The sequence below is a fragment of the Paenibacillus sp. FSL W8-0186 genome (assembly GCF_037969765.1).
Lineage (GTDB): Bacteria > Bacillota > Bacilli > Paenibacillales > Paenibacillaceae > Fontibacillus > Fontibacillus woosongensis.
This window is the reverse complement of sequence record NZ_CP150207.1, coordinates 3,133,358-3,191,028: the sequence shown is the minus strand read 5'-3', so window position 1 is coordinate 3,191,028 and position 57,671 is coordinate 3,133,358. Positions and strand designations below refer to the sequence as shown.

At 48.9% G+C, this 57,671-nt stretch carries 49 protein-coding genes and 1 pseudogene (2 of these 50 running past the window's edge); 36 read left to right on the top strand and 14 right to left on the bottom strand.

The genetic code is table 11. The features are described from left to right. On the top strand, nt 1-424 hold the final stretch of the coding sequence (locus MKX50_RS14360; protein ID WP_244996504.1) for a M14 family metallocarboxypeptidase. It extends 998 nt beyond the left edge of the window; only the last 424 of its 1,422 coding nucleotides appear in the window; its start codon lies off the left edge, out of view; its stop codon occupies nt 422-424. Nucleotides 425-475: 51 nt separating this feature from the next. On the opposite strand, the gene MKX50_RS14355 is transcribed toward MKX50_RS14360, so the two are convergent. From MKX50_RS14355 to MKX50_RS14340, 4 genes are read right to left on the bottom strand one after another with little or no spacing between them, the layout of a single operon-like run. Next, nucleotides 476-1,573 carry an endospore germination permease gene (locus tag MKX50_RS14355; RefSeq protein WP_339157259.1) on the bottom strand — a complete coding sequence of 366 codons (1,098 nt, stop codon included), beginning with the start codon at nt 1,571-1,573 and terminating at the stop codon, nt 476-478. A gap of 32 nt (nt 1,574-1,605) precedes the next feature. After that, a complete protein-coding gene (locus MKX50_RS14350) occupies nt 1,606-1,818 on the bottom strand; it encodes a hypothetical protein (RefSeq protein ID WP_213591969.1) in 213 nt (70 codons plus the stop codon). Next, entirely contained in the window at nt 1,815-3,014 is a 1,200-nt protein-coding gene (locus MKX50_RS14345) for a Ger(x)C family spore germination protein (protein ID WP_213591971.1), read from the bottom strand. Before MKX50_RS14345 ends, MKX50_RS14350 begins: the two co-directional genes overlap by 4 nt. Nucleotides 3,015-3,017: 3 nt before the next feature. After that, entirely contained in the window at nt 3,018-4,628 is a 1,611-nt protein-coding gene (locus MKX50_RS14340) for a spore germination protein (RefSeq protein ID WP_339157258.1), read from the bottom strand. Between the two features lie 170 nt (nt 4,629-4,798). Here MKX50_RS14340 and MKX50_RS14335 point away from each other — a divergent pair, with 170 nt between their 5' ends. From MKX50_RS14335 to nrdF, 6 genes are all read left to right on the top strand, one after another. Further along, nucleotides 4,799-5,626 carry a histidine kinase gene (locus tag MKX50_RS14335; RefSeq protein ID WP_230873934.1) on the top strand — a complete coding sequence of 276 codons (828 nt, stop codon included), beginning with the start codon at nt 4,799-4,801 and terminating at the stop codon, nt 5,624-5,626. A gap of 177 nt (nt 5,627-5,803) precedes the next feature. Beyond that, the gene (locus tag MKX50_RS14330; RefSeq protein WP_155612812.1) at nt 5,804-6,859 is read left to right on the top strand and encodes an iron ABC transporter permease; all 1,056 of its coding nucleotides are present in this window, start codon (nt 5,804-5,806) and stop codon (nt 6,857-6,859) included. Next, entirely contained in the window at nt 6,860-7,900 is a 1,041-nt protein-coding gene (locus MKX50_RS14325) for an iron ABC transporter permease (RefSeq protein WP_339157257.1), read from the top strand. It abuts the gene before it with no gap. A 252-nt stretch (nt 7,901-8,152) separates the two neighbouring features. Continuing rightward, nucleotides 8,153-8,563: a class Ib ribonucleoside-diphosphate reductase assembly flavoprotein NrdI gene (gene nrdI, locus MKX50_RS14320; protein ID WP_155612810.1), complete on the top strand. Its 411-nt coding sequence runs from the start codon at nt 8,153-8,155 to the stop codon at nt 8,561-8,563. Next, nucleotides 8,511-10,628: a class 1b ribonucleoside-diphosphate reductase subunit alpha gene (gene nrdE, locus MKX50_RS14315; protein WP_155612857.1), complete on the top strand. Its 2,118-nt coding sequence runs from the start codon at nt 8,511-8,513 to the stop codon at nt 10,626-10,628. The genes nrdI and nrdE overlap by 53 nt, the downstream gene beginning before the upstream one ends. A gap of 49 nt (nt 10,629-10,677) precedes the next feature. Continuing rightward, nucleotides 10,678-11,673, top strand: coding sequence for a class 1b ribonucleoside-diphosphate reductase subunit beta (gene nrdF / locus MKX50_RS14310; RefSeq protein WP_339157256.1), 996 nt, complete (start codon nt 10,678-10,680; stop codon nt 11,671-11,673). Nucleotides 11,674-11,803: 130 nt separating this feature from the next. On the opposite strand, the gene MKX50_RS14305 is transcribed toward nrdF, so the two are convergent. The 4 genes from MKX50_RS14305 to MKX50_RS14290 form a co-directional block, all read right to left on the bottom strand. Continuing rightward, a complete protein-coding gene (locus MKX50_RS14305) occupies nt 11,804-12,232 on the bottom strand; it encodes a VOC family protein (RefSeq protein WP_213591981.1) in 429 nt (142 codons plus the stop codon). A gap of 233 nt (nt 12,233-12,465) precedes the next feature. After that, nucleotides 12,466-14,376, bottom strand: coding sequence for an AAA family ATPase (locus tag MKX50_RS14300; RefSeq protein ID WP_339157255.1), 1,911 nt, complete (start codon nt 14,374-14,376; stop codon nt 12,466-12,468). Beyond that, nucleotides 14,369-16,144 (bottom strand): ATP-binding protein, encoded by a 1,776-nt coding sequence (locus MKX50_RS14295; RefSeq protein WP_339157254.1) that lies wholly within the window; start codon nt 16,142-16,144, stop codon nt 14,369-14,371. Before MKX50_RS14295 ends, MKX50_RS14300 begins: the two co-directional genes overlap by 8 nt. Nucleotides 16,145-16,528: 384 nt before the next feature. Continuing rightward, entirely contained in the window at nt 16,529-16,747 is a 219-nt protein-coding gene (locus MKX50_RS14290; protein ID WP_339157253.1) for a helix-turn-helix transcriptional regulator, read from the bottom strand. A 207-nt stretch (nt 16,748-16,954) separates the two neighbouring features. On the opposite strand from MKX50_RS14290, the gene MKX50_RS14285 reads away from it, so the two are divergent. From MKX50_RS14285 to MKX50_RS14270, 4 genes and pseudogenes are all read left to right on the top strand, one after another. Beyond that, nucleotides 16,955-17,227, top strand: a complete 273-nt coding sequence (locus MKX50_RS14285; protein WP_213591989.1) for a DUF6809 family protein — start codon at nt 16,955-16,957, stop codon at nt 17,225-17,227. 373 nt (nt 17,228-17,600) lie between these two features. After that, nucleotides 17,601-18,528, top strand: a pseudogene (locus MKX50_RS14280) (IS1595 family transposase); the annotation flags it as partial. A 110-nt stretch (nt 18,529-18,638) separates the two neighbouring features. Continuing rightward, nucleotides 18,639-19,196, top strand: coding sequence for a dihydrofolate reductase family protein (locus tag MKX50_RS14275; protein ID WP_339157252.1), 558 nt, complete (start codon nt 18,639-18,641; stop codon nt 19,194-19,196). 640 nt (nt 19,197-19,836) lie between these two features. Next, nucleotides 19,837-21,306, top strand: a complete 1,470-nt coding sequence (locus tag MKX50_RS14270) for a stalk domain-containing protein (protein ID WP_339157251.1) — start codon at nt 19,837-19,839, stop codon at nt 21,304-21,306. A gap of 77 nt (nt 21,307-21,383) precedes the next feature. On the opposite strand, the gene MKX50_RS14265 is transcribed toward MKX50_RS14270, so the two are convergent. Then, complete coding sequence (locus tag MKX50_RS14265) at nt 21,384-22,847, bottom strand: DHA2 family efflux MFS transporter permease subunit (RefSeq protein ID WP_244996513.1); 1,464 nt, start codon at nt 22,845-22,847, stop codon at nt 21,384-21,386. Nucleotides 22,848-23,289: 442 nt separating this feature from the next. Between MKX50_RS14265 and MKX50_RS14260 the strand changes: the two genes are divergently transcribed. The 5 genes from MKX50_RS14260 (at nt 23,290) to MKX50_RS14240 (ending at nt 28,459) form a co-directional block, all read left to right on the top strand. Beyond that, nucleotides 23,290-24,357 (top strand): ABC transporter substrate-binding protein, encoded by a 1,068-nt coding sequence (locus MKX50_RS14260; RefSeq protein WP_213591993.1) that lies wholly within the window; start codon nt 23,290-23,292, stop codon nt 24,355-24,357. After that, a complete protein-coding gene (locus tag MKX50_RS14255; RefSeq protein WP_213591995.1) occupies nt 24,338-25,207 on the top strand; it encodes an ABC transporter ATP-binding protein in 870 nt (289 codons plus the stop codon). Before MKX50_RS14260 ends, MKX50_RS14255 begins: the two co-directional genes overlap by 20 nt. Nucleotides 25,208-25,307: 100 nt before the next feature. Then, a complete protein-coding gene (locus tag MKX50_RS14250; RefSeq protein WP_244996557.1) occupies nt 25,308-26,063 on the top strand; it encodes an ABC transporter permease in 756 nt (251 codons plus the stop codon). Nucleotides 26,064-26,101: 38 nt separating this feature from the next. Continuing rightward, the gene (locus tag MKX50_RS14245; RefSeq protein WP_213591997.1) at nt 26,102-27,460 is read left to right on the top strand and encodes an LLM class flavin-dependent oxidoreductase; all 1,359 of its coding nucleotides are present in this window, start codon (nt 26,102-26,104) and stop codon (nt 27,458-27,460) included. A gap of 93 nt (nt 27,461-27,553) precedes the next feature. Continuing rightward, entirely contained in the window at nt 27,554-28,459 is a 906-nt protein-coding gene (locus MKX50_RS14240) for a TauD/TfdA family dioxygenase (RefSeq protein ID WP_213591998.1), read from the top strand. A gap of 70 nt (nt 28,460-28,529) precedes the next feature. Here MKX50_RS14240 and MKX50_RS14235 read toward each other — a convergent pair whose 3' ends face one another. Beyond that, complete coding sequence (locus tag MKX50_RS14235) at nt 28,530-31,676, bottom strand: ATP-binding protein (protein WP_339157250.1); 3,147 nt, start codon at nt 31,674-31,676, stop codon at nt 28,530-28,532. A 349-nt stretch (nt 31,677-32,025) separates the two neighbouring features. Between MKX50_RS14235 and MKX50_RS14230 the strand changes: the two genes are divergently transcribed. From MKX50_RS14230 to MKX50_RS14185, 10 genes are all read left to right on the top strand, one after another. After that, nucleotides 32,026-32,661, top strand: coding sequence for a hypothetical protein (locus MKX50_RS14230; RefSeq protein WP_213592001.1), 636 nt, complete (start codon nt 32,026-32,028; stop codon nt 32,659-32,661). Continuing rightward, nucleotides 32,642-33,157 (top strand): accessory gene regulator B family protein, encoded by a 516-nt coding sequence (locus MKX50_RS14225; RefSeq protein ID WP_213592003.1) that lies wholly within the window; start codon nt 32,642-32,644, stop codon nt 33,155-33,157. Before MKX50_RS14230 ends, MKX50_RS14225 begins: the two co-directional genes overlap by 20 nt. Before the next feature lie 2 nt (nt 33,158-33,159). Further along, entirely contained in the window at nt 33,160-33,282 is a 123-nt protein-coding gene (locus MKX50_RS14220) for a cyclic lactone autoinducer peptide (RefSeq protein ID WP_074048639.1), read from the top strand. Nucleotides 33,283-33,552: 270 nt separating this feature from the next. Next, nucleotides 33,553-34,566 (top strand): phosphotransferase, encoded by a 1,014-nt coding sequence (locus MKX50_RS14215; RefSeq protein ID WP_213592005.1) that lies wholly within the window; start codon nt 33,553-33,555, stop codon nt 34,564-34,566. Nucleotides 34,567-34,710: 144 nt separating this feature from the next. Then, nucleotides 34,711-35,433, top strand: coding sequence for an RNA polymerase sigma-I factor (gene sigI / locus MKX50_RS14210; protein ID WP_155612798.1), 723 nt, complete (start codon nt 34,711-34,713; stop codon nt 35,431-35,433). A gap of 2 nt (nt 35,434-35,435) precedes the next feature. Beyond that, nucleotides 35,436-37,058 carry a YusW family protein gene (locus MKX50_RS14205; RefSeq protein WP_213592007.1) on the top strand — a complete coding sequence of 541 codons (1,623 nt, stop codon included), beginning with the start codon at nt 35,436-35,438 and terminating at the stop codon, nt 37,056-37,058. 93 nt (nt 37,059-37,151) lie between these two features. Further along, nucleotides 37,152-38,537: an S-layer homology domain-containing protein gene (locus MKX50_RS14200; RefSeq protein ID WP_339157249.1), complete on the top strand. Its 1,386-nt coding sequence runs from the start codon at nt 37,152-37,154 to the stop codon at nt 38,535-38,537. 133 nt (nt 38,538-38,670) lie between these two features. Continuing rightward, nucleotides 38,671-39,234 (top strand): cupin domain-containing protein, encoded by a 564-nt coding sequence (locus MKX50_RS14195; RefSeq protein WP_155612795.1) that lies wholly within the window; start codon nt 38,671-38,673, stop codon nt 39,232-39,234. Nucleotides 39,235-39,385: 151 nt separating this feature from the next. Beyond that, entirely contained in the window at nt 39,386-40,474 is a 1,089-nt protein-coding gene (locus MKX50_RS14190) for a GIY-YIG nuclease family protein (protein ID WP_213592011.1), read from the top strand. Nucleotides 40,475-40,564: 90 nt separating this feature from the next. Then, nucleotides 40,565-41,029, top strand: coding sequence for an SRPBCC family protein (locus tag MKX50_RS14185; RefSeq protein WP_213592013.1), 465 nt, complete (start codon nt 40,565-40,567; stop codon nt 41,027-41,029). Between the two features lie 148 nt (nt 41,030-41,177). On the opposite strand, the gene map is transcribed toward MKX50_RS14185, so the two are convergent. Continuing rightward, nucleotides 41,178-41,924 (bottom strand): type I methionyl aminopeptidase, encoded by a 747-nt coding sequence (gene map / locus MKX50_RS14180; protein ID WP_213592015.1) that lies wholly within the window; start codon nt 41,922-41,924, stop codon nt 41,178-41,180. A 27-nt stretch (nt 41,925-41,951) separates the two neighbouring features. Next, a complete protein-coding gene (locus MKX50_RS14175; protein ID WP_213592017.1) occupies nt 41,952-42,881 on the bottom strand; it encodes a TetR family transcriptional regulator in 930 nt (309 codons plus the stop codon). A 640-nt stretch (nt 42,882-43,521) separates the two neighbouring features. On the opposite strand from MKX50_RS14175, the gene MKX50_RS14170 reads away from it, so the two are divergent. The 8 genes from MKX50_RS14170 to MKX50_RS14135 all read left to right on the top strand — a co-directional run bounded on the left by MKX50_RS14170 (nt 43,522) and on the right by MKX50_RS14135 (nt 52,669). After that, nucleotides 43,522-44,544, top strand: a complete 1,023-nt coding sequence (locus tag MKX50_RS14170) for a hypothetical protein (protein WP_339157248.1) — start codon at nt 43,522-43,524, stop codon at nt 44,542-44,544. A gap of 408 nt (nt 44,545-44,952) precedes the next feature. Next, a complete protein-coding gene (locus MKX50_RS14165) occupies nt 44,953-45,786 on the top strand; it encodes a lytic polysaccharide monooxygenase (protein WP_339157247.1) in 834 nt (277 codons plus the stop codon). A gap of 195 nt (nt 45,787-45,981) precedes the next feature. Continuing rightward, a complete protein-coding gene (locus MKX50_RS14160) occupies nt 45,982-46,245 on the top strand; it encodes a transcriptional regulator SplA domain-containing protein (protein WP_213592023.1) in 264 nt (87 codons plus the stop codon). Further along, on the top strand, nt 46,242-47,270 hold the full coding sequence (gene splB, locus MKX50_RS14155; RefSeq protein ID WP_213592025.1) for a spore photoproduct lyase: 1,029 nt from the start codon (nt 46,242-46,244) through the stop codon (nt 47,268-47,270). Before MKX50_RS14160 ends, splB begins: the two co-directional genes overlap by 4 nt. A 165-nt stretch (nt 47,271-47,435) precedes the next feature. Beyond that, nucleotides 47,436-48,167: a hypothetical protein gene (locus MKX50_RS14150; RefSeq protein WP_339157246.1), complete on the top strand. Its 732-nt coding sequence runs from the start codon at nt 47,436-47,438 to the stop codon at nt 48,165-48,167. Between the two features lie 27 nt (nt 48,168-48,194). Then, nucleotides 48,195-50,417 (top strand): pyridoxal-dependent decarboxylase, encoded by a 2,223-nt coding sequence (locus MKX50_RS14145; protein WP_213592029.1) that lies wholly within the window; start codon nt 48,195-48,197, stop codon nt 50,415-50,417. Between the two features lie 31 nt (nt 50,418-50,448). Further along, nucleotides 50,449-52,422, top strand: coding sequence for a prolyl oligopeptidase family serine peptidase (locus MKX50_RS14140; RefSeq protein WP_339157245.1), 1,974 nt, complete (start codon nt 50,449-50,451; stop codon nt 52,420-52,422). Between the two features lie 70 nt (nt 52,423-52,492). Continuing rightward, nucleotides 52,493-52,669: a hypothetical protein gene (locus tag MKX50_RS14135; protein ID WP_213592033.1), complete on the top strand. Its 177-nt coding sequence runs from the start codon at nt 52,493-52,495 to the stop codon at nt 52,667-52,669. Between the two features lie 718 nt (nt 52,670-53,387). Here the strand turns inward: MKX50_RS14135 and MKX50_RS14130 are convergent. Beyond that, a complete protein-coding gene (locus tag MKX50_RS14130) occupies nt 53,388-54,272 on the bottom strand; it encodes an AraC family transcriptional regulator (RefSeq protein WP_339157244.1) in 885 nt (294 codons plus the stop codon). A 78-nt stretch (nt 54,273-54,350) separates the two neighbouring features. After that, entirely contained in the window at nt 54,351-55,253 is a 903-nt protein-coding gene (locus tag MKX50_RS14125) for a LysR family transcriptional regulator (RefSeq protein WP_339157243.1), read from the bottom strand. Nucleotides 55,254-55,371: 118 nt separating this feature from the next. Here MKX50_RS14125 and MKX50_RS14120 point away from each other — a divergent pair, with 118 nt between their 5' ends. Together MKX50_RS14120 and MKX50_RS14115 are read left to right on the top strand one after the other, a co-directional pair. After that, nucleotides 55,372-56,796 (top strand): MDR family MFS transporter, encoded by a 1,425-nt coding sequence (locus MKX50_RS14120; protein ID WP_213592039.1) that lies wholly within the window; start codon nt 55,372-55,374, stop codon nt 56,794-56,796. Between the two features lie 155 nt (nt 56,797-56,951). Further along, nucleotides 56,952-57,671, top strand: the 5' portion of a protein-coding gene (locus MKX50_RS14115; RefSeq protein WP_339157242.1) for a nucleotide disphospho-sugar-binding domain-containing protein. It continues 441 nt past the right edge of the window; 720 of the gene's 1,161 nt are visible here — the first part of the coding sequence; it begins with the start codon at nt 56,952-56,954; its stop codon lies off the right edge, out of view.

Genomic DNA, 57,671 nt, shown 5'->3' with positions numbered 1-57,671 from the left:
CGAAGGCTATAGACTGTGGCTGAGCCGCAATCGCAACCGGGCCGAGCAGCCGCTGGAAGAGGGGACTTTGACCCTAACCGAGGCGCGGGACGTATACAGCGAGCCGAATTTTCTGTCTAAGGCAACAACCCGTTTAAGTCCGCAAACCTTGCAAGCAGCGGCGAAGGCAGGCAACTGGTACAAAATCCAAACCGGTGAAGGTATGGGATGGATTTATGAACCTCATCCGCGGCTCGGTACGGCTGCCGAAGTGGACGCCAGCATAGAACTTAAACAGGATACCGTCTTTTATGAACAGCCATTCGACCGGACGGCAGAGAAGGGCAGACTTGCTCCGATGATGGTTCAGGCCAGCAAAAAGTGGGATGACTGGTATTTGGTCATGACACCGATTGGCGAGTACTGGATAGAGTGGGCGAACTAGCCGGTAGGTTTATGCAAATTTTATTGGATGAGAAGTGCTTAAGCAAAATGCTTAAGCATTTTTCGTTTTATTTTTGCGGGATTTTATTCCGTTGGCGGTCCAGTAGATCACTGGAATCACAAATTCAATAAAGATGAGCAGCGGCGGCAGCCCCTCAAGCAGCAAGTAATTTACTTCGATTTGGGAGCGAACGATCAGCATGGATAGAATGCAGGAAAAGGCTGTAAACGAAAGGGCGAGCGGTTTGTGATCCGGCAGTTTCACTAGCAGGGATATGGCATAGACGGCGATGAATATCATAAAAGAGACCTTAATAAACAGACTGGTCAGCCACAGGATGATTAAAATAGGGTCCAATGTTTCCACAAATGACCCGGTACGCAGGGAACGAACGAGATCCAGGTCGGGATAAGTCAGATTAGCCGCTAGCTGCGGACCTAGAATCATCAGGATCGGGATAATGTGAGACAGAATAATAACGGTCGAAGACAGGATGGTAAGAGCCACTGTCCGATAGACCTTTTTAGGTGTCTTAATGTAAGGCATAATCAGAAACAGGAAAGCAAACTCCCCAAAAATCGTGACGCAATCGTAAACGGTCGTGCCGACCTCTTTTAGATCCAATTGGTTAATCAGAGCGGGAAGCACTTCAATGCGCATGGCTTGCGTCACCATGAATGGAATGCCGACAAAACCTAGAATACTAATAACAAAAATGCCCAGAGCTGCCCGGAAAATAGTCGTGACTCCAGAACGTACGCAATAGGCCACGCAGAACCCGAACATCAGAGCGATCAGCCATGATGGAGTTCCCGGCAAGTAAACCTGAATGAGAAAATCCTCAAGTTCGCGAAGGTTGAGCGAGGCGAGGAGCAGATTCATAACGGCAATCACCAGAATAAAAAAAGCATGCGGCACTTTGCCCACAATGCTGCTGCCATATTGGATGATCGTCTCGTTAGGCCGAATTACGGTGACTCTGTAGGCAGGATACAGAAAAAGGATGCTGACCAAGCCTCCAATAATGATACTTATCGGTGTGGAGTAGTGGCTATTCTGGATGTACAGGCCTGATAAGAAGGCGATGGTCACCGTAAAAATATACAGATTATACATAGAAAATATTTGTAATCTGGTAATTTTATCCATTTGCTATTTCCTCCCGAGATCCATGCGGCATGTTAGAGCCATTGGCCCAAAAAACGGTATAGCCCGTGCAGGGCTTCTTCAAAATTCCAGTAATCCTTAACAAGGAAATAAACCTCCAGCAAAATGAGCAATATGGCCATTATCGTGATAAGCCGCCATAGCTTGGCCGTGCCATCATGACGCTTGCGCCAATCGAACCATTCATACAGCGCAATTAGAACAAAAACTAGGGCAGTCACAATCATGTGCCTTCTCCCCATTCCGTTCTGATTGACCGAAAGGCTTCACCGGTTCCGCGAATTCTAATTTTTACTGCAGCTTCTATGTCCAGCCCTTTGGCGTAAAATTCATTCCAGTTCGATTGATATTTATCCCAAATGTCAGGATGCTTCCATTTAATATAATTTCCCAATTGGAAAACATCAGCTTTGGCGGTGCGCGTCTTGTTAATCAGCTGCATGATCCGGCTTTTAATTTCCCGGTCCAGCTCTTTTTGCAGCAACATCAACTGTTCATCGTTCTGAAGATCAAGCTTGGAGTCGGAGGCCTGGACCGATGCTGTTCCTCTGGTTTCCAAGCGGATCCCGGGTGTATCATCCTTGACTTTTGCTTTAAACTTCGTGGTGATGTCTTCCACGTTGAAAGTGATCTCCTTCCCATCGGTAGGAGACTCTACGCGGATCGTCATTTCGCGGATGTTGGAATAGAGCAATAAGGAGGTTTGCATCTCTACCTTATTTAACTGCTGGCCGATCATTTTTCCTTTTATAAACATAGCCGCTCCGTCAACGCCGAGCCAGATTTGGCTTTTCTCCTTCTTGGCTATTGTTTCTGGGGCTTTACTGAAAGACAGCACAGGTATAAGAATATCCCCCGAGCCGTATCTGGCAAGAAGAACGTCCCTAAGTGTAGCATCGATGGTCATCCGATGGGTAATATAGGAAGTTAGAATGACTGAGACGAAGCGCTCGAATGTCGTTGGGGTTTCCACCAGTTCCAGCACTTTTCCCGGAGTTACGAATAGATTGGCGCTAATATGGAAGTTGATGCGCCGGCTGATAAATTCTAATATCGGATCGAGGCCATGCTTCGCCAGTGTGCTACCAATGATGAGTAACCGCGTTTGCCCAAAAGTAATTCTCCTTGATAAATCGTTTTGAATGTCCTGCAAGGCTTGCGGCAGTGTTGGCCCTGTTTTCGTAACAAAAGCGAACGGTTCCTTGCTGGACCCGCCAGACCCGCCGACTTCTCCGGGAATCATGCGGTTCGGGAGGGGGAAGCCGAGAGTCAGTTCGAATTCTCCATCATCCGTTAGATCAACCATTATCAGACTAACGAACGCCCGGTCATTGAGCTCTACCGAGGACCAGCAGCCGCTTGTAGTCATGACGATAGTCATGGATAGTATGACAAGAAACGCTCTGCTCTTCAGCTTGTTCAAGACTCACTCCTCCTTTTGTTTCTCCCAGCCGCGGGGATTTTTCTTCTGGCGTTGTTCATTATGGGTTAACGCTACAGGGCGTTGCTGCATCGCCCACCATGGGGCGCGGTATAATGTATCGTTCAAATCCGCTTTGGCTAACGGCGTGAGCGGGTACAAATAAGGTAGTCCGAATGATTTGAGGTTAAGCAGATGGATATAAATAATGATCAGCCCGCAGGTAATGCCGAACAAGCCTAGCATCGAGGCTAAGGCCATGATCGGGAAGCGGAGCAGCCTGATCGTCAATCCAAGGTCGAAGTGCGGAATAATAAAGGAAGCGATTCCGGTCAGCGAGACAATGATAACCATGGCTGCCGAGACGATCCCTGCTTGCACCGCGGCCGTACCGATGATCAGCGCGCCAATAATCGACACAGCCTGTCCGATCGATTTCGGAATGCGAATGGAGGCTTCCCGCAGCGCTTCGAAGGACAGCTCCATAATGAACGCTTCGACAAAGGCGGGAAAGGGCACGATTTCTCTTGCCGCAGCGACAGTCATCAACAGCTTGAAAGGAATCATTTCCGGGTGAAACGTAGTAATGGCAATGTACAAAGACGGCAGCAGCAGGGAAACAAAAAGAAACAAGAAACGGATCCAGCGAATCCAGGTGGCGGCGATATATCGCTGAAAATAATCCTCCGAAGTCTGCATCAGCATAGTTAGTGTGACCGGAGCAAGAATCGCGGAGGGAGTCCCGTCGACGATAATCGCTATACGTCCCTCCAGCAGCGATGCGCTGACGATATCAGGCCGCTCCGTATATTCAACCTGCGGAAATGGGGAGTAGGGCGAGTCCTCGATGGTCTCCTCGAAGGTCGAGGATCCTAAAACTGCATCAATATCGAGATAGGACAGTCTTCGCTTGAGTTCCTTAATCAGCTCTGGCTTGCAGATCCCTTCAACATAGGCGATAACGAATCTTGTTTTCGTCTCGGTGCCGAGGCTATGCTCTTCCATCTTAAAATTTTTGCTCTTCAATCTTCTGCGCAGCAGCGATAGATTCGTATCCAGACTCTCATTAAAGGATTCCCTCGGTCCGCGGATGACCGACTCGTTCGGCGCTTCTTCGATCGCCCGTGTAGTTAAGGCAGATACGGAAGGGAAAGTCATGATTCGGGGCTCTCCCTCAATCATGAGGACCACTCCGAAGCTAAGGACGGTCGTAATAGCCTCGTTGGTCTCAGTGACAATTTTGATTTCGGAGACGGATATCGCTTGGTCGTCAAACAGGTACCGAATCAGGTCGCTGTCCTCTGATCCGCTATAATCCAGCAGGCTGCGGAGAATAACCTCTTGAATCGTCGTCTGGTCTGCCGTGCTCCTCAAGTAGACCAAGGTACAACGATCGCCTGTTTTAATTTTGAATTGGCGAAAGACGATATCCGAACAATTCTCAAGCTGCTGCTTCATCCATGGCACGCGGTCATCCCGCTGCTCTACGCTGCTGGAAGGAGAAGCTTCGCTGTCTGAAGTCAAATTTGCAGGTAATGCCTTGTGTACATGCTTTGGGAGTTGAGCGGAGCTGTTGTTTTTGCGTTGTCTCCGCAGCAGTCTTAACCATAATGACATAGGCTTGGCTCCTCCTTATTGGAATCTGCAGGTAATATAAAGATTTGCTTAACGCTGATTTTTTATTCCGAATTGCCCTTGCAAACTGTTATTATAATTAAGGAAGTGAACGATGATGGATAGCAAGAGCCTGAAAGGACGGGGATCATCAGGCTAGATTGGAGGCATATATGAGAATGTCCTATCAGCAAATCAAATGGTTAATCCTGGCCACACCTACGATAACGATCGGGATTTGGGAGTTTGTACGGCATGAATATTTACTGTCTGTTATATCGATGGAACTGGGGAACTGGTTGTCCCCGGTGATCGTATTTCTGGTATCAGTATTATTGCTGACCCAGCTGTTCAAGATGATGGAGCAAATCCAGAAGGAGCTGAACGAGGCAAAGGAGCTTAAGGCGGCCTTGGAAGAACGGGAGAAGATCGCCCGCGAGATCCATGACGGAATAGCACAGTCTTTGTTCCTCTTAAATGCTCAAGTAAGCAAAGTGGAGAAGGCTCAGGTGAGTGATCAGGTTACTTTTGAGAAGCTGAAAAATAATATTCATCGTACGAATACCTATGTTCGCGAAGCGATTGCGAATTTACGCCATCCTGCCGCGCCGGACTCCATCTCCTGGATGCAGGGAATCGACAGCTTGATCCAGGAGCTTCAGAGAGATTCGGATTTGCGCTTTAAAATAAGCTGGAGCATTCCGGAGGAACGGCTATCGTTGCGGGATAAGATTGAGCTGCTTGCATTGATCCGCGAATCGCTCCTTAACATCCATAAGCATGCGAAGGCGAAGGAGGTGCATATTGAAGGCCATGTCATAGACGGGGGATGGCAGTGCTCCGTCACCGACAACGGGGTAGGCTTCGACATGAACGGCAATCCGGGCAGCCATAGCTATGGCATCAAAATCATGCGGGATCGGGCGGCCATGATGGGTTGGGATTTCGGGATCGAAAGCAGCGGGGGACAAACGATGGTAACGATTCAAAATCACGGATAACTTGACGAGTATTGTCGCAAGACATATAATGAGAACGATTATCAGTATCATTGGTGAATTATGGGAGGAATATATTTTGTATGCTTGCAGCATCAGCTTAGTGAATGTACATATGATGATGTCAGGCGTGCGGACCGCTTGCGGTTCAAGCACGAAGGGAGAGCGGGAGAGCTTCTTATGACGGAAATGTTAGAAACTACGCAGACGGAGAGAAATCTGCACATACCAAAGAAGCGGACAAGGCCGCTAGTCGTCTCTTTGATTCTGTTCGGGGGGATATTCGCTCTTATATTTGGAATTATGCTGTCGGTATCTTTCGGCGCAGCGGATATTGATTTCGCGACTGTATGGGAAGCGGTTTTCCGCTACAATCCAGAGCTGACGCAGCATCAAATCATTCAGGAAATCCGCCTGCCCCGTGTACTTGGCGGAGTCTTGGTCGGTGCAGGCTTCGCCGTTGCCGGCGCGTTGATGCAGGGAATGACCCGCAATCCGATGGCGGATTCCGGGCTGCTCGGCCTTAATTCAGGCGCAGGCTTTGCCCTGGCTATATGCTTTGCTTTTTTTCCGGGGCTATCGTTTGGTATGCTCATTTTATATTCCTTCCTGGGCGCGGGAGCGGGCGCCGGATTGGTATTTGGAATCAGTTCGCTGGCCAAGGGAGGGGTCACTCCCGTGCGTCTTGTGTTGGCTGGGGCAGCGGTCAGCGCTTTGCTGGTAGCTCTGAGCGAAGGCGTTGCGCTGTATTTCCGGGTTGGCCAGGACCTGGCCTTCTGGTACGCGGGCGGTGTGGCCGGAACAAAATGGTTTCAATTGAAAATCATGCTTCCCTGGATCGGAGGCGCGCTGCTCGGCGCGATGATGCTGTCGCGTTCGATTACGATGCTAAGCCTTGGGGAAGAGGTGGCCGTGGGTCTCGGGCAGCGGACAGGGCTGGTCAAGCTGGCAGGGACGGTCATCGTGCTCATCCTGGCGGGCTCGTCGGTGGCCGTGGTCGGCTCTGTCGGTTTTATCGGGCTGATTATCCCCCATTTGACCCGGTTCCTGGTTGGCGTCGATTATCGGACCATCATCCCTTGCTCGGCCATCCTTGGGAGCCTGCTGGTTGTCTTTGCCGATCTGGCGGCAAGAATGATCAATGCCCCGGCGGAAACACCGCTGGGCGCCCTTATCGCGTTAATCGGCGTGCCCTTCTTCCTCTATCTCGCACGCAAAGAGAGGAGGGAGTTATAGATGGAACCAATACAGGGATTATCTCAGGCTTCTGGCAAACGCAGAACGCAGCGCGGCATCTTAGTGATGGCGATTTTGGGCATTCTGATCGTCTGTGCTTTTATTGTGAGTATGAACACAGGATTCATCCGGCTGTCGCCGCTTGACGTGCTCAAGACGCTGTTCGGCATGGGAACGGATAAGCAATCGCTGATCTTGTTCGACTTCCGGCTCCCGCGCATCGTCATTTCCGTGCTCATCGGCGCTGGGCTGGCCGTCTCAGGCTGCATCCTGCAGGGGATATCCCGCAATCCGCTGGCGGATCCGGGCATCCTTGGCATCAACGCTGGCGCCGGGCTGATGGTGATGCTTTATGTTTCCTTTTTTCCAACGACATCGTTTCGTTCCATATTTCTGCTTCCGCTGCTTGCGCTTCTCGGTGCGGGGTTGACCGCTGCGCTCATCTACGCGCTGTCGTATAAGCGGAATGAAGGCGTGTCGCCGACAAGGCTCATTCTTACCGGGATTGGCGTAGCGGCTGGTATCAGCTCGGCGATGATCGTGCTGACGCTGAAGCTTGACCCGCAGAAGTATCAGTTTATGGCGACGTGGCTGGCGGGCAGCATTTGGGGCTCCAATTGGAAATTCGTGCTTGCACTGCTGCCATGGATCGTCGTGCTGCTTCCGTTGGCGTTCTACAAAGCCCGGGTGATGAACATTCTGAACCTGGGAGAGAACTCGGCGACAGGGCTTGGCATACCGGTGGAGAAGGAGCGGCTGCTGCTGTTAGCGGTAGCGGTTGGACTAGCTGGCTCGTCCGTTGCGGTTAGCGGCGGTATCGGCTTCGTCGGCCTGATCGCGCCCCATTTGGCGAGGCGGCTTGTCGGACCGAAGCATGAGCTGCTGCTGCCGGCATCGGCTATGACCGGTGCGCTGCTCGTCATCGTTGCCGATACGATCGGGCGCTGGCTGATGCAGCCTACGGAGATTCCAACAGGCATCGTTGTGGCCGTTATTGGGGCCCCGTATTTTCTCTATTTGCTGTCAAAAGTTAAAGGTTGAATCGCAGAAGCTGTGGCTTGCCCGGGAGAAACAAGCGGGAGGTCACAGCTTTTTTTATTGGAGAAATAGCCCTTGATTAATTTTGGGAAAACAGGTATATTACAAACACGCACTATATTTTGTATTAACGTCGGACTATGCACACCATATATAGTGTGGTGCTTGGAGGATTAGGAATTACTCCAATTTGAATGATGCTGCCGATGGCTCATCTCCTGCGGGTGGGCTATTTCTTTACGGGAGGGAAAAGCAATGCTTGTGGTTTATGATTCGAAGACGGGTAACGTCAAACGATTTGTCAGCAAGCTGGATGTAGAGCATGTCCAGATTCGAGACGGCTTGGTCGTTGATCGGCCATTTGTACTCATTACATATACGACAGGCTTCGGCCAGGTTCCTCAATCGACCCTGAAATTTCTTGAGGACAACGGAGAGCTGCTGCAGGGCGTTGCCGCAAGCGGCAATACGAACTGGGGCGTTCGCTACGGACTGGCCGGGGATCAGGTTGCACAGATGTACTCGGTCCCTTTATTGATGAAATTCGAGCTTAGCGGCACCAAGAAGGATGTCGAGAGATTTATACAGGAGGTTAAGCAAATTGACTACACTCATGCCAACTCAACCCGTTTCACAAACGCAAATTCCCAATTGGATACAGCTTAACAATGAAATCATGGTGCAAAAGAACGGGCAGTTCCAGTTCCATAAGGATCTGGAGGCAGCCCGCAGCTATTTCGTCGATTATGTGAATCAGAATACGGTGTTCTTCCACGACCTAAAGGAGAAAATCGACTATCTGATCGAGCATGACTACTACGAGGCGGAGCTGTTTGCAAAATACGAATTCGCCGATGTGAAGAAGCTGTACGAGGATCTCTATGCGCGCAAGTTCCGTTTCCCTTCCTTTATGAGCGCATTTAAATTTTATAATAACTATGCGATGAAAACGAATGACGGCTCAAAGTTCCTGGAACGTTATGAGGATCGCATCGCCGTAACGGCGCTGTTTCTCGGCGACGGCGACATCAAGAAAGCCGGGGAATATGCAGATGTCCTGATCTCCCAGGAGTATCAGCCAGCAACGCCAACGTTCCTGAATGCGGGCAAGAAGCGCCGCGGGGAACTGGTCAGCTGCTTCCTGCTGGAGGTCGATGACTCGATGAACGCGATCGGGTTTGCAATCAATTCCGCGCTCCAGCTTAGCAAAATCGGCGGCGGCGTCAGCCTGAATCTCAGCAAAATCCGCGCAGCCGGCGAGCAAATCAAAGGCCTGGACGGCAAAGCGAGCGGCGTGCTGCCCGTGATGAAGCTGTTCGAGGATGCGTTCTCTTACGCGAACCAGCTGGGCCAGCGGGACGGCAGCGGCGTCGTCTATCTCAATTTGTTCCATGCGGACATTCATGAGTTTCTGGATACGAAGAAGATCAACAGCGACGAGAAAATCCGCATCAAAACATTGTCCCTTGGCGTTGTAGCGCCGAACAAGTTCTTCGAGCTTGTGGAGCAGGACAAGGACATGTATCTGTTCTATCCGCATACCGTCTACCAGGAATACGGCGTCCATCTGGACGATATGGATTTGACGGCGATGTACGATGAGCTCGTAAACAACCCGAAGGTCCGCAAGAAAAAAATCGTGGCGCGCGATCTGATCATCAAAATCGCACAAACACAAATGGAGTCGGGTTATCCGTACATTATGTACGTGGATAACACGAACGAACAGCATGCCCTAAAGAATATCGGGCGCGTGAAGTTCTCCAATCTGTGCAGCGAGATCGCGCAGCTAAGCGAAGTGTCGACGATTAACGACTATAACCAGGAGGATGTCATCCAGCGCGACATTTCCTGTAACTTGGGCTCGCTGAACATCGTCAACGTGATGAAGAACCAGCGGATGCGCGAGACGGTTCACCTGGCCATGGACGCTCTGACCGAGGTCAGCGACCGCACCGAACTGGAGATTGTGCCTTCCGTAGCCAAAGCGAATCGGGAGCTGCATTCCGTCGGCCTTGGGGCGATGAATTTGCATGGATTTTTGGCGCTGAACCATATTCCTTACGAATCCAAGGAAGCGATTGATTTTGCGCGTACGTTCTTTATGATGCTGAACTACTATTCGATCGAGCGCTCGATGATGATCGCCCGGGAGAGACAAGTGACGTTCAAGGACTTCGAGCAGAGCGAATACGCAAGCGGAGCTTATTTCAAGCGTTATGAGGACAATGACTACTCTCCGCGCACCGATAAGGTGAAGGCATTGTTCGCCGGCCATCATATTCCAACCCGCGAGGACTGGCTGCGGCTGAAGGAAGATACGATGAAGCACGGGCTGTACCATGCTTATCGCCTGGCGATTGCGCCGACGGGCTCGATTTCTTATCTGCAGTCGTCGACGGCTTCAATTGCCCCGATTACGCAGCGCATTGAAGAGCGGGAATACGGCGATTCCAAGACGATCTATCCAATGCCATTCCTGAACGAAAGCAATTACTTCTTCTATAAAGAAGCTTACGATATGGATATGTTCAACCTGATTGATCTCGTAGCCGAAGTACAGGTGCATATCGACCAGGCGATTTCCACGATTCTGTACGTGAAGGATAACCTGACGACAAGAGACTTGGCGAAATACTATATTTATGCGCAGAAAAAAGGGCTGAAGACCCTCTATTACACTCGCACGAGAAAAAGAACGATCGAAGAGTGCATCAGCTGCGTTATTTAATGGATAGATTGCTTGCATGTTAGAGTTGCAGCTAGGAGGAAAACGAAGAATGACGAAGTTTGAAGCGGTGAACTGGAATGCGCCGGAAGCGGATTATACGGAAATGCTGTGGACGCAGAATACGTCGCAATTTTGGCTGGACACGGAAATTCCGGTATCCAAGGATCTGAAGTCCTGGACCGAGCTGAGCAGCGCAGAGAAGAATACATTCATGAAAGTGCTGGGCGGCTTGACGCTGCTCGACACAGAGCAGGGGAACGTCGGCATGCCGCTGATTGCGCAGCATGTGGAAGGGAAGCAGAAGAAGGCGATCCTGATTTTCCAGGCGGCGATGGAGGAAATCCATGCGAAGAGCTACAGTACGATTTTTACAACCGTAGCCAGCAGCGAGATGATCAGCGAAACCTTCCAGTGGGTACGCAGCAATAAATATTTGCAGTACAAGACGCACCGGATTGATTCCTATTACCGGGATATCAAGCAGGGCGAACTGCTGAGCCTGTATCAGGCCATGGTTGCCTCGGTGTTCCTGGAGAGCTTCCTGTTCTACTCCGGGTTCTTCTATCCGCTCTATTTGGCGGGACAAGGGAAAATGGTGGCGAGCGGGGAGATCATCAAGCTGATCATCCGCGACGAGAGCGTGCATGGCGTGTTCGTTGGCCTGCTTGCTCAGGAGGTATTCCAGCAATTGAGCGCAGAGGAGCAGGAATTCGCCGAGAAGTTCGTGAACGAGCTGCTGATGGATCTGTACAAGAACGAGCTGGCATATACCGAAGAGTTATATGATTCGATCGGCTTAACCCATGAAGTGAAGAAATATATCCGTTACAACGCAAACAAAGCGTTAATGAACCTGGGCATTGAGCCGGCTTTTGAAGAGGAAGAGATCAACCCTGTCGTGCTGAACGGAATCCGTACGGAGACAAGCACGCATGATTTCTTCTCCACGAAAGGCAAGGGGTACCAGAAAGGTACCGTCGAGCCGCTGCGTGACGATGACTTTGCATTCCTCGACCAAAGGGTGAAGGAATCGAATATTTGGTAATCGCCTTGGCTGTACTTGCGGTTACAATAAAACATCCCATTACACTAGGACGTGTGATGGGATGTTTGCTTGTTGGTGGAGTATTTGTGAGATGAGCTTGTTCGCTCGTTCAGTCGATAGTTACTGATAGTTACATGGCGTTTTCGCCGCTATCGTGGCTGACCTGCCACTCGGTGCCGAACTTGTCCTTGACGCTGCCATAGCATTTGCTCCAGAACGTCTCCTGCAGCTCCATGTTCACCTTGCCGCCATCCTTCAACTTATGGAATACGGACTTGACCTCTTCGAGATCATCACTGATGAAGGCTAGGGTGATGTTGTTGCCCTGCACGTAAGGCATTCCCGGAAATACATCGGAGAACATTACGTTGCTTCCTTTAATGTTGATGCGTGCGTGCATGACTAGATCCTTCGCTTCATCTGGAAGCTTATACTCCGGATTCGGCGGCGCTTCTGCAAAGGTCATGATATGCGGTGCTCCGGTGTTAAATACATCGGCGTAGAATTCTACAGCTTCGCGGCAGTTCCCATTAAAATTGAAATACACATCAACAGCCATTTGCCACACTCCTTATTGGATTAGGATGATGCTTGACTTCCTTATTGTAGCATTTGACGGAATGGAAATAAATTATGTTGAATTTTAGTTTTAACTACAGCATGGAGGAGAGGAGGTTTTGTATCATTTAATTAGCAATATAGTTGTTATTTACAGATCAATTGGATTAACTAAATGATCTGTTTATTGGACTAGATGTATTATTTTGTTAATATAAATTATTATATGTAATATTAAAATAAGGAGTTAACTAATAAAATATATTTTACTAATTTATCTAAATTTTTTGTCAAATCATCTAACATTTCTGGATTCGGACTTTGAAATTCACACTCTAAATTAAAATGATCTTCATTTAGATTTTCAAACATAAATCGTGCTAATTGTGATTTGTGTTTGATGGTACCGCTGGATTCTGCAATATACTGTATTCCTTGTTCTTCAAGAATTGTCCCTACCCCTTTTTCTAAAGAAAAGACATCCCAATTAATTGATTCAGTTAATCCAGTTACTTTAGATTGTCTTGAATCATTTAAACCTTTATAAAACTTAAATATTAATGAGGGATGAGCATAATTTTCAAGTTCTCTTCCTTTTAATACCCAAAGGTTAGGTAAATTATTGATATTAAAGTTTGCTTCTGATGAAGAACGAAAAAGAGGATGAAGCTTATTTTGCTCTTTCAATTCTATTGCGATTTGTTGCATTCTTTTATACTTTTTGGATTGATTATTTGTATTATCAGAGTCGATGATAACAAAAGGGTTAGGATTTACTCTTAGAACATTTAATTTATGTTCAATATCTAAATCACTAATTTCAATTTCATTTTCAGAATATGAATAGTGAGCAATATTGTTACCTCCTGTCATTAAAATTGCATAGTGAAGCCCTTCAATAATGTTATTTTGGATGTTATTTGCTCTTTTATAAATTTCAAAATATGATTTCAGCCAAGCTCTTACCCAGAATACTTCAGAAGGCCCTTCTACCCAAATGACAGCATTACTTAGCAGCGCGTCTCCTGGAACAATCCCAAGTTCATTTGCTACTTCTCGTAGAATTTTGGCACTCCTTCCATCTTTACTATCTCTTCTAAAGAAACCTTCGAAAGTACACATTTCATTTCTTTTAGAAAATCTATAAAGAAAGTCATCAAATACAGAAGCTTCAATTGCCGTTGGAGAATGTGTAGCAATTAAATATTGACTTGAAAATCCTCTCAAAAGCTTTATGAGTACACGTACTAAACCAGGCTGAAGATGACTTTCTAATTCATCTATAACTATAAATTCTTTACTTCCTCTTGCAATCTCCATTAGTAGTATACATAACATTGTATAACCTGTTCCTATTTCTTTGGAGGAAAGTTCTAAGTAATTATGGAATGTGAATATTAATTGTTTATTCTCAATATCAGCATTTATAGCGACAGGAGCGTCTAAATTAAATTCATTTTTCAACCAATTACTTAGCAAGCTTCTTACTTTAGTAGTTTCGCTAGGATTCTTATTTTCATTTAACCAATTTACTAATTCGGAACCACTTTTGTAAAAAGAACTATTTAGAATTCGGTCAAATGAACGAATTGAATCAAATATTAAGATTTTTGATTTTAATACATTAAATAATTTCGTACAAATACGTTCAACTTTATCTTTTGAAATTTTATTTATAGTTGAAACAGAAGAGAATTGTTCATTATATTCATAACGTTGATTTACATCATTAAATAAATGAGAACTAGTATCTCCGTAAATTAAGTGCAAGCAGCAATTAAATAGACCATTATATTTTCTTATTGTAAAAGATAGATTAACTTGTTTTAATTTAGAAATTTGGAACAAGTCTGCGTCTTGACTTGATGAAAATCGTTCCGTATTAATTGTGAACTTAACTATAATCGGATCATTCACATTGAAGTTATAAAAATCTTTGTCTGTAAAAGGAATAGAAAACAAATGAGAATCATACTGAGTAATATCTACATCGAATATAGTGAATATTCTTGCAACTAATGATTTTCCAGAATTGTTTGGACCGATTAAAAATGTTATTTTCCCTTGTTCTGCCAACTCCAAATCATGCGGATCTTTAATTCCTCTATAATTTTTAATAGATATTTTTTCAATAATTTTACTCATTTTGTTTAACATCCCACCATTGTTTAATAGTTTGTAAGACTTCATAGTCAGATAAAGGCTTTTTCCATATTTCTTTAAAGTTAACATCACTCGAGTTAGGAAGAGGATCTGGATAATCAATTTTAACTTTAGTAGGGATTACTATACATTCTCCTGCAACTAGAACTTCTCCATTTTCAAAAAATGGAATCATAGTCGATAAGGCGCTTAAATGATCTGGCAAAACATGTTGTATAAAAGATTGGTCGTCAGGATTCGTGACTCTTAAAATAAAAAAATTAGAACATTGTGAAACAATTGTTGTAGATAGATCAGACGGTCTTTGGCTGATTATCAGTTGACTTATTCCATATTTTCTACCTTCTTTTGCAATTCTTCCAATATATTTTTTTGATAAATTTGTTAGTGGACTATTTTCTTTAGGGATATAGTTATGCGCTTCTTCAAAAACTAAGTATATTGGCAATTCTTTTGGATCTGATTCCCACAATTTATATTCAAAACACAATCTGGATATCATTCCGATTATTATAGGTGTAATTTCTGATGGGATTTTAGAGAAATCTAGAATAGTAAGTTGAGTTTGATTTTCGGAATTTCTTATTGAAAGTAGTTCTGTCATATAATCAACTAAGTATAGCGAACAATCATCTTCTGCTCTAAATAAAAATTGATAGCGCCTATCTTGATAAATACTTTTTAGTTTTTCAATGATTTGTAGTAACTTGTTAAAATATTGACCTTGTAAAATTTGGTCTTTCCCTTTACCGTCTCGATCTACTTTGGAAGATCCGGAATTAGCTAGAAATTCACCAGTTTCTTCGTTTATTGCATCTGCACCATCTGATTTCCAGTAAGTCTGCTTATTTAACCTTTCTAAGTTTTTGATCAATTTGTCAATGGAAAAATATAAAGGAGCATTAATATTTATTTTGTCGATTTTTCCAACGTGAGTTTTAAGACTTTCATAGGCCTCTTCTTTTAGATTAATAAATTGTTCCCTAAGAGCTCTGAATTCCTCATTATTTTTCGAATAGTCAATGTCTCCTAAAAAAATGGATTGGAATTCTTCAAAATTTAATAACCAGTATGGTAAATGAAATTTATCTGCACATACTTTATTAATTCTCTCTGGTAAAAAAGCACTTGAATATTCATCATGAAGATCAAAAAATATAATGTGACTGAAAGGGAGTTCTCTTTGAACTTTTTGTAAGATGCTTGCAACCGTATATGATTTTCCAGATCCGGTGGAACCAAGTATAACTGAATGTTTAGATAAAAATTTATTTATGTGTATACTAACTGTCTCTTTTGTAATTCCTGGAACTGTTCCAATGTTTAGTCCTTCTTCATGTAGTGAGAAAAGTTCTTGTTTTTCCTCAGTTGTGAGCAAGTAACAGAATGAGTTGAACTTTGGATAATGACCGATTCCCCGCTTAAATTGCAGTATATTTTTAGAATTAGGATTTTGATAGCCTATTACTTTTGCACTAACGATAGCTTTTGAGGTAGGCAATTTCTCTGATTCAGAGACCAATTTAACTTCTTCAAAAATTCCAAAATGTATTGAATCAGAGGTGGATGGGCCACCTATAACAAAAATGTCTCCAACGGTTCCAACATAAAGGTTCTTATGTTCTCCATCTATAACTAATTCTTGTTCTAAATTACTTATCTTCAATTTATTATCTACTTCAATGATAATTTCCATTCCAGATACTGAAATTACCTTTCCAAATGGATTATTTATAGTTTTTAGATTCATTTTTTACCTCCAAAATATTAGTCAATAATTGTCTATAGTTAATTAGTACTATATTGTTATAATCTTAATTCGACATATAGCAACACTTTCCTTCTTAAGTAATGATTTGTTAAACTGTAAAAAATATTATTAACGAAATAAATTAAATTGGATTTTAATAAAGTATTTAACAAGAAGTAATTTAGAATGTGTATACACTCAGAGATAATAAAAACGTGGTGGAAAAAGTAGATTAGACTAGTAGGAGAGAAAAGGTAATATACTTGTTTAGTCAAAATATATTACAAGTATTAATGATAGAAAAGGGTAGTCTAGACACAGAATATAGTTAATTTTTGAAAAATCATATATCAAGGCTGCTTATCAAAAATTGGATTATTTTAATTAGTTTTTAGAATAAGGTTCTCTTTGATTAGTTCTATTCAACAGATAATCAGTACTTGTATTGTGAAGGTCGGCTAGCTTAATTAAAATCCTCGTAGGTATATCAACTTCGCCACGCTCATAATTACTGTAAATTCGTTGACTGCAATTTAAATATTGGGCTACTTGAGTCTGAGTCATGTCTTTATCTTCTCGTAAATTCCTAATTCTTTCATACATAAGGATCACCTCAAGGTAATTATATTTTAGCGAGTTATTCGCTATTTACTTTTAGCGAAAATTTCGCTAAAATATATCCTGGGCTATTCCAAGTTTTAACTTCGGATTAAAATGAAGATTAGGACTATGTTGTTTCATTTTACGGTAAGGTAGAGTCATTAAGTTGAAGGAACTAATATAATGTAATGAGAGAAAGGAGGCAGCCAAGTGAAAAGCTTCTTGGAGGATCTCTATTACGGAAAGCTGTACCCGGGCGAGCAGATCGTTTCCAACGATCCCAAATATCGTGCGTTAAACCGCGAAATATCGGAGATGATGCAGATGTGGAGGCAGAAGCTGTCGGAGGAGGATTTTAGGCAGCTTGAAGCGATGCTGGATCTACAAGGGGAGTCGAATTCGATTCACAATATGGAGACCTTTGTCCAGGGCTTTAAGCTGGGGGCTTCCATGATGATCGAGGTATGGAACGGGAAGGAGTAGCTTGATCTTAGGAGGCTCGTTGGGAAAAGAATGGCTTTTTGCCTAAAATACATAAACCGATACATACTATGATACACGCAAGCGATACAACTGCTGCAATCACTGCAACCATGGCAAGGGGCTGTCCCAGAAGTCATCCTAGATGACGGAGTGGCGCCCCTTTCTTTTTGGCTATGTTAAACTTTGTTGTTGATATTTGATAATTACGAACAAACGTTCTATAATAAGGGCAATATAACTGTTCGGAGATGATTTGCCCATGGATTTAAAGGAACTGAAAAAGCTTGCTGATACGTTGGACGATAATGGTAAGCGAGAACTTATCTACTTTTTGCAGTCCCGAACCAAGGGAGTGGCGCTTCCAGTTCGAGCGATTGATGAAATTCAAGAGCAGAAGCATAAAGATGGACTTGTTTGCCCGCATTGCAAAAACCATTCTGTTGTTCGATTTGGAAAGTACGCTGTAAGAACACGCACTGGAGAGGTTAAACGTCAACGTTACCGTTGTAAGTCCTGTCGCCAAACATTCAATGACCTTACGAACACCCCTCTGCAACGAACGAGGCGACCTCATATTTGGGTTCGTTTAATCGAATGCATGATTGAGGGCTTTTCTCTGAGAAAATGTGCAGAGGAGTGAACGATGAAGTCACGCATGTCACCTTGTTTTACTGGCGGCATAAGATTCTTTCCGCTCTGAAGCAGATTCCAACCGAAGCATTTCAAGATATTGTTGAAATGGACGAGACCTACTTTCTTTACTCGGAAAAGGGCAAGCGGAATATTGCTGAACGCAAGCCACGTAAACGTGGCGGCAAAGCGAAATATCGTGGTATAAGCCACGATCAAGTGTGCGTGGTTGCCCGTGACCGTCAGAAAATGACTTACTCTGGCGTACTTGGGCGTGGACGTATTCGGACTACAAAATTAGACGAAGCGATTGGTGGTCATCTATCTGACTCAAACGTGTTATGCACTGATTCATGGAGGGCATTTAGCCCTATGCGAATTCAAAAGGCATGACTCATTACCGATTCAAGTCCGACAGAAAACAACGTGTGAAAGGCGTGTACCATATCCAAAACGTAAACAGCTACCACAGCCGCTTGAAGAAATGGATGGATCGCTTCAATGGTGTTGCAACAAAGTATTTGCAGAATTACTTGGCGTGGTTTCGTTACTTAGACAGCAAGGAATATGAGAATACCGCATCGAATAAGAAAAATATGTTGGTCAAATCGTGCCTGTTTACTGTGACCGACACGAACACCAAACTTCGGCTTTCTGCTTATTCTTGTTAAGCTAACGGGCAGGATAGTAAAAAAGATACCATTTATGATTTATATATGACACAAGGTGACATATTAAAGGTCAATAATGGGTGGTAGATCAACGAAAGGAGTAACAAATTATGAAACGAAGAATACTTTTAGATTTAGCAGTTACTTTAGATGGTTTTATTGAAGGGAAGAATGGGGAAGTTGATTGGTGCATCACGGACTCTGACATGGGGTTTATTGATTTCTTAAATCAAATTGATACTATTTTATATGGAAGAAAAAGCTATGATTTATGGGGAGAATTTACTCCAGAAACTGAACTTACTGATACTGAAAAAGAAATGTGGGGATTATATCATAGTAAAGAAAAATATGTGTTTTCCAGGACAAAAAAAGGGGCTAATAATAAAGCAATATTCATAAATGATAATATTCTTGAAGAAGTAAATAAATTAAAGAATAAGTCTGGTAAAGACATGTGGCTATATGGCGGAGCAAGTCTCATTACAACTTTTATGGATTTAGGGCTTGTTGATGAGTTTAGATTATCTGTGCACCCTGTTATTTTGGGAGAAGGAAAACCTCTGTTTATAGATATAAAACAGAGGTTGAATTTAAAAATGGTTAATACAAGAACATTCTCCTCTGGCGTTGTGCAACTAATCTATCATTTGAATGAGAAAGAATAATATCATCAGGAAATACTGGATAGTAATTGTCACTTCTTCAACTAAACGAAGAACGTTAGCAATAAACCGCCTTTTCAACGAAGGCGGCTTTCTTATGGTCAAATATCAACATTAGAATTTAACATAGCCTTCTTTTTAGAAAGCTGTCCGTCTCAGTCCGAATCAAAATCTCATTGCCTGCATCCGGTTCTTTAGCTCATCTTCTATCAGCTGTAGAACTTGAACACTAAATGGAATTCATGTATCTAATTATGCTCTAAACGAATGTTTCAGGGGAGTAGATGGATTTGATGCACCTAAAATCAAGAACCCAGCCTATGATGGACAATTCCCTTCTTCTAACGAGATGAACTCCATTTATATCTGCTTTTCTTTCTTTGCCGTAGAAACTAACTACTATAAATCCATTTAGAACGTGAAATCGGCGATTCATGTTCGGCGTAAAGAGGAGGTGGAGAGTGTGATTGGTAACATCAAGGATCAAGGGCAACCGGTCGCTCCCCAAATTGTTTTGCTGGTGAATGGTGTTCCAATGTTAACTTTTGGGACGGCCCCTTAGGTTGGGCAGAAACTTTTTAGCAGCAGTCCGCGTCATATTTTTCATAGCAAGAAATTATTGTAAGTGGTGAGGAGAGATTCAATGCTTATTAAGCGCGGGAAGTTTGGACGCTGCCAAGCAGCGCTCGCGGGGATACTGCTGTCATTAACCATGCTTATGCCTCTTACTGCTCAAGCAGCCCAAACGGAGCAGATGCCGAGTCAGAAAGGCAAATGGTTATCCGATGTCGTGGCGATCTCAGCAGGGGACTATGCCGTATATGCGATTAAGAAGGACGGAACCGCTTGGGCATGGGGAGGAATGAGAGACCGGGGATTGCTGGGCAACGGATCGATGGTTCCGGTCAAAACTCCGGTACGGATGCATATTGACGAGGTGAAGGATATCGCAGGCGGGCACATGCATACGCTGATTTTGCGAAAAGATGGCACGGTGTGGGCCACCGGAGATAATAGCGATGGACAGCTTGGCATCGGTATGACCTCGTATCAACCTGTTCTTGAACCGGTTCAAGTTACAGGTTTGGACAATATTGTCGCTATTTCAGCGAATGGTAATCAGAGCTTGGCGCTTGGTGCGGATGGGACGGTCTGGCAGTGGGGAAGAAAGAACAGTGTACACACACCGTCACCTGTACCTGCGAAGCTGGAGGGGATCCCTGCCATTCAGGCCATTGCGACAGGTCATTTGACAGCCAGTGCTCTAGACAAGGATGGCCAGGTCTGGATCACCGGAACGGCCGTGACGGACATGAATCCTGATCGCCAATGGGAGCCGACGATAGTGAAGGGCAATGTTATGGGTAAAGCTGTCGCGTTAGCCACCGGCAGTGAGAAAGCGGCGGCACTACTTGCGGGCGGCTCAGTTGTCATTTGGAAGAACTCTAAAACTTATCCGACCGCAGGAGAACTGCTAAGTCCGGTCAAGGTTAAAAATGCGGCGAATGCGTTGCAACTGGCCGGGGGCAGCTTCTCGACGCTTAGCAGCATTAAGCAGGATGGCACAGTATGGGTTTGGGACAGCTTTTTGGATGAGACCGAGTATACAGCTGTTCAGGTTGAAGGCATCACAAATGCAATTGATCTGGCAAATACGAGCATGCGGGAGCAGTATGCGCTGCTGAGCGACGGCACGGTGATGAAATGGAATTATTACGGCGGTTCAAGCAAGCCGTCCAAGCCGCAGCTCGTCGAGGATTCCATTCACGTTGAGATCAACGGAGACAAGCTAGATTTCACTTATCCGCCGGCGCTCGTGAACAATGTGAGCTATGTACCGCTGCGCGGTGTTTTTGAGCATTTGGGGGCTAAGGTAACCTGGATGAATCAAACGAATACCGTTCACGTCAGCAAAGGAAGCATGAATGTCGTTATTAATCTATATACGCTGAACACGACGATCAACGGGAAGCAAATCTCAGACGACCTTAAGCCGTTCAACGAAAACTATACGACGATGGTGCCGCTGCGTTTCATCGCCGAGGCGCTGGGAGCCAAGGTAAACTGGGCCAAGGAGCAGCATACGGTCCGAATTGAGCTGCCGAATCCATAAGGTAGGAAGGCAAGAAGGACATCCTCATCAGAACGAGGGTGTCTTTTTTAATGTGGACAGATCGCCATCAGACGGGCCTACACCCGGGTCTGAGCCGGAGTGGTAAGGGTTGGTTCCTCTCTACTTTCCCGCCCCTCCTTATCTCGACGCCGCTCGCGGAGCAGCAGGGCTAGGGGCAAGCTGAGCAGCACCAGCAGGGCCGCAACAACAAAGGAGTCGTCGATGCCTAAAGTGTAGGCGGACAGGCGAATCCACTCAGCACTGGGGGTGGCGGCCGATTGCTGCAGCACGGTAATATGGAGGTTCTGACGCGCATAGAACAGCGAGGTGAACAAGCCCAGGGCTAGAGCGCCGAAAATTTGCCGCAGCCAGTTAATCAACGCCGATGCGTGGCTATACCATTCCGCCGCGGCGGCATGCATCCCCGCATTCATCGCCGGGGTCATCGACAGGCCGATGCCGATGTAGCGAACCGCCATCCAGAATGCGACGTAGGCCAGGTTCGTATCGAGCGCCAGAAAGCTGAATTGCCAGGAGGCCAGAACGATGAGAACAGCCCCGGCAATGACCAGACGGAACGCACCGATCCGCGGGTACAAGGCACCGGCGAGCAGTGTCGCCGCGCCTGAGCTCAGGGAGGGGAGGAGCAGCAGCAGTCCCACTTCAAAGGGGGACATCCGGTGGATTTCCTGTAAATACAGCGGGACAAAATAAATGCCCGAGTACAGCCCGATGATCAGAATGGCAGAGACCAGGATGCTCGACATAAAGATACGGCTCCGAAAAAGACGCAGATGCAGCAGCGGCGCTTTGACCCGCAGTTCGTGCCGGACAAATAACAGGGAAGAGGCAAGGCCAAGGATCAGCACGAAGGCGGAGCGGTAGGACCAGAGGCCCCACTGATGAATGTTGCCGAAATAGAGCAGCAGAGCCAGGCTTCCGCATACGGCATACATCAGTCCCAGGCGATCCAGCGGGCCCGAAGCGGAAGGCGGGTCGCGGGGAATCCATTTCACGCCCATCCATAAAGTGAGGATGCTTACCGGGACGAGGACAAGAAACATCCAGTGCCAGTTATGCCCGAGCAGCCAGCCGCTGATCGTGGGCGCCAGCGCCGGGCCGAGAATGCTGGAGGCCGACCAGAAGCTTAGGGCGACGTTGCGCTGCTGCTTCGGAATGGCCTGAAAAATGATTGTCAGGGTCACCGGTTGAATGATCCCGCAAAAGACGCCCTGCAGTATGCGGAACGCAATCAGGCTGTAAATGCTCCAAGAGACTGCGCATAGGGCCGAGCTGGCCATCAATCCGGCGATCGAATACAGGAATACTTGCTTATGGCTGAACCGGTCGCCCAAATAGCCGCTAAGCGGAATGATCACACCAGTCGCTAAAGTGAAGCCGGTCATCAGCCATTGAACCGTTGCCAGATCGGAATCGAAAATATCGATAAAGGCCGGCAGGCCGACATTCATCGAGCAGGTGTTATAGACGGAGATGAATGAGCCGAGGATGAGGACATAGAGCACAGGCTTCTGTCGCAATGCAATCACTCCTTGTATCCATGTTTAAACGAGGGCGAGCGTATAGCAAATAAAAAAGAGACATGGGCTGCCAATGCGCGCAGCCAATGTCTCCGGACGTCCGGTCGAAAACTTACGAAATGCTCTTAAATTGAGTCTTATCGTAGCAGTTCGTGCAGGGGCTGTCAATGTGAAGAATTAGCTTCATTAATGCGCCGATAAGCGCTGAAAACCATGAAATTTTTGTGAAAAAATGGTTGACACCAGGCCAGGGGGAGGGTAGTATGTTCAATAAATCTTAGTAATCAGATAGGGATTTAACCATAAATCCATCGACCGGACCACCGGAGAGACCGCCATCAGCAGATGGGTGCGTCTCTTTTTTTTCACTCATCAGCTAAAAATGGCGGCTGCAACATGTCTGATTCGCATGTTCACCAAGAATTGAAGGGGGTTGTCATTTATGGATCGTTCATTTCTTAAACTGGTAAGCTTGGCGGCGGCTTGGCTGCTCGCGGTTGTTCTCCTTGCAGGCTGCGGCGATAAAGCGACGTCAGCTGCACACACGGAAGCTCCGGGCGGCTTGGAGGTTACCGAGCTGCGTTATCAGGGCAGTGTGGGCGCCGTGACTTTTCCGGAGCTGGCCGAGGATCTGGGATATTTGTCTCCGCTCAAGCTGAAATTCATTGGCACGACAATCAGCGGGCCACAGGACATTCAAGCGGTGGTCACGGGGGATACCGATTTTGGCGGGGCGTTTAACGGAGCCATTGTGAAGCTGATTGCAGCCAAAGCGCCGATTACGCCTGTGATCTCCTATTACGGCGTTGATGACAATACATGGTCCGGCTATTATGTGCTGGACGACAGCCCGATTCAATCGGCGAAGGATTTGATCGGGAAGAAAATCGCGGTGAATACGCTCGGAGCGCATCATGAATTTGTCATCAAGGAATATTTGCGCCGGGAGGGGCTGAGCGAGGCGGAGATCGAGCAGGTGACGCTCGTCGTCGTGCCGCCGGTGACCGGGGAGCAGACACTCCGGGCAAGCCAGGTGGATGTCGCCACCCTAGGCGGGGTGCTTCGGGATAAAGCGCTTGAGCGGGGCGGGATCAGGCCGCTATTTACGGATAAGGATTTATTCGGTGTTTTCAGCGCAGGGAGCTATGTGTTAACGAACAAGTTCATCCAGGACAATCCGCAGGCGACGCGCAAGTTCGTCGAGGCGACGGCCAAGGCGATCGAGTGGGCCAGAACGACGCCGCCGGATGAAGTTAGAGCCCGCTACGCGAAGATCATTAAGGAACGCGGAAGGAAAGAGGATGACAGCAGCATTAAATACTGGAAGAGTACCGGGGTGGCGGGCACCGGTGGACTCATCGCCCCTGAGGAATTCGAGACCTGGGTCAACTGGCTGGTTCAGGATGGCACGATCGGGGAAGGCGAGGTTGACGGAAGACGAATCTATACGAATGAATTCAATCCATACCGGGATGGAGGGGAGCTGGCCAATGACAACGGCAAAAATTAGCATCCAGCACGTGCATAAGTCTTTTCGGATTCAGCGGAATCTGGGGCATCTTCAGGAATCATGGCAGCCGGTCTCCGCGCTGCAGGACATACACCTGGAGGTGAATCAGGGAGAATTCATGGTCATCGTTGGGCCGAGCGGCTGCGGGAAATCGACGCTGCTCGATCTGCTGGCCGGACTTACGAAGCCAAGCAGCGGACAGATTCTGCTGGACGGCAAGGCCATTGCCGGGCCAGATCTGGACCGGGGGATCGTTTTTCAGCAATATGCATTGTTCCCCTGGAAGACGGCGCTGGCCAATGTGGAGTTCGGTCTGGAAGCGAAGGGTATCGGCAAAAAAGAGCGGCGGGAAGCGGCGCTGGAGTATATCCAGCTCGTCGGCTTATCCGGCTTCGAGAATCGCTACCCGCATGAGCTGTCGGGAGGCATGAAACAGCGGATCGCGATTGCGAGAAGCCTCGCATACGATCCCGAGGTGCTGCTGATGGATGAACCGTTTGCCGCGCTGGACGCGCAAACCCGGGAGACGCTGCAAAGCGAACTGCTGCGCATTTGGGAGGCGACGAAGAAGACGATAATTTTCATTACCCACGGGATCGAGGAGGCGGTCTATCTCGGGCAGAGGGTGGCGGTGATGAGCTCGCGTCCGGGACGGATCAAGGAAGTGATCGAGGTGCCCTTCCAGGGCCGATCCTCGGAGGAGGACTTGCGGGCTCACCCCGAATTCGTCAAGCTGCGCCATCATATTTGGGACTTGCTGAAGGATGAGGTGCAGCGTGCGCAGGAGCAGGAGAAGTCGAGCAGTCTTCATTATGAGCAGCACAAATTAACAAACAAAGGAGGGGCTTGAAGTGGCAGGTTCTAGTACAGGAGAGGCGTTGGTTCGCTTCGAGGCCGAGCAGAGGGCGCCGGGGCGCAGGCTGAGTCTGGTCAAACGGTCGGCTAGGAAGTTGTACCGCGGTATTAAATCGTCCATCGCAATCTTCACTTTTCTGCTGCTGTGGGAATTAGCGCCGCGTCTGGGCTTCGTCAATGTGACCTTTCTGCCGCCATTAAGCATAGTGGTCTCGGCCTGGTGGCAGCTGCTGCTCTCGGGCGATCTTGCCGATCATTTACTAGCCAGCTTGCTGCGCTCGGTCGGCGGATTCTTCCTGGCGGTTGCCGTGAGCATACCGCTTGGCCTGGCCATCGGCTGGTGGAAAGGGGTGGCCGAATTTCTAAATCCGCTGCTGGAAATGTTCCGCAACACGCCGGCGCTGGCGATTCTTCCCGTCTTCATTCTGCTGCTCGGGCTCGGGGAAACGTCGAAAATCGCCATCGTCTTCTACGCCTGCGCCTTTCCGCTGCTGCTGAACACGATTAGCGGAGTCCGGAACGTCGATCCCCTGCTGATCAAGTCGGCGCGCTCCATGGGCTTATCACCGGTAAACTTGTTCCGCAAGGTCATCCTTCCCGCATCGGTACCTACGATCTTCGTCGGCATCCGCCAGGCGGGGGCGAGCTCAATTCTCGTGCTGGTGGCGGCGGAGATGGTCGGCGCAAAATCAGGGCTCGGCTATCTGGTGCAGTATACGCAGTTCAGCTTCCAGATTCCGCAAATGTACGCGGGCATTCTGACGATTTCAGTCATCGGCCTGATCGTAAATTATCTGCTCGTGCATCTGGAGCGGAAGCTGACATCCTGGAAGCAAACCTATAGCGAATAAAAGATGAAGGAAGAGAAAGCGATGAAAGGATGAAGAATATGGGGAAAACCAAGCGGCAAATGAATCTGAACGTCTTCATTATGAACGCGGGCCATCATGAAGCGGCCTGGCGGCGCACGGATACACAGGCGGAAAGGATTACGGATATCCGTTATTTCCAGCGGCTGGCCGAGATCGCCGAGCAGGCGAAGTTCGATTCGTTATTTCTGGCCGATATTCTGGCCGTCGGCAAAAACGTGCAGCACGGCGTGTCCTCCTTCGGTCTTGAGCCGTTTACGCTGCTCTCGGCGCTGGCGGCGGTCACCGAGCGGATCGGCCTCATCGGCACCGTGTCGACCACGTATAACGAACCGTTCCACGTCGCGCGCAAGTTTGCGTCGCTGGATCATATCAGCCAGGGACGCGCGGGCTGGAACATCGTTACGTCGGGTAATGAAATCGAAGCGGGCAATTTCGGACGCGAGGGTCATCTGGAGCACCGTAAACGTTATGAACGGGCAAGAGAATTTCTGGAGGTAGCGAAGGGCTTGTGGGACAGCTTCGAAGAGGACGCGATCATCATCGACCGTGACACTGGTCAATTTACGGATAGCACGAAGGTGCATGCACTAAACCATGCCGGACCGCATTTCAGAGTGAAGGGGCCACTGAATGTGCCAAGAAGTCCGCAAGGGTACCCGGTGCTGGTGCAGGCGGGTTCCTCCGAGGATGGCAAGGAATTTGCCGCCGAGCATGCGGAGGCGATCTTTACCGCCCAGCAGACGCTGGAGGAAGCGCAGAGCTTCTATAGCGATGTCAAATCCAGGCTGGCCAAATATGGACGGCATCCCGACGAGCTGAAAATACTGCCGGGCATTTGCACGATCATCGGCGCAACAGAGTCGGAAGCCAAGGAGAAGGAGCAGGAGCTCAATGAGTTGACGATTCCTGCATATGGCTTGAATCAGTTATCCAGCATGCTGAAGGTGGATTTGTCGGGGCTTCCGCTCGACGGGCCGCTGCCTGAGCTGCCGAATATAGAGGCGATTAACGGGAACAAGAGCCGGTTTCAGCTTGTGGTCGATTTGGCCAGACGGGACAATCTCACGATCCGGCAATTGATCCATCGCCTGGCAGGCGGGCGCGGACATCGCACCTTCGCCGGAACTGCGGTGCAAGTCGCGGATCAGCTGGAGGAATGGTTCACCCAGGGAGGGAGTGATGGCTTTAATGTGATGCCGCCGTATTTGCCCGGCGGTTTGGAGGATTTTGCCGCTCAGGTCGTCCCGGAGCTGCAGCGGCGCGGGCTGTTCCGCACCGAATATGCGGGCCGCACCCTGCGGGAGCATTACGGGCTTAAGCGGCCCGTCAATCCCTATGCCGCTAGGCCGCTCGTATCCCGGCTCGCGGGCTGCTAGGGAAGGTGAAGCGATGCATTGATGTTTTGTGCTGCAACATCGCGGGGTTTGAAGGAATGGAATCATCCAATAATCTAATGGAGGGAATGCCCAATGAGTACGGTAGGTAAAAGCCAGGTGATTGAAGGAACAACGGTGGAGGTCGTGCCGGTAGCAGGCCGGATCGGCGCAGAGATTCGCGGCGTTAAATTGTCCCCGGATTTGGATCAGGCCACAGCTGCGGCGATCCGTAAAGCGCTGCTTAGCTACAAAGTGATCTTCTTCCGCGGGCAGCAGCATCTCGACGATGCGGGCCAGGAAGCGCTGACGGGCTTGTTCGGAGAGGCGGTGGCCCATCCGACGGTACCGATCAAGCAGGGAACGGACTATGTGCTGGAGCTCGATTCACAGCATGGCGGACGGGCGAATTCCTGGCATACGGACGTCACATTCGTGGATGCGTATCCGAAGGCTTCCATTCTGCGTGCTGTCGTCGTTCCGGCTTCCGGCGGTGATACCGTATGGGCGAATACGGCCGCAGCCTATGAGCATCTGCCCGAGAACTTGCGCAATCTTGCCGACCGCCTGTGGGCCGTTCATTCCAATGAATACGACTACGCCGCCCAGCGTGAGAATGTCTCAAAGGAAGCAATCGAGCATCATAAGAAGGTGTTTGCATCCACGGTGTACGAGACGGAGCATCCAGTCGTGCATGTCCATCCGGAGACGGGGGAGCGTTCACTGATTCTCGGCCATTTCGCCAAAAAAATCGTCGGCCTGTCCACGGCGGACTCCCAGGCGATCATCAACCTGCTGCAGAGCCATGTGACTCGCCTGGAGAATACGGTGCGCTGGCGCTGGTCCGTCGGGGACGTCGTGATCTGGGATAACCGCGCGACCCAGCATTATGCGATTAATGACTACGGTGATCAGCACCGGGTCGTGCGCAGGGTGACCGTGGACGGGGAGGTTCCCGTCAGCATCGACGGCCGCAAAAGCGTCACCCGTGTGAAGGAGTAGACCGGCACAATAATCAATTTGGGATTAGAAACAGCAAGGCCGTGAACCGAAATTCGGTTCACGGCCTTGTTTAATAGGACGTCTTCCCGGCATGCGATTTCGCAATCGAAAAAGAAACCGTCGTCCCTTCGCCCAGCTTGCTTTCGACCTTTAACCCGCTTCCGTAAAACTGCTTGAGCCGTCTGTCAGTATTGTGGAGACCGATCCCTGTACGGGCATCGACCTGCCGATTGAGAATATGCGCAAGCTTTGCCTCTTCGATGCCGATCCCGTTATCCGATACACTCACTTTGACCTCATGCCCGCTTTGTGTGATGGAAATAGTTACTTCTCCGCCTGAGGCTCGGCTAAGAATGCCGTGGATGACCGCATTTTCAACGAGGGGCTGGATCGTAAGCGGCGGTATTTGGACTTGAATGGCATCCTCGACATTCCAGACGACCTGCAGCCGGTCGCCGAAGCGTTCCTTCTTAATATACAAGTACGACTGCACCAGGCTGAGCTCATGCTCCAGGGGAGCGGACTGATCGGAGTTCTGGAAATCGATGCTGAGCCGAATGTAGTTATTCAGCTCCTCTACCAAGGCGTCCATGCGGTCGGTATCCACTTTGCTGAGCTCGGCAATCGCCGTGAATGTATTCAAGATGAAATGGGGCTTGATTTGCGCCTGCAGCCAGGCCGCCTCCATTCGCAGCCGTTCGTTCACGGAGCGCTTTAGTTTTGTTAGCGATTTGACCCGCGATTTCAGCTCGGTCGCTTTCATCGGCTTGGTCACGTAATCGTTGGCCCCGGCCCGGAATCCGGCTTCAATATCTTCGTCTCTGCTGCATGCCGTCAGCAGGAGTACGGGCAGCTCGGAGACGGAATAGCGCGACCGAATCCGGGCGGTCAGCTCATACCCGGACATGCTTGGCATCATCACATCACTAATTACTAAATCATAGCTGCGTTGATCAAGCAGAGCTAGCGCTTCCTTGCCGCTGGTAGCCGTGACTATCTCATAAGGCTCGGCCGCAAAAATGCTCTCCAGCACCTTTAAATTGACAGGGTCGTCATCGACAGCGAGCACCCGGCTAAGGCCGGGCAGCGGGGAGGGCTGAGGATGTGACGGATGCGAGAGCGCGGAGGCCGGTTCGCTAGCAGCGGCCATTTGTTCGAATCCAGTTGCAGCGCTTTCCAACGCACCACGTTGATCTTGTCCCCATAATTCCTGCTTCGTATGATCCTGGTCAGCCGATCCGCTCTGCTGCCCGGAAGAGACAGCGAGCTTTAAGGTGAAGGTGAACACGGAGCCTTTATTTGGCTGCGAGCTGGCTTTCATCGTTCCGCCATGCATTTCGACAAGCTGCTTGCAAATGCTTAGCCCGAGTCCAAAACCGCCTCCAGCCACAGGATGGGCGGCTTGCTCATAAGGCTCGAAAATTCTTTCGAGCACATCGGCATTCATGCCGATGCCGGCGTCGCGAACGGAAATGACGGCCCAGCCATTCTCCGCCCGGGCTTCGACAGCTACTTCGCCGGCATATGAATATTTCACGGCATTATGCAGCAGGTTGATCAGAATTTGAATCAGGCGGTTCTCGTCGGCGATGACGAGGGGGAAACTTGGCTGAACCTGGTTGCTCAAGCGAAGCGGCTTCCCCTGGGTCAAAAATTGCAGCATATCAATGACCGTGGCGGCCACGCTATGAAGCGAGACATTCGACTGCTGCAGCGTAATACGGTTCTCCTTGATCCGTGCCAGGTCCAGCAGATCATTAATCATGAAGGACATGCGCCGCCCGATCGTTTCCAGCAGCTCCAGATCTTTCGCGCTTTTTAATCCCATGGTATCCTTTTCCCTGTCCGAGACGGATTGCGAGATGTTCAGGATGCCATGCAGCGGATTGCGCAGTTCATGAGCGACCGTGGTCAGGAAATCGTCCTTTTGCTTGTCGGCTCTTTGCAGCTTCGTGGCCAGCTTCCGGGATTCGTCCATCATTTGAAAATAACGCTTGAACCAGTAAGATGCAAAACAAATGGTGGCAATTATCAAATCGAATGGGTACGAAACCATCTGCACACGAAGGAAATACAAGACAAACAGCCAGATCAGGCTGTTGATCGACGCAATGGCAGCAAGCAGCAGAAAGATATTATCCCGGCTGCTGCTGAGCGTGGACCTGAACAGCACCCCGGGAGCCAGCAGGCAGGGGATGAACATGGTTACAATATAGACCCCACGCAGCATGAAAATTGTGGAGGCAGGCAGCAGCAATATGGAGATATAAGCGGCGATGCAGGCGATGATGTAAATAAGAGAGCCTGTCGTTCTCAGCCAATAAGGCAGCCGGAAACGAATCGATTGCAGCAGGAAAAAACCGCCGGAGATCATGGTTAGAAACAGTATTTTAATACTCCATTCATAGTTGAAAGGAATCCATGCAAACAGCAGTCGCTCGCCATCAACCAACGTTCCAAGCACGATGCAAGTGATCATTCCAGAAAAGTAGAGAAGGCGCTTGTCCCGGTTGCCGACGAAATACAACACTACCCCATACAACGCATGGATCATGTAAGCGACGCAGGCGAAACGGACCATATCGGCGGCAAAGAGCTGATCCCGGTCCAGGACATTTTCCAGTCCAAACTGTATGGAGCGGACGATGCCGCCCTTCGTTGTATCGTCAAAGTTCGCCACCTGAATGACGAGATCAAGTAAGGCCCCGTTTTCCAGGTTATAGTATGCGGTATAAGGAATATCGAGCGGCTTGTAGGCCTGCTTGCGGTCGGCTGGCTGTCCGGATTGGCCAACCCGCTGGCCGTTGACATACACTTCGGACGAGCTCGAGATGCTGGGAATATGGAAGCCGAAGGAGCGGCCTTTGCCCGGATCGACGTGAATCCGCAGCCGGTAAGTGCCGAAGCCTATGTTCGGATTATCGCCCGTCATTGCTGGCATACGCCAGCTTACGGGAACTTGTATGTATTCGGGTTCTGCGGCTATTGACTTAGGGAGATCGTTATTCTGGATCAGGAACATATTCGGATAAAACTCCCACTGGCCGTCTACGATGATCGAATGATCTGTAATAGGATCCCAGTTCCTTAAATCGAGTTCTCCATGAACAGGGACCGGGTGAGGCGGCGTTGCAAAGAAATGCAGCCATAGGAAGCGGCAGCCCGTCAGCATGAACAAAAATATAAGAGAAATGAAGATTAATTTTCGCTTGGGCATGTTTACCATCCTATTTCGACATAGTTCGCTTAATTCTTAACCTAGCATATCATATATCCTCATTTAATAAGCTGATATACGATTACGTCAAGGTTAAATAGTTATGGATAATATAAGAGCGGAGGGACTAGGACAAAAAGTATAGCTCCGGGTATAACGGCTCAAATCTGTGCATTCTAGCAAAATAAACTTGAAAAATAGATGTTGATATCGTATATTTTTATTAACTCGATAGACCATAATTTCCCAAAGATATTATTTGGTTTCCAGAGAGTTGAGTGAGGTCCAGAAGGCGACCGACTATCAAACGAATAGGAAAGTGTTTATCGCTAAAGGGTGATCTCGGTTTATGGAATCCTTCGCTTTTATGGCTTTCTCAACGATCGAGGGTCTAGGCATATTTGCGCTCATGATGACCATCTTCAAAATCAATCCGCTCCCATATTTCTGGCAGGCTTTGTTTGTTATTCTGCTGATGTCGCTGCAAAGCTACTTACTGCGCAGCGAGCTTTCCCTCTATTATTTAGCGCCGATTACCAATATTATGTTGTTCATATTTTTTGTAGCCACCGTGGTGAAAGAGCCCTTGGTTGGGGCCGCCGTTATTACGCTTACCGGTTATACGGCATTCAGTTTGCTGCAGACGATGATTGTGAGTATCGTCTTCGACTCCATTATTGAATCGCAAAGCGTTCAACTTTATGGATATGCTTTGCAGACCTCCAGCGCGATTACAATTGGGCTTGTGTCCTGGTTCCTTTACAGGCTTGGCATCGGATTTACCTGGAATTTCGAGAAAGTCAGGTTCAAGCGGGAGGATTTGATCGTCAGCTCTACCATCTTCATGGTGCTCATTTTCTTTACGATTATCCTTTACCGGAATGAGATATGGTCTAATCTATTATTCTTCTCGATTACGCTCTCCTTTTTTCTATATTATGCGGTCAGGAAGGAGAAGAAGGATCATGATCAATATGATGGCTAATCGAATTGCTGTGCAAATCAAGCGAACCGCTCCCGATCATCCGGCCTCGATTGCCGTTCTGCGGTATTCCATCGCCCTGCTCTTGAATGCTGTGCTGATCATCACTTTGACGCTGCTGTTGTCGGCTTTTACCGGCAGGACGCATGAAGTATTGGTTATTCTTGTGTCATTTGCTCTTCTTCGCCAGGTTTCGGGCGGAATCCATCTGAATTCCGGCATGAAATGTGTGCTTGCTACTACTGCGTTATTTACCATGCTGTCCCTCATCGAGCTCAGCGCTTTCTATATGGTGATCCTTAATGTGATCGCTGCGATGCTTTGCCTCCTTTTTGCCCCATCCAGAATACAGCAGCAGACGCGTATTCCTGTTCAATATTATCCTTTGCTCAAATGGATATCTGTGCTGATTGTATGCTCCAATTTTCTAATCATGTCACCCGTACTTAGCCTTTCCTTTGCTGCCCAGTCGATGCTGTTAATCAAACTAAGGAGGTGAGAATGATGAAAAAAGTAGCCTATGCCAGTGCTTCCATGTTGTCTCTCTTCGCTGCATTTGTTGTTTCTACGGCTAGCTTCCTGTACATTTATCAAGGCGAAACACCAGAAGAATTGCTCAAATAATTAAGCATGGTACCAGTAAATTCCTAGTTGTCATGCAAGAAGGTTGGGAAATCGAAGCAATGCAAAACTTAAACGCATACGATGCAAATCAAGAAACCCGGTAGCACTGTGGTAGGACGCTGCGGGGTTTCTTGGTGTTTTAGAAGGACAAAAATCATGAAGGCTCATGATTCAATGAACATAGAGGGATACTATAATGTATAATCTATTGGAGAGTATAAAACTCAAAATCAAGTAAGCTGATTGAACTGGGGATGAAAGGAAAGAGATATGCTGAGAATGATACTAGAACAGTATCCGCCGGAATATAACGGGAGGATACAGCAGGGAGCCAGCGGCTGGAATAATACGACTTACTTTGTCGAAGGCAGGTCGCGCCGCAGTGTCCTGCGGATCTATGAAACCCACCAGGATTTAGAGAAGATCCGGTTCGAGCATATAGTGCTGCAAGCGCTGAACGACGAGCGCACATTGAATTACCAGGTTCCGCGTCCCGTTCGGACGAATTCCGGAGAAACGACGGTTCGGCTGGAAGACGGAACAGGACGATATGCATGCATGTTTGAGTACATAGAAGGAACAAGGCTGCAAGGAGATGAGAGTACAGCGGCCCAATCGTTTGGAGAAGCAGCTGGAGAAATGCTATCGCGATTGGCGGAAATTGACCCGGGAATGCAGCCGTCTTACAGGCCGTATTATGAACTGCCCCAGTCTTATCCGATATGCACCCGCGAAGCCGTGCTGGAGTTTTGCCAGCAGCCGCCTCCGCCATTTATGGATTTGCGGGAACCGCTCGGGGAGCTGGGACTAGCCTATCAGGGCGTGCTTGAGAGACTGGATGGACTGGAGAAGCTGCCGCAGCAGCTCATCCACGGAGATCTCAACTATTCCAATCTGCTCGTAAGTGAGGATGATCCGGCGCAGGTAACGGCATTGCTCGATTTCGAGTTCTGCACGAAGGATGTCCGGGCGATGGAGCCGGCTGTCATCATTTCAGGGCTGCTCGGCCAGGGCGAGGACAAAGACCGTGAGGCTGTCAACCGGTTCTGTCAGGGGTTTGGCAGTAGGGTCCGCCTTACAGGGGAAGAGCTCGAGGCTGTCCCGGTGCTGTTGCGGCTGCGTCAAATCGATGTGTTTCTGCATTTTATGAGCCGGTTTCTGCAGGGGACCGACGGTCCAGAGGTGCTGCGTGAGCAGATTCGCTCCACATCGGCAGGGCTTCGGCAGCTGGAACGCCATGGCGAATGGATTAAGGAAAGCCTTGTGCGTTACATTCAAATTTAAAGGGCCTCACTATGACGTGGGGCTTTTTTTTACATATCCAAGCTCATGAACCAGGGCTCTTATCACGATATATATCTTATATTGGTTTTGGAGCACCCCCATAAACAGCTATGATATACACGTAATAGGAAGTGATGACCATTGATGGACAGGCCACTAGAACAGATACTGAAGAAAGTCCAGGAAGAGGGCAGCACAGCAGAAAGGAATATGCTGATTGAGCATTATCGTCCATTTATCCTTCGCACGGTTTCGCATGTCTGCAAGCGGCAAATCGGGTGGAACCATGACGAGTCAAGCGTGGGTCTGATCGCTTTTAACGAAGCGATTGATCGTTATAACGAAACACTGGGCAAATCATTTGATAATTTCGCTTTTATGCTGATTCGCAATCGTCTTGTGGATGAATTTCGCAAACAAGGAACCATCTTGCGCTCTGAGAGTGTCATTTACGACCATGTTCAGGATGAATTCGCGCAAACCGCACTGGAAATCGCCAGCGCCATGGAAGCCTACGAGCGGGAGCAGACGGCGTTCGAATTGGCGCAGGAGCTTATGCTCTATGATGAAACGCTGCAGGAATACGGTGTATCCTTAGAGGAATTAGAGGATTATTCTCCCAAACACCGGGATTCCCGCCAGCAATTTATTCAGATGGCCAAGCTTTTTAGCGGGCATGCGGATTGGGTCGAAATTTTACATACAACAAAGCGTCTGCCGATGAAGGAGATGCTTGATTTTTTTAAGGTAAGCCGTAAAACATTAGAAAGAAACCGCAAGTATTTGATCGCGCTTGTTCTCATTTATTCCAGCGAGGAATTTGAGCGGATTCGCAGTACCGTTTCATTTGCGGATGTAGGGGAGTGATCATGATGCAAGGAACCGTAATGAAAATAACAGAACATTGTATCGTTGTCCTCTGTGAGGACGGGACTTTCCGGAACCTGCCGCATCCGCCGGTCATGCCGGGCTTGGGGGAGAAAATCTCCGTTCCTGTAATGGCGGCGCCGGCACATGGGAACAGGTATATGCGCTTTTTGAAAAAGCAGTGGATATATGCTGCATCGTTGATTCTGCTGCTGGGTGCTGTGTTTATATTCAACTACTTGCAGGGTGCTAAGCAGCCCGTTACGTTCGTAGCTGTTGACATCAATCCGGGTCTGGAACTGGTTGTTAATAAGCATGGGCGGGTCGATCAGGTGAACCTGCTGAATGAGGACGCCATGCTCCTGCTGTCTGGGAAGGAGCTGGAGAACGAGGATGTGTACGAGGCGCTGCAACTGATTTTTGCCCAGGCAGAGCAGCAGGGTTACCTGGATCCTGAATCGGGGAAAAAATGGATTTGGCTGTCGATTGTCGGTGTTGGAGAAGCCGCATATGCGATTGATCCGCATAAAATTACCGTTCAGGACAAGAGCTATTATGTTGAAGTATTTGCGTTAAACGAGCAGCAGCGGGAGAAGGCGCAGCAAGAACAGCTCTCATTGAACAAATATATCGTGAAGGAGCGGGCGGCAGAAAAGGGCATTCCGCTAAGCGCGGAGCAGCTGCGGAGCCAGTCCATATTGAGCTCGCTTCAAGAGGCAGGGGTCGATCCGCTGGATTTGTTTGATGAGGGGCCAAAGACGGAGCATATTGCAGCATTAGACCAGCAAGTGAAGGATTCAAACGAAGATAGCAAGGCTGTTGCTGAACCGCCTGCGCGGCAGACGAGCGTTCAGCAGGAGCCTATTCTGGAGGAAGATTCCTCCGCTAATCGCGTTCAGAGCGAAGCGGCAGGGAATGGCGAGATCCCCGAGGACAGCAGAAGGGCACAAGGGGCGGATGAACGTAATTCCGTTGCTTCTGTACAACAGCAGCCAGGTACATCCGCCGTTCAAGCTCAGGAAGAGCCTGCCGCTGAGAAGACGGGCAAATCGCCGCAGGCTGGTTCACAAGATATAGTCCAGAAGTTGAATCTGGAGATCAAGCTGGCCGTAGATGGAAAGGTCAAACTCGACTATAAGATTAAGGATGGCAAGCCGGAAGCAAAGCTCGAAAGAAAGGTGAAGCAGAACCAGGAGAAGCAGCAGGGTCAGCAAGCCGTTAGCTTTGCCGAGAATCTTCTGAAGCAACTGGACTTGAATGAGCAGAGCGACCGAAAGGCCGTGCAAAGCCTGCTGCTATCAGCGCTGAAGATCGAAGAAGATGGATGGCTCGAGCTGCAATTCGAGGCTGAATATTCGAATGGCGGCAAACTGAAATTCCAACTCGAAAATCCCTTGAAGGCTCAGATAAAGGCAGAGGAAAAAAAGCAGGAACAGGAGAGGAAGGAACAGGAGAAAGCAAATAAGAAGGCAGAGGCGCAGGATAAGAAAAAGGACAAAGACAACGATAACAATAATGACAAAAACAACGGTAATGCGAAGGGGCAAGGGGAGAAGCCGCAACAGGCAAACAAGCCGGCCCAATCCGGCAAGAAGAACCATAAAAATAATGACGATGATGATTAAGTTTATTTGAAGCGCCCCCCATAAAAAGACATCTGCTTCCGTAATAACAGATGTAGGGCTTTGAGATCATTATTAATCGAGAGGAAGGACTTCATGAAAAAGGTAAAGGGTTTGCTATGCTTGCTATTAGCCGGATTTCTTATCTTCGGACAATCTGGCCAAATTATGGCGCGGGAATTTAAAGATATTCAAGAAGCGGAATGGGCAGCGGGATACATAACGAAAATGCAATCGAAAAAAGTATTGCAGGGCTTCGAGGACGGCTCCTTCCGTCCGAACCAGCCAGTCACCCGCGTCGAAGCTATCGTTACGGCCGTCCGTTTGATGGGACTCGATGGCGATGCCAAATCGAAATCCAGCGAAACCCAGCTTCATTTCAAAGATGCAGATCAGTTGGACAAGCGGTACTCCTGGGCCAAAGGTTATGTCATCGTAGCGCTGGAGAAGGGACTGTTTGATGCGGCGGAGGATAAAATTATGCCGGACAAGCCGGCTAGCCGCGTATGGGTATCGAGCCTGCTGGTCAAATCTTTGGGGCTGGAGGAGGAAGCGCTAAGTCAAATGACGAAGATTCCTGATTTCAAAGATGCGAAGGCGATTCCCGCAGGCGCTGTCGGCTACGTGAACGTTGCCGTTGCCCAAGGAATTGTGAGCGGCTATCCTGATGGTACATTCAAGCCGAATAAGAATGTGACCCGTGCGGAGATGGCGGCACTGCTGGATCGGACCAATGAAGGACTGCTCCAGAATCAAGGAGCGATCTCCGTAAGCGGTACGGTAAAGGAAATTCAATTTTCGGCTGGAGCAGCGGACAGCAGCAATAACTCCGTTCAGGGGCAAATCAAAATCGAGACCGTAAACAAACAATTGTTATCTTACGGAATTTCCTCTGAGCTGCCTGTGAAGAGCTACAATAAGCTTATTTTGGACAAACAAATTGCCGTCAACGATACCGTGAAATTGATCGTAAAAGATGGCAATGTGGTGGAGGCTGAGCTTGTACCTGCGAAAGAAACCGTTTCTAAGGACAAGGAAAAGGAAAAAGATAAGGAAAAGGATAAGGAAAAGGATAAGAAAACCGAAGTAAAGCCGAGGCCGGAACAAAACGCTGGCGGGATTGAGGAATTCGAATTTGAGGCCGAGCTGACAGGGAAGCAAAAAGTACAGCTGGAATACAAGCAGAAAAAGGGAGCTGCCCAGGCCGAGGTCGAAATCAGCGCCAAAAAAGACAAGGAAAAGCTCAAAGGCCAGCAAGCCGTGCAGTATGTAGAGAAGGTTCTTGGCGAAGCTGGCTTAACGGACAGCATGAGCAGCAGGGAAGCCGCAGAGAAGCTGATGACAGCGCTGGATATCAACAAGGATCAAATCAAAGAGCTGGAGCTCAAAATTAAATTCTCCAGCGGGAAGCAATTGAAGCTCGAGATCGACAGCGACGATAAAGATGATGACGATGATGAGCAAGACAATGACGATAAATAATTATCTGTGTACAGCTTGGGTGCCGTGAAGGCGCCCTTTTTATGTCTCAGATCGTACATGGCGCATCTGTAGCAAATCGAGCATCCTGGGCATATGTTGAATAGACGTTTACCCATTCAAGGAGGATGCTATGATGATCGATCCCGTTCTGCAAGATCCGAATTTGCGCCTGGCGGCGGATTCCAATCAAGTGCTAAACTATCAGCGCGATCCGCATAATTATATTACCCAAGTATTCGGGGAACAGCTTCCTGCGATAAAAACCGGATTTTTCAATGTACATTTAACGAAAGGCATCATTATCCAGCCGCATTGGCATACAAATGTCAACGAACTGGTATATGTTATCCATGGAGAGGTAATTACCTCCGTGTTTGATCCATTTACGCAAAGATTGATTTCCTACCATTTAAAGCCCGGGCAAGTCTGTATGTTACCCAAAGGCTGGTTTCACTGGATTATCGCGGAAAGCGATCATGCCCACCTGCTTACGATTTTCGATCAGCCTACGCCGGATATTGTGTATGGCTCGGATTTTCTGCGTTTCCTGCCGGCAGAGGTGGCGCAGCGTGCGTATGGCATTCGTGCAGAGGATTATGCACGAGCCGTTGCGCCCATTCGGGAATCCGTGATTTTGGGGCCGCCAGTCGGCTACGGGGCAATGATAGCCAATCAGCCCTATTCGGAAAGGGGTTAATCCAGGTTATAGCTTTTTTATATAAAAGCATCACGTTCGTCAAGCTCCGATCCGGCGGTGAATGTGGTGCTTCTTGGTGTGCGTATGGTATCTTTAAGTTGAGCGGAATTCGCCATATTTGATAGATTCGTTGAGAGGATCATGCACTCAAATGAAAACAATAATACAGGAGCTACCGCTGTCGCCGGGCGTATATCTCATGAGAGATTCGCGGGGAACGGTCATTTACGTTGGCAAATCCAAAAGTCTGAAGAAAAGAGTTCAATCATATTTTTACAACAATAAATCGCACTCCCCCAAAGTGAAAAAACTGGTTCACCATGTCAAAGACCTGGAGCACATCGTTACCGATACGGAGTTTGAAGCGTTTATGCTGGAATGCAGGCTCATTCAGGACATAAAGCCAATGTATAATCGGAAGATGAAAAATCCGCTAGGTTACAGTTACATCGTATTACGGCAAAAGCGCGATTGGCGCTGGCTGGAAATTACAGATACGCTGGATGATGGCGGTCAAGACCGGTCTCGTTTTTTTGGCCCTTATACAGCCAGCAGAAAAAGCCTTGAACATGCCGTGGCAAGGATTGAGGAATGCTGTAAAATCGCCTGCAATTATAGGCCTGCAGCTGCATCGGCAAATACTCCATGCTTGAACTATTCGCTTGGCCTCTGTCTTGGCAAATGCCTTGGCGGCGCAAATGCCCGGCGATTCGATGAAGTCATGGATCGATTCATTGGCCTGCTTCAAGGGAATGATCGAAGTTTATATGATGAAATGGAGCACAAAATGGTAGAGGCCGCCGAACGTTTCGATTTTGAGCAGGCTGCAAAGTACAGGGACGGCATGGAGGCGGTGAATTTGCTCTTAAGCAAAAGGCAGGTGATCGAGTTCGCGGCTGAGAATCACAGCATCGTTATCTACGAGCATTTAGACAAAGATACGATAAAGCTATTTCTAATTAAGGGGAACGTTGTGCTGCACAGTGAGCGGTGCTCTGTGGCTGCTAGAGCGGATATCGAATCGCTGCAACAGAGAGCCAAAGCCTTGATTCTGAGCTATTTCACGAAAGATACGGAACCCGATGCTGCCGAGATAACCCGGGAAGATATCGATGCCGTACAAATCATCTATAGCTATTTGCAGAGCAGCGCCTGCCGCTATCTCCTTATTCCCGGCAGCTGGGTAGAGGCGGATGAACAAAGCGAACTGGAGGAGGCGCTGCGGGAATTTTGGGCTTAACTGCCGAACTGGCTGGGTTGCAGTGTATGGCAGGCCAGGGAATCGGGGAGGCTGGATACAAGCTATAATGCCGAAGGGAGGAGTATGAAAATGCATATGAAAGAGGCGCCTGTTGTTCGAACGGGAATGTTGATTCGTCGTCCGGTAGAAGAGGTATTTGAGGCCATAGCGGACCCTTCAATCACTACAAAATTCTGGTTTACGAAGAGCAGCGGAAGGCTGGAGGCCGGCAAGCGCATCCGCTGGGAATGGGAGATGTACGGTGTCGGGACAGATGTGGATGTGCTGGAAATCGAAGCAAACCGCCGTATTTTGCTAAATTGGTCGCCGCCCGATATTCAAACCGTGGAAATGGTCTTTACACCGTTCAGCGATAGCGAAACCTATCTTAGTGTTACGAACTCCGGATTTAAGGGTGATGGGGATCAAGCTGTACAGGATGCCCTTGACGCGATGGGCGGATTTACAATGGTGCTCTGTGCATTAAAGGCGCTGCTGGAGCATGGTATCGTCCTTGCGGTTGTAGCGGACAAGGCTCCTCCTGAACCGGTTTGATACACAAGTTAGGTAAGAAAAGGTGCACTTCCTTTATGGCGGACAACGGCTATGAAGGAAGTGTTTTACTTCTGGCCCATTTTCCCGGGAAGGCGGTTATTCGTAAATTGGTAAAGTTAGACGCGTTCCGGTCCGTGCGCCTGGATGCTTACTGGGCTGTTAAAATCAGCGGTCCGTCCGGCGTGACTGCGATCGTATGCTCATATTGCGCAGTCAGCTTGCCGTCGGCCGTTCTCGCTGTCCACTGGTCGTCGTCGATCGTAATACGAAATGTCCCTTCGTTGAGCATCGGTTCAATCGTAAACACCATGCCTTCCTTTAACCGAATGCCTTTGCCGGCTACGCCGATATGCTCGTAGTTCGGCTCCTCATGCAGGCTCCGCCCGATCCCGTGCGCCAGCAGATCACGCACGACCGAGAACCCGTTCGCTTCCGCATGCTGTTGAATCGCTGATGTTATGTCGCCGAGCCGACCTCCGGGGAGCGCCCGGGCGATCCCCAGATCCAAGCATTCCTTTGTCACCTTCATTAATTTTTGCGCCTCCGGCGGGATATTGCCTACCGCATAGCTCCAGCACGAATCGCCGAACCATCCGCCGTATTCCACAACGATGTCGAGCTTCAGCAAGTCTCCGTCCATAAGCGCCCGGTTCGAAGGAATGCCGTGGGCCACCACATCGTTGACCGAAGTGCAGGTTTCGGCAGGGAAACCGTTGTAGCCTTTCGTAAACTGCTTGCCGCCCAGCTTGGTGATGTGTCTGGCCACAAAGTCATTGATTTCCCGGGTGGTGATCCCAGGCTCGATCAGCTTGGCCACCTCGCGGTGGCAGTCTGCAACGATTTGGCCCGCCGGCTTCATCTCTTCGATTTCTCTGGGTGATTTTAAAATGATCATCTTCTGTTTGCTCGCTCCTTATCAATATTATAATTTTAAAAACTGGGCGATATCTCTGGCCTCCTCGTGAAGCTTCCCGCGGCGAAGCGAAAGCGAGGCGCAGCCGACCAAGGCGGCCAGCAGCATTTCCGCGCGCTCAAGCCGATACGGCGGCTCAGCTGCGTTTCCGGGCGAAGCGGCAGCCCTGTCCGCCGCACGCCCGCTTTTCAGCAGCGCCGCCAGCGGCGCGAGCACCTCCCGGCGAAAGGCGGCCGAGAGCGGGGCCGAGCGCGCTTCAGGCAGCGAGGCAAAGCCCTCGCCGGCCAGCTTATACAGCAGGTACAGGGCGTGGTCCTCGGCCCAAAGCTGCAGCAGCCGCACAACGGCGGTGGCGACGGGGCTAAGCTCTGCGGCAGCGTCCGTTTCGCGGTCTCCGCTTCGGGAACCCGCGGCAGCCGAGTTCCCGGTATCCGCGGCAGCAGCCAAGCCGAAATGCCCGTCCGCCGGCGCCTTTCCCGAAACTGAAGCGCGCGGGGTCTTAAGTTGGCCCGCTAGCGGGGCCTCAAGCGGCGGGTTCTCCAGTTGGGCCTCCAGCGGGGCCTTTAGAGGGCCCCCCAACGAGTTCTTCAGCAGGGCCTCCATCGGTGGCTCAGACGGAGCCTCTAGCGGATCCTCCGACGGTATCTTCAGCAGGGCCTTATCGCTTCCTCCAACGGGGCCTTCTGCCGGATCCTTCAGTGGCGCTTCTAGCCATCTCCCGGCCCGCTCCAACGCGTCCAATAGCAGATCGTGGAGCAGATCGCCCTTATTGCTGTAATAATGGTATACCGTACCATAGCCGAGTCCCGCCTGTGCGGCCACATCGCGGATTTCCAGTAAAGGCCCTTTACACAGAAACACATCGGCAGCAGCTTTACGGATTTGCACTAGACGCCGCAGCCGGATCTCTTCATTTTGTTCCTTCGTGCGTGGAGTCATCCCGCCGTTCACCTCTTTTGTTTTTGACCTACTATTATGTCAATATAAAACATCAGCTTGCGAATAACAAGAGATATATTGGAGGAGTTCCGGCCCAACCTAGAACTCGGTGAATGACCAAAGGGTTAGCCTCGAACGGCGATCTATTTGGAGCAACGCTACGCTAACGGTTGTCATAGCGTTTAATCGGCCCTAAAAATGGAGGTTACTTTTCTAACGGTTGTATGCGCGCTTATTCGATCGAGACAGCCCCTCAGCGTACGATAAAACGGGAAATAGGTTCGCTGACAACCGTTACATTTTGCAAACCCTAATGTCAACCCAAATAACGTCGCTCACAACCATTAGATTTATCTCCAGCTTTTACGCACGCACTCGTCTCTGCCCTCTGGTCAAGCACTGATTTCGGTTTTGAGCCGGCATTCCGGTTAATCCCGAGTTGGTGCCTAAGCATAAGCCTAAGCCTAAGCATAAGCATAAGCATATCCAGCTTTCTTTTACTAGTTTACAGAGTCAGGGATCATCGACAGAAATTATTACGGAAACAGCCATCAGAGTAAATCAGATAAAAGTTATTAATTTACATAAATGGTTTAGTATTCTTAGTGTGAAATTAAGATAAAAGATAGGAGGACAGAACATGAACAAAATGAGCCAGGTTCATCATGATCATTCATACACTCGGACGGATAAGGAGAAGCTTGGACGGGGAAAGCGGGGCAGGGCGGTATTGTCCGTTGTCTTGATGTTTGCGCTCCTGCTCGCGAACACGGCAATTCCAGCCGGGAGCGCTTCAGCGGCGAGCGATTTGGATCTGGCTTACCGCTGGGCACCCGTACACATTCAAGATACGGACAGCAGCGATTATGATGCAGATTATTTAACGGCCATCGATTTTGATGGGGATTGGGACACTTCGAACAATTGGGAGAATCAATCCGTTGATCCCGGACGTCTCAAAGGCACAGCGTATTATTCGATCGTGGAAACCACGACGCACTGGTTCATTTTATATGCCTTTTTTCATCCTCGCGATTGGACGGATTTTCCCTTCTTCGGCCTCGATGAGCATGAGAATGATTTGGAGGGAGTTCTGACGGTTGTTCGCAAGGATGGCACGGAATATGGCCGGCTGGAGGCAATGGTAACGGTATTCCATAAGGATTTCTACTCATTCAAACCCAGCGACAGCACGTACACGAACGGCCAGGAGACGATTGATGGAACAGTACGCTACCTCAGCTATGACGGAATGAATCATCCGGTAACGTTCCAGGAAGCTAAAGGCCACGGCATCAAGGCATGGGACGGAACCAGCTATGCGAATACCGACGTAATCTATTATTATCCGAGCAGAGATGTTGCCGGCGTGCCAAAGGGAGGCAATGACCGCGATGTAAAATATAAGCTCGTAGATATCTTTGCGCCTAACGGGATGTGGGACCACAGGTTTGATCCGAAAACTTTCTCCAGCTGGGGGGCGTTCAACGGCAATAACGGCAGAGGAGGCGCTAATGCTCCCTGGGCCTGGGACGACAAGGACGACGGCGGCCAGTTGAAAGGCGGGGAATTAGCCACCGATCCGGCTAAGCTCATCTCGATTTATTTCGGCAACCTCGGCAGCTTTAGCAGGGAATATGTCCGCAATCCCTATATTTCTTAATATCAAGCACCGTAAGGTGCTTTTTTTATATGAAATTAGATTTTGTATTTCTATTTTTGTCATAAAATTGACAAATATAGTATTTTAAATTAATATGAATTAAATAAAACCATAATATTCCATTTGTCAAATCATTCCTCGCTATTTATCATCTTCAACGATCGCACTAGTATTCTGCGCTTTATTATCTAATCTCTGTCATCAATTCCTGAACCGCGACCTCAAGGAATTCGACAACTCTCTTCAGGACTTGATAATAAAAGCTTGAAGAAAGGAGGAACGCCGTTTCTTGTCAAGCGTGGGAACCAGCAAATGATGCTTGGAAAGAGGTGGTCTAGGAAAATAGTAGCTTAAGAGTGTTGGTATGATGCAATCCTATCCTATTCAAATTAAAAGGAGGAAGATGAAATGACAGCTGAAGTTATGATAGACCGTAAATATTCGAAAATTAAAATGTTCCTGGTCGCCGCGGGGACGATGCTCGTCATGCTGGCCTGTTCCACGCTGTTTGCTGATAGCGCTTCCGCGCACGGGCATGTAGTCGACAGTCGCGCCGATTTGTGCGCGAAGGGAGAGAACGTGAACTGTGGAAGAATTATTTATGAGCCATTCAGTATCGAGGGACGAGGGGATTTCCCTGAATTCGGCGTACCTGACGGCAAGATTGCCAGCGCAGGAATTTTTCTGGAGCTTGATGAGCAATCATCCACGCGTTGGAAGAAAGTGAATATGAAGGGCGGGGAGCATACATTCCACTGGAAAATCGTTGCGAACCACAGCACGAACACTTGGGATTATTATATTACCAAGAAAGGCTGGGATCCGAATCAGCCGCTGAAGCGCTCGGATCTGGAGCTGTTCTGCAGATACATTGATGATGGAGCCATCCCGCCGGACGACGTCTATAATGACTGCTTCATTCCGAACGACCGCGAAGGCTATTACGTAATCGTCGCTGTTTGGGATATCGCGGATACGCCAAATGCCTTCTATCAAGTGATGGACGTCAATTTGAGCATTAATCCAAACGCGCCGACGACTCCACAGCCAGGATTCCCTGGCGATCCGAACCGTTTCGGCGAATATCTGGTCTGGAATACGATCCGCATCTACAATACGGGTGATGTTGTATTCCATAACGGACAATTCTGGGAAGCGCTGTGGTGGACGCAAGGCCAAGAGCCAGGGACTACGGGACAACATGGTCCATGGAAGCTGCTTGGTAACACGCCTCCTCAGTGAGTCGCATGAAGATAAGCACAGAGCCGATTTAGAAAGTTATATCCTTCTTCAAGAAGGTGTCCAGGTCAAGGAGACATGGGCGCCTTCTTTTTTTGCTGGCCGTGTTGCCCGGTACATAAAATTCAGAACTCACGGGAATATTTTAACAACGACTCGGATTAGTTCTGATTACTCTATAGAAAAGAAGGGGATGGCATGGAAACCAACCATCAGTCTGAAGCCTATAAGCCCGGAGATATCGTCTATGTTTTCTATCGCAACCCGCATACACAGGATGTAACCCATATCCAGCAGGCCGCGGTCGTCAATAACCCGGATAATCCGCAGGAGCTGGCGATGTTCCTGTATGAAACCTACTATCCTTTAACTCAGGAAATGGCCGTATATGCTACGGAAGAGGAAGCGGAGCAGGCTTATCGGTATTATTTCGGGACTGCTTCGGAAGGGAGCTTCGAATGATCAAGCCGTTTACGCCGAAGCTCGTCTATTTCGAGCCCGACGCCCTGGAATATCCGCTCGGTAAAGAGCTGTATGACAAATTCGCCAACATGGACGTCGAAATCCGCTATACGACTTCCCATAATCAGGTCAGGAACCTGCCGGGAGACAATGACTTTCAAAGGTATCGGGTGGCGAAGTCTACGCTAGTTGTCGGTATCCGCAAAACGCTGAAGTTCGACACGTCCAAGCCTTCGGCAGAATACGCAATCCCTTTTGCTACAGGCTGTATGGGGCATTGCCATTACTGTTATTTGCAGACAACGATGGGCAGCAAGCCCTACATCCGCACCTATGTCAATGTGGAAGAGATTTTGGAGGCTGCGGACAAATACATGGCAGAACGTGCACCGGAGCCGACCCGGTTCGAAGCCTCCTGCACTTCCGACATCGTCGGCATCGATCATCTGACGCATACACTCAAGCGGGCTATCGAGCACTTCGGCCAATCCGAATACGGGAAGCTGAGGTTCGTGACGAAGTTCCATCATGTGGATCACCTGCTTGATGCGAAGCATAACGGCAAAACGCGCTTTCGCTTCAGTGTGAACGCCGACTATGTCATCAACAATTTTGAACCTGGAACATCGCCGCTGGCGCAAAGAATCGAGGCGGCAGGCAAAGTGGCAAGAGCCGGATATCCGCTTGGCTTTATCGTAGCTCCAATCTATTTGCATGAAGGCTGGGAGAAAGGCTACTACCATATGTTTGAACGTCTGGATGCCGAATTGCCGGAGGATGCAAGGGAGGATATTACCTTCGAATTCATTCAGCATCGGTTTACCAAGCCGGCGAAGCGGGTGATTGAGAAAAATTACCCGATGACCAAGCTCGAACTGGACGAAGAAAAACGAAGATACAAGTGGGGCAAATACGGCATTGGCAAGTATATTTATCCTAAAGAAGAGGAAGAGGATTTGAAAACTCATCTTCAGGGCTACATGGAGAAGTTTTTTCCTAAGGCGAAGCTGGAATACTTCACTTAGAATCGTAAGGCCTTCCGACCAAGGATACGGGTCTGGAGGGCTTTTTGCTATGCGGCATTAATCCATTGGAAAAAATAGTAGGCATAATAGGTCGGATGGATTACAATAGATACTATGGTATTAAATTACAATATATCTTCATATTTGAAGGAGGTAATTCATGTAATGTTCTACCGGACTGCAATCCACGGTACACACGACCATGAGCAGTCACCCGAGAATATTCCAGATCTTCATGGGTTCGTCATGATGGGAACAGAGGGGCTCTTTCTCGACCATTTGCCTATGTTTCATATGGAAAACCACAGATATCAAGTGATCCTCAAAGCAAGTCTTCCTCCCGATGCTATGAATACCTACATTGAAGCTAGCCGTCAAAACCCTGACAAAGCATTTATCCTTGGAAACGTGCAGACGAATTTATTTACGCTGCCGCAAATTGAGCTGGGCCACATCACTTCTTTTGCCGCCGATGTGTTCTGCGGTGTGCCGCAAGATCCGGCCAAGGACATTCCTCTCATTCATAATGTTACCGTCACGATTGAAAGAGTCGTTCATTTCCGGCATTTTGCCGAAAATATGGATTACCCCCAGAGCCTGACCTATATTCTATTTGGACAAGGCAAGAATGCCTACATTTCCCATTATCTTTCGATCGCTCCTGACTTTCATCATATTTTGGAGCTTGCCGAGGCACCGGACTGGCTTCATCCTGAGCTACTGGAAATCGGCAGCCTGATTAATTTCCCTCACCTTCTTGGTAACACCCCCTTTGCAGAAAACCCTTTGACTGCACCGGAATATCAGGTGCAATTCCAAGGGCAGACTCCGCTGTATTCGATCCGCATGGGCAAGAGCATCTGGTTTGACGACGAAGAGATCAATCACGGTATGTAAATAATGAAGAGAATGGAGTGAAGCAAGATGGGCAAAAAGGCAAAGCTCGCCGCAAAGCTCTTTGCAGAGCGTTTGGAGCAGCACTTGGAAGCGCAGGACGAGCAGGAAAGATTGGATTTGGAGGGACCTGGCAGTTCCTCGCTAGAAAGCTGGTTTATCGGACCAAAGGCCGAAAATGAGGAATTGTTCAGCGGCTTGATCCAGCAGGCTGTGAAGCAGATTAGCAGCGACCGCCGCGAGTATTTTCCAGACGATCCTATATATATTACAGACGAAATCAAACAATCGCCTTCATTCAAGAACAGCGTAGACGTACTGACCGAGAACTACAGCAAGCTGCTGGAGCAGCTGAGCGGATCGGTCCCTTTCTATAGCTACCGCTATCAGGCTCATATGAACTGGGACTTGACGATGCCGGGGCTGCTCGGGTATTTCGCGGCCATGCTGTATAACCAGAATAATGTCGCCGCGGAATCCTCGCCCGTGACTACGGTGCTGGAAATGGTTACGGGGGACGACCTGTGCGAAATGCTGGGGTACACCATTCCCAGCGATGAAGAAATCGAGCAGGGGGCGATCCGGCCATGGGGCCATATCACCTGTGACGGCTCGGTCGCTAACTTGGAAGCGATGTGGGCGGCGAGAAATTTGAAGTATTACGCCGTTTCCGCTGCCGAGGCGCTGAAGAACGAGGCGGATTTGGCAGCGGCGCGCCAAATATCCATTCCCTTGCTGAACGGCCAACACGGAGTGCTGACGGAGCTGGATGCATGGACGTTATTGAATTTGAAAGTGGACGACGTACTCGCGATCCCGGGCCGAATCGCAGAATTATTAAGCCAAACCACAGGCAAGGATGAGGCCGAGACTGTTAACCAGGCACTGAGCAAATATACGCTGCAAACGCTGGGTTTCGAAGAGTTCTCCCGCAAGTATTTATTCGATGTGATGCAGCCAGCGGCCATCCTCGTGACATCGACGATGCACTATTCCTGGCCGAAATCTGCGGCAGTGCTTGGCATGGGAGCCAGCAGCATTATTCCTGTGCCCGTTAATATGGATGCCCGCATGGAAATCAGTGAGCTGCGCCAACGGCTGGATCAATGCCTGGCGATCAGGCAGCCGGTTCTGATGACCGTCTGCGTCATAGGCAGTACCGAAGAAAGTGCTGTTGACCCGATTGCGGATGTGATCCAATTGCGCGAGGAATACCGCGAGCGGGGTCTGGAATTTGTCATCCACGCGGATGCCGCTTGGGGCGGCTACTTCGCATCTATTCTAAGGGAAGATACTCATAAAACCCTGCTGATGGCCGGTAAACGCCCTTATACGCCAGCCATGACAATGAACGAATACGTCACCGCGCAGTATGAAGCATTAAAAGACGCGGATTCAATTACGATTGACCCGCATAAGGCGGGATATATTCCTTATCCGGCTGGCGGCTTATGTTACCGCAATTCATCGATGCGCGATATCGTCAGCTTCCAGGCTCCGGTAGTTTATCACGGGGGCATTGATCCGACGGTTGGCATTTACGGGATTGAAGGGTCGAAGCCGGGTGCAGCAGCCGCTGGCGTGTACCTCAGTCACCGGGTCATTCGTACCGATCAGAGCGGGTATGGCAAGCTGCTCGGCAAAACCCTGTTTAACAGCAAGCGCTTATATGCCGCCATTTTGACGATGACACGAGAAGATGATCCTTTTATCGTCGTTCCGTTTCACCGGATTCCTGCAGAGCGGGAGGGAGGAACGGCGGAGGAAATCAAGGAACAGCTGGCCTACATCAAGGAATTCATCGTCGATAAAACGAATGACGAAATTATCAATAACAAGCAAACGATGGAGCTGTTCCGCCAGCTCGGCTCCGACCAGTCTATCGTACCGTATACCTTCAATCTGAAGACGGCAGAAGGCCTGAATACCGATGTTGCTCTCATGAACCGGCTGAACCTTGAAATCTTTAAAATGCTCAGCTTGTCCCCGGACCGACATGAAGTCGGCGCTACGCCAATGTTCATTACGCAGTCGGCGTTTGATCCGGGCACATACGGTCATGGCTTCGTAGATGCTTATAAGCAGCGGCTAGGTTTAAGCGGCGGGGACAGCGAACCGGTCAATTTCCTTCTGTCTACGACGATGAGCCCATTTCTGACCGACACTTCGGAAGGCAATTTCATTCCTGTTTTAATTGAAGCATTGCGCGAGACAGTGTTTAAAGCGATAGAGAATATTAAAGTCAATCCGTAGATTCAGATTATTGAGGGAGGTGTTTTAAGTCATGGCAAAGCCTGCATTGTCGCCTTGCGGCAGCTGGAAATCGCCGATCACGGCACAGGATATCGCCCAGAGCAGAATTTCCTTCCAAGAGATTCTTGTCGATCAAGATATCATCTATTGGGTCGAATCCAGACCGACGGAGCAGGGGCGGTATGTCATCGTCAGAGCTGATGAGGACGGAGAGATGTCCGACGTTACTCCGCCGGGGTACAGCGCCCGAACGCTGGTTAACTCGTACGGGGGCGGATCTTTTACGCTCTCGGGCGGGACGGTCTATTTCTCTAACTTTGTAGCCAGCTCAGAAGAGTCGCCCTATGCTAGACATCATGATCAGCGGCTGTTCCGCCAGAAGGAGGGAAGCGCGCCTGAACCGCTGACGGATACACTGTCTGTCTGTTATGCCGACGGCGTCTACGATTCGCAGCGGGGCCGCCTGATCAGCGTCCGGGAGGACGGGCAGCTGACCCTTCATGGCCAAGGCATGCAGTCGCTCGTATCGATCGACCCGGTTAGCGGCCAGCAAGAAATGCTGGCTTACGGCAACGATTTCTACGCGGCCCCGCGCTTATCGCCCGATGGCAAACGCTTATGCTGGCTCACCTGGAATTATCCGAGCATGCCGTGGGATGGCAGCGAGCTCTGGGTGGCAGATGTAAATGACGAAGGTATGCTATGCAATCCGAAACAAATTGCGGGCGGTACCGAGGAAGCGATTTTTCAGCCTGAATGGTCACCACAGGGGGAGCTGTTCTTCATCTCGGATCGTACGAATTGGTGGAATCTTTACCGCTGGGACGGCGATAAGACGTCCGTTGTTTACCAGAAAGCAGCAGACTTCGGCGCGCCTCAATGGACCTTGCGCATGGCTCAGTACGATTTCATCCCGGATGGCCGGGTTGTCTGCTCGTATGTAGAACAGGGGGCCTGGAGGCTTGCCGTTATTGACGTGCACAGCAATAAGCTCACGGATATTCCGTCGCGATACACGGAAATCAGCCATTTGCGCGCAGGGACGAATTTCGTTGCTTTTCTGGGAGGCGCTCATGATACGCCCTTATCCGTCGTCAAGCTCTCGCTGGAGACAATGCAGGAGACGGTAATTAAATCATCTTTGACGAACTATGAGAAGTTTCTTCCTTATGTCTCGAAGCCCGAACCGATCACCTTTGTGACGAGCGGGAACGGGCAGGCATATGCCTTCTACTATCCGCCGCATAATTTGGATTTTGGCATCCCAGTGCAAGAGAAGCCCCCGCTTATTATTAAGAGTCATGGAGGGCCTACGTCGGCAGCCTCCACCGCGCTTGACCTGGAGATTCAATATTTCACGAGCCGCGGCTTCGCCGTCGTCGATGTAAATTATCGGGGGAGCACGGGGTACGGGCGAGAGTATCGGCTGTCCTTATATGGGAATTGGGGCATTTATGATAAAGAGGATTGCATCAGCGCGGCGAAGTATCTGGAGGAGAGAGGAGAGATCGACGGCGAGCGGATTTTGGCCCGCGGCGGCAGTGCAGGCGGGTTTACGACGCTGTGCTTGCTGGCTTTCTCGACAATTTGCCGGGCGGGAGCCAGCTACTATGGCGTCTCCGATTTAGAGAAGATCGTGGTGAACAGCGATAAGCTGGAAGCCAAGTATCCGTTTAGGCTGATCGGGAAATATCCCGAACAGGCGGAGCTGTACCGGGAACGATCGCCGGCTTTTCATGCCGAACGAATTACGAATCCGGCCATCTTTTTTCAAGGCCTCGAGGATCCCATCGTCCCGCCGGAGCAAACAGAAGGGATCGTGTCGTCTCTGACTCAACGCGGAGTTCCCGTGGCCGCCTTCTATTATCCTCATGAGCAGCATGGCTTTCGCATAGCGGCAAACATTAAAAAGTCCTTGGAGGCGGAGCTGTATTTTTACTCGCAAATATTGCAGTATACCCCGGCAGATCCGCTTGAGCCGTTTCCGATCAACAACTTAAAGTAATGCCATGTGATCCATCTCATAGCGCAGCCCCTCTTATTTTGTTATCCCTACTATAGGAGGTGGATTACGCATGAAAGTTAGTTATCCATTGCGGGAAACGGCCGATTTGAAGGAAATCAAAGAGTCCCTGAAGCCTTTTGGCGGACGCTGCGCCAAAATCGTCGAAGGAACCCTGGAGTACCAAATCAAAGAAGAGCAAGAGAGCGCGGCCTATGAGGCTTTGAAGGATAAAGGGTATATCGCTTAAGTGCCAAGATGTTAGGAGATAAGATTTTCGAAGTGTGGATGTATTGAACAAGGGGCTGCCCCACAAGTTATCAAGATGACTTGCGGGATAGCCCCTTTTTTTCTAAACGCTTTCCATTTTGGCTGAATCCATTGCCTCCCTTGCCTGCGTCCATTCATTTCATTAGCTCTTCCTACTAATATGAGCTGTCGTACACCAAACTGTCGGGCACAAAGCTGTCGTACACTAAGCAATCGGGCACTAAGCTGTGCTGCATTAACCTGTCGGATACTAAGCTATCGGCCACGAAGCTATGGGGTACTAAGCTGTCCCTACACTAACCTGCCGTACACTAAATGGAATTCATGTATCTAACTATGCTCAAACGCATACTTTTGAGGGATTAGATGGATCCTATGCACCTAAAATCAAGAATCCAGCCTAATATGGTTCATCCTCATTCTTCTAACAACATGAAATCCATTTAAATCTACGTTCCTATCATTGCCGCAGAATCTAAATACTATAAATCCATTTAGATAAGTTGAACTACTAGAAATGGGAACTTAGAAGCTTAGTGATCCAAACATATATATTTCCGTTCACCATGTGGCTCGTGTTATTGTAAGGGTAAAAACGAGCCCTGACGAGAGTCGAGCAGCTAACGAACTGCTTGGAAATTTTCGAGTCGGTTCTTTGCACATAATAGGGAAGGGGGGCCGTAGTTTCATGGACACAATTATTTAGGCATCTGCTTTTTCAGAACAGGAATCCATATTTCGCTTCTGTACGCCTGCGATGAAACGTCTTTACTCTCGTTCCATAATATTTCCGGACCTGGGGCGAGCTCATAGCTTGAAGAGGGGAACCACTCCGAATATATGCGGCCCCACACCTGCTGAAGCGTATCTGGAAACGGCCCGACCGCTTCGAACACCGCCCATGTCGAGGCCGGGACTACTAGCTGTGCCAGATGATCCGGACATGCCTGGGTTGTAGCCACGCCGATGTAATGATCCAGTTCTCCTCTTTCCTCCATCCTTCCCTCCGAGAAGTTCACAGATGCGCTGATCAGCCCCCCTGGCTCTATGTTGGACAGGGCTTTCAGCTGCCCGATCAATCCTGCATCCAGGCTTTCCCACATGGACGCAATTTCCGGATTGACACCTTGGAATACGATCGGGACGCGTTTCATCAGGCCAACAATGCTAAAAGCCTCTTTGTCTACTATACGGTAGTTCATTTCGCTTCCTCCTTGAATGGTTAGTTGGAAGGTCATGCGCGGATAAGCTTTGAGAGCATGGCCGTTCAGCCTTGCTTCAGACGGCGTGATGCCATGCAGGCTCTGAAAAGCGCGTGTAAAAGCATCCGGTGAGCTGTACCCGTATTTCAACGCCACATCGATCACCTTTGCCTCGCCGTCTCGAAGCTCGAATGCTGCGGAAGTGAGCCTTCTGCGGCGAATGTATTCCGACAACGGAACGCCTGCAAGGAAGGAGAACATTCGCTTGAAATGATATTCCGAGCAGGCTGCTCGCTTTGCGACTTCTTTAAAGTCGATATCTTCGGCCAGATGCTCTTCGATGTACTTCATTGCGTCATTCATGCTTTTAAGCAAATCCATATGATGACCTCCTTGATCACTACTTTAGCAGTTATGGGAGATGGCTTTCCCGACATTTCCTGCACGGATCTTGCAGGGTTATTTGAGGAGCGTATAATCATCCAGCAGTCTTTGAATGACGGCATAACGGGGATTCTGCTCGGATATCAGGCAGCCGAAATAGAGGTCGGAGACGACTTGATTGTCGCTCAAATGCACAGGGATGATGCGGCCGCTCTCCACGTAGGGATCATCATTTAAGCTGTAGCCGGATAACAAGCTGATAGCAAGCCCCTCGGCAACCGTCTTCTTAATGACTTCTGAATTGGAGCTGTAGAATAGAATGTTTAAGGGACCGTATTTTTCTGCATAAGAATGACTGAAGTTCTCCCAAAATTGGCTCGCATACATCACAATCGGGTAATCCGCCAAATCTTGAAGCCTGAGCGAGCTCTGGAACGCAAATGGCGAGTCCTGGGGGACGATCACTTTAATATGCGCATCGTAGTCCAGTTTTTTGAAGAGGATATGTTCGGGCAAGGACTGTTCCTGCGATTTCGGGATCGTGATATAACCTATATCTACCGTGTGCTGTTTGATGCGGGGGATAATCTTCTTACTCTCCATCTCAATGATCGTCACTTTCATCAGGGGAAAATCCTTCTTAAACCTGGACAGGACCCGCGGTAAAAAAGTCATGAGGCTTGAGATGGCGGCGATCTTCAGCTCCCCGGTAAAAGAGGAGGTGATCGATTGGGCGTCCTCCTTGATGCGCTGCATCGTATCGACGATGATCAACGCTTTATTGATAATACTTCGTCCTTCCTCCGTAGGGGTAGTGCCTAACCTGGATCTCTGGAATAAACGAAGGCCGAGCTCCTGCTCCAGCGCTGCAATCGACTGGCTGACGGCAGACTGGGACACGTGAAGCTGCTCTGCGGCAACGGAAATGGACTTGGCGTGCACAATAGCTTTGATGTATTCCATTTGCTCAAAATTCATAGTCGTAGCGCTCCTCTTACATTAGTAATTCTTATGTTAGCATTAAAAACAATAATTTTACATCACTTGCGATTATATTTATATTAATGAGGATGATTATTGTGAGGAGATGTAATTGTTGGGACAGAGCAAAACACAGAAGGATGGATTTGCCTTTATTATTTTGGCCGTATTTTTAGGGAACTTTCTGGCCTTCGTGAATTCGGGCACCGTGAATATTGCCCTTCCTTCAATCATGAAGGATTTGCATACGAATATTAATTCCGTGCAATGGATCGTCACGGGTTTTATGCTGGCGATCGGTACGATTGCCCCTGTGGTTGGCTTTCTGGGGGCCAAGGCAGGCTACAAAAAACTGTACCTCGCAGCATTGATCGGTTTGACGATTTCTTCCACGCTATGCGGCCTCTCTTGGAATATCGGATCGCTGATCGCATTCCGGGTGATCCAAGGCCTCTGCGCAGGAATGATTCAAATTTCCACGATGACGATTATTTATCAATCCGTATCGAAGGAAAAGCAGTCGATGGCGATCAGCCTCTGGACGGTATCCGTTATGGTCGCTCCGGCCATTGGGCCAACTTTGGGTGGTTTAATCACCAGTGCTTGGGGGTGGGAGGCCTTGTTTTATGCGAATGTGCCTGTAGGCATCATAGCTATTCTGAGCGCTGCGCTTTGCCTGCCTGACCGCAAGGGTTCGGCTGGCGTAACCTTGGATGCCTGGGGATTGGTCACCGTGGTGGTTGGAAATGTCTCCCTGCTGATGTATTTTACCAAAGGAAGCGATCTCGGATGGTTCTCGGCACCGTCTCTCGCTTTATTGCTGGCAGGCCTTGCTGGCATTGCCGCCTTCATTTGGAGGGAGCTGACCGCGAAGGAGCCGCTCCTGAACATCCGCGTATTTCAATATCCGAAATATGCAATGGGCACGATATTGAATTGCCTTATTTCGGTAGGACTGTATTCCAGCGTGTTTCTCATCCCATTATTCCTGGAGGAAGCCCAGGGAGCTTCCTCCTTCACCAGCGGGCTAATCATGCTTCCGGGGGCGATCATTATGATTCTGGTGACGATGGCTACGGGCAAGCTGTATGGTAAATTCGACCCGGTATGGTTCGTACTGGCCGGTGTCCTACTGCTCTGCATTGCTTCCTGGGAATTCAGCCGGCTCACGATGCACTCCTCCATCGGATACGTGATGATTTGGATGATTCTGCGTTACATCGGAGTAGGCCTCGCAACTTCTCCGGTGACGAATATTTCCATGAGCCATATTCCGGCAGAGCATGTCGGTTCGGCGACATCGATCTCGAACTGGCTGCGCCAAGCCGTTGCGGCGCTCGCCATAGCCATATTCAGCTCGATTCTGGCGGTCAGAACGGGAGCTCATCTTGCGGAGTTCAGCGGAGAGAAAGTCGGCGAAGCCTTGAAACAGGCCGCTTTTCTTTATGGCTCGAACGATACGTTCCTTGCAGCAACTGCCGTTCTTATTTTTGCCGTACCGCTGTCACTCTTATTGAGAAATAGAAAAGCGAATGCTTAAAGCTCATCAACCCTTGCAGCTTGTTCATAAGGCTGTGAGGGTTTTTTACTGTGAAAAAACCAAAATGAGGAAAAATAACATGAAAAATACAACTTTTACTGCATACCATTGGTTTATAAAGATAAAAGCTAATTTGGAGAGGAGAAGGATCAGGAATGAAACTGTTGTTCTTCATGCTGCCGTATCATGGCCACATTAATCCTACATTATCTGTAGCGGAGGAGCTCGTTCGCCGCGGGGAGCAGATCGTGTATTACACCACAGAGGAGTTTGCGGGAAAATTGGAGGGCATTGGTGCCGAGCTTCGCCTCGTTGGCCGGGAATTCGGCTTCTTCATGGAGGAACTGGATAAGAAGCCTTTGGCGGCTTCACTTCGAAATGCGGATTTTTATGTAGATAATCTGAACCGGCATGTAGCTTTAGCTTCCGAGCTGCTGGAACAGGTGCAGCAGGAGCAGGCTGACGGCGTCGTATGCGATCCGATGTGTCTGTGGGGACGCGCAGTGGCGGAGCGGCTTGAACTGCCGAGAGCGCTGTTCTTCTCAGGGATTGCCGTTACGGCCGACTCTCCGGTATTCGACTATTTTTCCCGGTTGTTTGACGGAGATATCCCGGAAATCATCACAAATATGTTCCTGAAGCGGGAGCCGCTTATGCTCGCTCCGATTCCAAGGAAGTTCCAGCCGGACTCGGCGTATTTAGGAGAAGGGTTTGAATTTATCGGCCCGACTATCGTCGACAGGGAGGCGGATCAGGACTTTCCGTTCGAAGAGATTGCCGGGCATCCCACGATCTATATTTCGCTTGGCAGTATTATTAATAATCCTCAATTTTATGAACTTTGCATGGAAGCTTTTGCGGGCAGCCGCTGGAAA

What these genes read in the sequence shown, in the direction of transcription:
- MKX50_RS14225 (WP_213592003.1), top strand. Translation starts at nt 32,642, where the DNA reads ATGATCAATATGATGGCTAATCGAATTGCTGTGCAAATCAAGCGAACC.
- map (WP_213592015.1), bottom strand. Translation starts at nt 41,924, where the DNA reads ATGATCATTTTAAAATCACCCAGAGAAATCGAAGAGATGAAGCCGGCG.
- MKX50_RS14165 (WP_339157247.1), top strand. Translation starts at nt 44,953, where the DNA reads ATGACAGCTGAAGTTATGATAGACCGTAAATATTCGAAAATTAAAATG.
- nrdI (WP_155612810.1), top strand. Translation starts at nt 8,153, where the DNA reads ATGCTTGTGGTTTATGATTCGAAGACGGGTAACGTCAAACGATTTGTC.
- MKX50_RS14300 (WP_339157255.1), bottom strand. Translation starts at nt 14,376, where the DNA reads ATGAGTAAAATTATTGAAAAAATATCTATTAAAAATTATAGAGGAATT.
- MKX50_RS14275 (WP_339157252.1), top strand. Translation starts at nt 18,639, where the DNA reads ATGAAACGAAGAATACTTTTAGATTTAGCAGTTACTTTAGATGGTTTT.
- sigI (WP_155612798.1), top strand. Translation starts at nt 34,711, where the DNA reads ATGGACAGGCCACTAGAACAGATACTGAAGAAAGTCCAGGAAGAGGGC.
- MKX50_RS14295 (WP_339157254.1), bottom strand. Translation starts at nt 16,144, where the DNA reads ATGAATCTAAAAACTATAAATAATCCATTTGGAAAGGTAATTTCAGTA.
- MKX50_RS14255 (WP_213591995.1), top strand. Translation starts at nt 24,338, where the DNA reads ATGACAACGGCAAAAATTAGCATCCAGCACGTGCATAAGTCTTTTCGG.
- MKX50_RS14195 (WP_155612795.1), top strand. Translation starts at nt 38,671, where the DNA reads ATGATCGATCCCGTTCTGCAAGATCCGAATTTGCGCCTGGCGGCGGAT.
- MKX50_RS14170 (WP_339157248.1), top strand. Translation starts at nt 43,522, where the DNA reads ATGAACAAAATGAGCCAGGTTCATCATGATCATTCATACACTCGGACG.
- nrdE (WP_155612857.1), top strand. Translation starts at nt 8,511, where the DNA reads ATGCCAACTCAACCCGTTTCACAAACGCAAATTCCCAATTGGATACAG.
- MKX50_RS14260 (WP_213591993.1), top strand. Translation starts at nt 23,290, where the DNA reads ATGGATCGTTCATTTCTTAAACTGGTAAGCTTGGCGGCGGCTTGGCTG.
- MKX50_RS14140 (WP_339157245.1), top strand. Translation starts at nt 50,449, where the DNA reads ATGGCAAAGCCTGCATTGTCGCCTTGCGGCAGCTGGAAATCGCCGATC.
- MKX50_RS14185 (WP_213592013.1), top strand. Translation starts at nt 40,565, where the DNA reads ATGCATATGAAAGAGGCGCCTGTTGTTCGAACGGGAATGTTGATTCGT.
- MKX50_RS14125 (WP_339157243.1), bottom strand. Translation starts at nt 55,253, where the DNA reads ATGAATTTTGAGCAAATGGAATACATCAAAGCTATTGTGCACGCCAAG.
- MKX50_RS14305 (WP_213591981.1), bottom strand. Translation starts at nt 12,232, where the DNA reads ATGGCTGTTGATGTGTATTTCAATTTTAATGGGAACTGCCGCGAAGCT.
- nrdF (WP_339157256.1), top strand. Translation starts at nt 10,678, where the DNA reads ATGACGAAGTTTGAAGCGGTGAACTGGAATGCGCCGGAAGCGGATTAT.
- MKX50_RS14340 (WP_339157258.1), bottom strand. Translation starts at nt 4,628, where the DNA reads ATGTCATTATGGTTAAGACTGCTGCGGAGACAACGCAAAAACAACAGC.
- MKX50_RS14205 (WP_213592007.1), top strand. Translation starts at nt 35,436, where the DNA reads ATGATGCAAGGAACCGTAATGAAAATAACAGAACATTGTATCGTTGTC.
- MKX50_RS14130 (WP_339157244.1), bottom strand. Translation starts at nt 54,272, where the DNA reads ATGGATTTGCTTAAAAGCATGAATGACGCAATGAAGTACATCGAAGAG.
- MKX50_RS14335 (WP_230873934.1), top strand. Translation starts at nt 4,799, where the DNA reads ATGAGAATGTCCTATCAGCAAATCAAATGGTTAATCCTGGCCACACCT.
- MKX50_RS14240 (WP_213591998.1), top strand. Translation starts at nt 27,554, where the DNA reads ATGAGTACGGTAGGTAAAAGCCAGGTGATTGAAGGAACAACGGTGGAG.
- MKX50_RS14190 (WP_213592011.1), top strand. Translation starts at nt 39,386, where the DNA reads ATGAAAACAATAATACAGGAGCTACCGCTGTCGCCGGGCGTATATCTC.
- MKX50_RS14230 (WP_213592001.1), top strand. Translation starts at nt 32,026, where the DNA reads ATGGAATCCTTCGCTTTTATGGCTTTCTCAACGATCGAGGGTCTAGGC.
- MKX50_RS14215 (WP_213592005.1), top strand. Translation starts at nt 33,553, where the DNA reads ATGCTGAGAATGATACTAGAACAGTATCCGCCGGAATATAACGGGAGG.
- MKX50_RS14175 (WP_213592017.1), bottom strand. Translation starts at nt 42,881, where the DNA reads ATGACTCCACGCACGAAGGAACAAAATGAAGAGATCCGGCTGCGGCGT.
- MKX50_RS14150 (WP_339157246.1), top strand. Translation starts at nt 47,436, where the DNA reads ATGTTCTACCGGACTGCAATCCACGGTACACACGACCATGAGCAGTCA.
- MKX50_RS14160 (WP_213592023.1), top strand. Translation starts at nt 45,982, where the DNA reads ATGGAAACCAACCATCAGTCTGAAGCCTATAAGCCCGGAGATATCGTC.
- MKX50_RS14290 (WP_339157253.1), bottom strand. Translation starts at nt 16,747, where the DNA reads ATGTATGAAAGAATTAGGAATTTACGAGAAGATAAAGACATGACTCAG.
- MKX50_RS14330 (WP_155612812.1), top strand. Translation starts at nt 5,804, where the DNA reads ATGACGGAAATGTTAGAAACTACGCAGACGGAGAGAAATCTGCACATA.
- MKX50_RS14145 (WP_213592029.1), top strand. Translation starts at nt 48,195, where the DNA reads ATGGGCAAAAAGGCAAAGCTCGCCGCAAAGCTCTTTGCAGAGCGTTTG.
- MKX50_RS14245 (WP_213591997.1), top strand. Translation starts at nt 26,102, where the DNA reads ATGGGGAAAACCAAGCGGCAAATGAATCTGAACGTCTTCATTATGAAC.
- splB (WP_213592025.1), top strand. Translation starts at nt 46,242, where the DNA reads ATGATCAAGCCGTTTACGCCGAAGCTCGTCTATTTCGAGCCCGACGCC.
- MKX50_RS14220 (WP_074048639.1), top strand. Translation starts at nt 33,160, where the DNA reads ATGATGAAAAAAGTAGCCTATGCCAGTGCTTCCATGTTGTCTCTCTTC.
- MKX50_RS14135 (WP_213592033.1), top strand. Translation starts at nt 52,493, where the DNA reads ATGAAAGTTAGTTATCCATTGCGGGAAACGGCCGATTTGAAGGAAATC.
- MKX50_RS14355 (WP_339157259.1), bottom strand. Translation starts at nt 1,573, where the DNA reads ATGGATAAAATTACCAGATTACAAATATTTTCTATGTATAATCTGTAT.
- MKX50_RS14270 (WP_339157251.1), top strand. Translation starts at nt 19,837, where the DNA reads ATGCTTATTAAGCGCGGGAAGTTTGGACGCTGCCAAGCAGCGCTCGCG.
- MKX50_RS14325 (WP_339157257.1), top strand. Translation starts at nt 6,860, where the DNA reads ATGGAACCAATACAGGGATTATCTCAGGCTTCTGGCAAACGCAGAACG.
- MKX50_RS14350 (WP_213591969.1), bottom strand. Translation starts at nt 1,818, where the DNA reads ATGATTGTGACTGCCCTAGTTTTTGTTCTAATTGCGCTGTATGAATGG.
- MKX50_RS14200 (WP_339157249.1), top strand. Translation starts at nt 37,152, where the DNA reads ATGAAAAAGGTAAAGGGTTTGCTATGCTTGCTATTAGCCGGATTTCTT.
- MKX50_RS14235 (WP_339157250.1), bottom strand. Translation starts at nt 31,676, where the DNA reads ATGCCCAAGCGAAAATTAATCTTCATTTCTCTTATATTTTTGTTCATG.